Here is a 57,671-nt window from a genome sequence, read left to right on the forward strand (position 1 = left end):
GATGACAGGAGAACCACATGCATCTCGCACCCAGCACCGCGTGGGTTTGGCTGATAGCTTGCGCAGTCGTCATTCTGTTTTTCCCGCTCGCCGCGCAGTTCGGCAACCTCAAGGGGAAACTGTCTAGCTTCCGCACCTGGGTTTGGGCTATCGCTCTCTTGGGCATTGTCACGGCGGGTTTTATGCCTTTCGCCTTTGACACTGATATCGCCTATTTTGAGGTTCAGCCGTTCATTTTCTTCATCACCGGCACCCTGCTGGGCGTTCTCTTTCTTGGGGAGTTCCACCGCATGAACGCCCAGAAAAAGCTGGAACACCCCCAGCGGGTGCACGCTGAGCGCCGTACCCGTTACAGCAAAGCAGTTGAGCAGCTGGCGTATCCGAACCCGGCAGTCCGTGCGAGCGCCATCAGCACGCTTGCGGGTCTGGTGGATGAGTGGCTCGCTGACGAGCAGCTCAGCGTTGAGACGCGGCAGAAGGAGGGGCAGGTCATCGTCAATGCCCTCTGCGCTTATGTTCGTTCGCCGTTCGCGCGGGCGTTCAAGGCAGAAGCTTTTGAATCCGATACGCCGCCCGCTAACTACGCGGGTGATTTCGCTACGGATCTGGCGGCTTTCCGTGGTGAGCAGGATGTTCGCCGCAGCGTCTTCGTTGAGATGAGCAAGCGCAGCAGCACCCTTGCCGAAAATGAGAAGGGCGAGGCGGCTGTTGTCCCCGGCGCCTGGAGCGGCTTTGAGTTCGATTTTAGCCGGGCGGTTGTCTTCTACCCTCTGGACGGTCTGACTATTGAGAACGCCGACTTCTCTGCGGCGAGGTTCTGCAACGGTTCAGATTTCAGCGGGGCAGCTTTTGTGGGAACCGTAGATTTCACCCGCGCAACTTTCGGAGAGATTGCGGGGTTCGGTGACGCGACCTTTGCAGGCGATGCGAATTTCGGTCACGCAACCTTCACTCATAGCGCTAACTTCGGGGGAGCGTCCTTCGTCCAGAGCGCGCATTTCGATGGGGTGAAGTTCATGCAGAAGGCGCATTTCAGCGGGGTGGAATTCGCTCAGGAAGCGAACTTCACTGGGACGGCCTTCATCCAGAACGCTAGTTTTGGCGGGGTAAATTTTGCCCGGAACGCAGACTTCAGCTGGGCTGTGTTCGCTCAAAACGCGCACTTCGTCGGGGCCGTTTTCAGTCAGGTTGCAGACTTCAATGGGGCAACTTTTACCCAAGATGCCCGCTTCAGTGAGACGGCTTTCGCGCAGGTCGCACGCTTCAAATGGGCGACTTTCACACAAACCGCAGACTTTAGTGAGGCGGCTTTTGACCAAGGTGCAGATTTCAGTGAGGCTACCTTTGAGGCTGACGCTGAGTTCTACGGAGCGTCCTTTATGGGTGTTGCAGATTTCTGCGATGTGTCTTTCGTGAAGAATCCCCCAGTCTTCGCTGTTGAGGACGCTGACTCGGGCGAGATGCGCCGGACGCGATTTGCTGCGCTGCCTACCGGTTCGGAGGCTACTGGTCAGGAGGCGCATAATTTCGCGGTGTATGATGACAGCCAGCCTATTCCGCTGGGTACAGCCGGGCTGAACGGCGTGGGCTACCGCATCCCGGTTGGTACGGTGCTCTTTGATTCGGCGTCCTGGGATGAACGGCAGAAGGAATACACGCGCATGAGTGAGCCCGCGTAGTAATATCCCGAAGGCCCCGCCACGTTGAATGTGTGGTGGGGCTTTTGCGCATCTGGTGGCCGCCGCCGAGCATCTGGGCACAAAATAAAAACGGCACGAAAAACCCCGCTGAGCTTGTAGGCTCTAGCGGGGTTTTTCGAATCTTATCTACCCGGATTCATTTATCGCTTTCCAGTGGTATTACGCCATATCTGAGATAAATAAAACTTAAATCGGGCAACAAAAATCCGCGGAATATGTGTCATCTGCTAAAATCAGCAGTGACAACGCAATTCCGCGTTGGATTTATGTCTCTAACTAAATAGAGAGGAGGTGAATCATATGACCAAAAAGCAATTTTGGCTGATGGTTCAGCGGGGTAGCGATATTGCAACCCTATTTCTTGGTCTCGTAGAGATTTTGCGCGTAATCTCTAGCTGTCTCTACTAGACCATCCGTTGGTGGAGCTACTAGTGATGTTGCAGCATCACTGGTAGTTCCACTTTTATTTTACTGTCATTACGCATAAGGACATTCCCTGTATGCATGACCGTATACCTAATAATTTAGCGCATTTCTTAAGACATAACAACACGACGGCACTAATTACGCCATTATTGTATCCGCCGCAAGGAACAATATCGCCCATTTTGAGGATTTCCATACTCACCTCGTCCGCTACAGATTGCAGAAGCATCGTCTGTGCATCTCATGCAGGCGAAGCCATCGTTGATGACCGGGCGCAACTCATGGCAAGCAGCTTTACCCTATGCTGGAATGTGAACGTTCCTATCAGAGAGGACAGGAGAATCTAGTGCCCAGCGATAAAGCATCATCCGCGCCAGAGAGCCCGGTAACCCCAAAAGATCAGGAGAAGCCATGGTATATCCGGCACTTTACTAAGCTCCTCATTGGCTTTGGCCTGGGCGGCGGAGCGATTGCGCTTCTTCTGCCTTGGATGCTGTGGTTACTCTGCGGCATGAGCTCCGGCAGCTCAGATCAGTTACGCCTGCATCTTCTGTACATCACTGGCGGCATTATAGCGGTTCTGACTCTTCTGCAGACTAATTGGAAGAATCAGGGTGACCGCCTCAAAATTGATGCCGATATCAAGAAGAATGAGCAGGACGCGGAGAAAAACGAACGCGACCATATCCGCCAGGTTCATGCGGAGCGCCGTAGCCGCTATACCAAGGCTGTCGAGCAGCTAGCTGATGAGAAAGCGGCTGTTCGTCTGGGCGGTATCTACACCCTCGTGGGTCTCGTTGATGAATGGCTTACTGACGACACCCTCGGCCCAGAAGAACAGCAAAAAGAAGGTCAGGTTATTATCAATAATCTCTGTGCTTATATTCGTTCGCCTTTTGTTCTTGCCGAAAGACGAGAAAATTTTGAACAGGAAATTCAATATGAAAAAGAACCAGAAGGATATAGCGGTGATTTTATAGCCGATAAATCAAAATTCAGGGAAGAACAAGAAGTCCGTCAAACTATTTTTACTGAAATGAGTACCCGTCTAAGTAAAATAAATGAAGATGAAGAAATGAGGGTCATTCCTGGAACCTGGAGTAATTTCGACTTCAGCTTTATTAAAGCATTAATATTCTACCCCCTGGACACATTAACATTTGAGAATCCTAATTTTTATAAAGCTACATTTTATGGGGATGCAAACTTCTACCTAGCAAAATTTATCGGAGAAATAAACTTCCGGTCAGTAAATTTCAAAAACTCAGCTTATTTTCCCTATTCACATTTTGAGGGAAACGTCACTTTCGCATCTTCTCACTTTGAAGAAGATGGCAGCTTCTTCAGTGCGAAATTTTCGAAACAAGCAGATTTCAGTCGCACCACGTTTATGGAAAGCATAAGCTTCGGCCAGGCAGATTTCAACGGACATGCAAATTTCAGTCAAACAACTTTTCATAAAGCAGGACAATTCGCTCAGGTACACTTTTCGGAAATTGCAAATTTCGCCCACACCCGGTTCCTAGGAGACGGAGATTTCCTCAAAGCATCCTTAGGCGGAAAAGCTGATTTCACCCAGACTTATTTCCATGGATTCACAAACTTTCTCGACGCTCAATTTACAGGAGAAATAAACTTTGATAAAACACATTTTGCAGATACCCTATTTTTTAGCGGAGAATTATATAATGCAGATACGAATGAAAAACGCATAGCTGAAGCCCGATTCTCAAATAAGGTTAAACCAGAGAATTATATATTCAGAGCCTCGCCACACAGTCCCCATAAAATCGAACTTGGAGTTTCTGAATTTAATGGTGAAAAGTTCATAATTCCCGAAGGAACGGTACTCTTCGACCCGGACTCCTGGGACGAAGAAAAGCAGGAATATACTCACGTTAGTGAACCCGCAAAACCTCTTGAAAATTCAGACACTAAGGAAGAAAAGCCTGCTGAATAAGACTCACCGCTAAAGAAGACCCCGCCGGCCCCCTCGTCGGCGGGGCCTTCACGTCTGTTCAAGAATGACTCGCTGCAGGTCACTGTGCACTATGCTGAAAGGTGACCATTCCTCTCAGAGAAGACAGGAGATTCATCAGTGACGCCTGCCCCTCGTCCGTCCCCTACGCGCCTCACTATTCCGAGCCCAGGACCTGCTACATGGGACCTTATCGCCCAGTGGGTAGCAATAGGCATACTTATAGCCTGCACAGTTGCAGTTATACTTTTTGCTTTTACCTACCTTCCTAAAGCCAAAAAGATTAAGCCGTTTTATGCGTCGATTGCAGCTGTCGCCATCCTCGGCGGTGTCTTTGCCTTCCTCCTCCCTGTTGCCTTCAATTCCGGGTTCGGCAAGGATGATGACGGTAGAGATCTCCGGCAGCTCATCCTCTACACCACCGGTGGTGTCTTGGGCGTCATCACCCTTGGCGAAACTCACCGAAAGAATAACCAGGAGAAAGAGAAAAACGAGAACGACCATACCCGCCAGGTTCATGCAGAGCGCCGCACTCGCTACGCCACGGCTATTGAGCAGCTCGCTGACGATAAATTAGCAGTCCGTTTAGGTGGCATCTATACACTTGTGGGCTTGGCCGATGAATGGCTTGCAGACGATAGCCTCACCAAAGATAAGCAGCAGGAAGAAGGGCAGGTTATTATCAATAACCTCTGCGCTTATATCCGGTCACCTTTCCCTCTATCTTTACACAGGAACCTTTTCGAATCGAAAAGTATTAACGACAAGAAAATTCAGATTTATAACAAAAATTTCACCAAAGATAATTTCACTGAGGATAAAATAAAATTCTTAGAGGAACAAGAAACGCGTAGGATTATTTTTGCAGAAATGAACAAGCGTTTCACTAGAATTGACGAAAACGGGTTAAAACACCTTGGTCTTTGGAGCTCATTTGACTTCAACTTCACCAAATCAAAAATTTTTTACCCACTAAATAACCTAACTTTCGAGAACTGCAACTTTGCGGGAGCAATATTTTATGGCGATGCTAACTTCACCTATTCAGGGTTTATAGGAGAAGTACGTTTTACAGCGTCCCACTTCATGGAAAACGCTACATTTAAAGATGCATATTTTTCAGGAGATGCCGACTTTATCGGAGCACGGTTCGAAGAAACTGCTTCTTTTCATGGAACACGGTTTGCACAAAAATCAAAATTTAACTCAACAATTTTTATGGGCCCCACAGATTTTAGAGAAGCGGAGTTTCAAACCGAGTCGCCTACATTTGGAATTTCTTTGGGCAAACTATCAAATCATGCCCTCTTCTCATGCAACATAAATCAAAAATATTACGATTTCAACGTTTCCAATAATAGTTCATACCTAATTATTATCGGAAATACTCAGCTCGGGAAAAAGAAATTTGAAATCCCAATTGAGTCTAAGGTTTTTGACCCAAAATCATGGGACAACAAAAATCAGAAATATTCTCGCACAAGCAATCCAGCAAAACTTTCTAAAAAGTCTACTTGTACTATAAAAAGAATATTCGCGAAGATAAAAACGTAGCTTCCCTAATTCGCAAAAGGCCCCGCCGGCCCCACCGTCAGCGGGGCCTTTTCGTGCCCGGTTCTGGTAGCGACAGCCCCGGCGGCGAGCGCCTCACCGGCGAGCGCCTCCACCCTCCCCGAGCACCCGCCTACAAAGCCGCCGCACCCCACCGCGCCCAACCACCCTCTACCCCACCGATACACTAGAACCATGTACCGAATCATGACTGTCTGCACCGGCAACATCTGCCGCTCCCCCGTCGGCGAATACCTCATCCGCCAGCACGCCCAAGAAGCCGGCGTGCCCGTCACCGTCACCTCCAGCGGCATCAGCAACGAAGAAGAAGGCAACCGCATCGACCCGCGCGCCGCCGCGCAGCTCACCACCCGCGGTATCGACCCGTCCGCGCACCGCGCCTGCGTCTTCACCGTCGGGGACTTCGACCGCAACGACCTCATCCTCGCCATGGACGCACCCCACTACCTGCGCCTCAAAACCCTCGCCCGCAACGACGAGGACAAAGCCAAAATCCGCATGATGCGCAGCTTCGACCCGAAGGTCACCACCACCCACCTGGACCAGCTCGGCATCTACGACCCCTGGTACGGTAGCGAACGCGACTTCGTGTACACCACCGACCTCATTGACGCCGCCGCACGCGGCCTCATCAACCACCTCAAGCAGGAAGGCGACGCGCAGTGAGCCAGCGTATTCCCCTGAACCAGAACCGCCGAGTCACCGGCACCACCGAAATTCTGGAACTCTGCAAAGACATGCTGCGTCTGGAGCACGGCATCGGCAACGACTTTGACATGGACACCGCCGAATTCACCGAATTCCGTGAGCAGTTCCTCGCGGACTTCGCGCAGATTCCGCTGATTATCGGCATTGACGGCCGCAGCGGCACCGGCAAGACCAGCCTCGCCGCGCAGCTTGAGCGGGAGCTCACCGCCGCCGGGCACAGCGTGCACGTGCTGCACCTGGACGACTTCTACCCCGGCTGGGACGGCCTCTTCGACGGCGTGGAGGCGTGGGACGCGCTATCCGTGCAGCTGACCGAGGGTATTGCCGGAACCTACACCCCGTGGGATTGGGAGGCGGGCGCCCCCGGTGAGGTGCGCACCGTCGACCCGGCGGCTACGCAGGTCATTATCTGTGAGGGTGTCGGCGCGATTGCGGGCGCCTGCGAGGTGCGTATTCTCGCCACCGCCCCGGACGAGGTGCGTTACGAACGCGCCATGGCTCGTGACGGTGACACGTTCCGCCCGCACTGGGAGCGCTGGGCGGCGCAGGAGGAGGCGCTACTCGCCGAAATCCCGGAGGACTACGCAACCGTGGACTTCATCTACGACAGCACGGCGCAGTAGTAGCCGCCTACAAGACAGTAGGGCCCAATGCTTTGTGTATCTCGAAGCATTGGGCCCTACGGCTATTCAGAGGCAGTTTTACTGAGGCATGGGAGCCGGGCTGGCGGATTCCATGCGGTCTTTATCCCAGTAGGTTGAGGTATTGCTCGGCGCATGAGTGGAGGCTGTGCCTTCTTTTCCATGACCCGGGTTGTTAGGGGAAAACACCGCAAGGGTTACGAGCAAGACGCAAGCTACGAGCAGCAGGATGCATAGCAAATATTTGTAATAGTGATTGCGCATCTGAGGTTGTCCCTCCGGTCGTATCGCGTGGTATGACCAACGTAAGTTATGCGGTCGCCCCGAACAATGCTTCTCAAGAATATTTCTCAAATATTTCTTCAGCGCCGGGGGCTGAGCGGCAGGCTAAAACAAACCGCTCAAGGGGCGGTGTTATCTCTCCAACGGAGCGTGGATAACACCGCCCCTTTTGCTCCAGTATGCGTAGGGTGTAGCCACGTTTGCCGAAAGCGCCCTCAGGGTGTCGTACAGACGCTCTCCGCAGCGAAGCAAGGAGAGGCGGAGCGTCTGTGCGACGGGTGCCCCTGCGTAGGCGCGGAGGAAATATGTGGCGTACCCTCCCCTAACCCATGTAGGAGCGTGGATAACACTGTCCCTTCTGCGTACCATCTGCGAGCCCGTCTCCATCCCAACCCGGCTCAAAAAATATCAAACATTTAACTTACGAAGCCACACCCAATTCTGCTACCGTGAACAAGTTGTGCTTCCAGCCTGCGCAAACTCACCCCCGGAGCGGTACCGCCGCATCCATGTCTTGTAGAGCCGCAGGCGCCGTTGCACGCGCATCACGTAGAAAGAAAAACTAAGGACTAATGTCTTCGAAGTCGACTAAGACCTCTTTCGGGCTATCACCCCTTTTCATTGTTGTTCTGGCGCTGCTGACCGCTATCGCGCCGCTCGCTACGGACATGTACCTGGCGGCGCTGCCCGCTGTTGCTGAGAATCTGAACACCACCAGCACGAACGCATCCCTGACGTTGAGCGCGTTCATGGTGGGTATGGCGCTTGGCCAGCTGATCGTGGGTCCGCTGTCGGATAAGACGGGCCGCCGCAAGCCGCTACTGATCGGTGCGGTCATCTGCTTTATTGCGACGGTGGCGTGTGGTTTCGCGCCGAATATTGAGCTGCTGATTTTTGCGCGTTTCATGATGGGCTTCACCGGTTCGATTGGTGCGGTGCTGGCGCGTTCTATCGTGGCTGATACGACTGAGGGTCTGGCGACGGCTAAGCTCATGGGCGTCATGATGATGATTAACGGCTTCGCGCCGGTGCTTGCGCCGCTGTTTGGTGGTTGGGTGCTGTCGTGGGGTAACTGGCGCGATATTTTCCATGTGCTGGGCGTGATTACCGCGGTCATGATGCTCGGCGTGATCTTCGTGATTAAGGAGACCCTGCCGGTGGAGGAACGCTACCAGGGCACCGCCCTGAGCGTGTACTCGGAGCTGCCGAAGGTGCTGAAGGTGCGCCGCTACATGGGTTTCATGCTGACAATGTGCTTCGCGTTTGGTGCGCTATTCTCGTACATTTCCGGTTCGACGTTTGTGTTGCAGAAGATTCTGGGCTTGTCCGAGACTGAGTTCACGATCGTGTTCGGTGTGAACTCGATTGGCATTGTGCTGTTCAGTGCGATTGCGACGAAGCTGGTTGGCCGTGTGGCGCAGCGCCGCATTGTAAACATCGGTGTGGTTAGCCTGCTCGTGGTGTCTTCGCTGCTGTTGGTTAGCTTCCTTGTCGGTATTTTGCTGGTGCCGACGCTGATTCTGTTGTTCCTGCTGACTAGCTCGTGCGGTCTGATTTTTGGTAATGCTTCGGCGTTGGCGTTGAACGAGGCGCGCCACATGGCGGGTAGTGCTTCGGCGGTGATGGGTACGGTTCAGGCGATGCTGGGTGCGGTGGCAGCACCGCTGGTGTCGATTGCCGGTGAGCATGAGTACCTGCCGATGGGCTTCTCCATTCTGGGTTTCGCGGTCCTGACGGCGCTCGTGCTGTGGACTACCCCGCGTAAGGATTCGGACTACTCGGCGGACGGTCTGAGCCACGGCGCTAGTGAAGGTCACGGCGCTCCGGCGGGCCACTAACCTGTTGCTGATTTTTGTATAGCTAAAGCCCCGGCTGGGCGACCCGCTAAGGGTTGCGCATCCGGGGCTTTGCTGTGCCCGTGCATGGGCGCAGGGGCTGCCGCGTTTTCCGGAAGCACCCTCAGGGTGTCAGCCCGGGCGCTCTCCGCAGCGAACCAAGGAGGGGCGGAGCGTCCGGGTGACGGGTGCCCCTGCGTAGGCGCGGAGGAAATATGCGGCGTCCCTTTTCTGATGCGTTTAGCTCTGCTGCGCCAGGTAACTCAGTAGCGTAGCGGTCAGCTCCGGGTCATGCGCCAGCGCCGTACCGTTCAGATGAGTCACCGGCGCAATCAGACGCACCGACGACGCCAACCACACGCCGTCCGACTCAAACAAATCCTGCGGGTAGAGCGGACCGAAGCCCAGCTCCCAACCAGCCTGGCGTGCCGCCTCAAACACCGCGCCCTGCGTGGTGCCGGGGAGGATACCGTGGCTCGGCTCAGGCGTGTACAGCACCTTCTTGCCGTCCTCAATCTTCGCAACCAGCACTGAGGAGGTCGCGCCCTCCAGCACGCGACGCTCATCGGTGATGAAGATAGCGTCATCCGCACCGCGCTCCTGCACATACCGCAGGACCGCCATGTTCACCGCGTAGGAGAGGGTCTTCGCGCCACCCAGCAGCCACGGGTAGGCACTGTTATCCATCGGCTCGTGGCCGCGCGGCAGCAGCATCGCCTTCACACCCTCGGTGCGGCGCTTCACGATAGAGGCGGGCACCGGCGACGCCATAATCAGCGTGTACGGGCCCGGCTGCATGGAAGTCACCGCCTGGGTGGGGCCGCGCGAAATAATAATCTTCACGATGTGTTCTTCGCCCAGCGCAGTCTCGGCACCGGCGGTTGCCTCACGCATGAGGCGTTCTACCGCCGAACGCAGAATCTCAGGTTCCGGGTCAGGCAAATCCAGCATGCGCGCCGACGACTCGAGGCGGGACAGGTGCATGCCGAGCTTACGCACGCGGCGGTTGACGGACAGCATAGTCTCGAAGACGCCGTCGCCGCGGGTGAAGCCCTGATCATCAACGCTGATGAGGGGCACGGACGGGTCAACGAAGATGCCCTGAGGGTTCTGCTCGTTCAGAAGAATTACGGTACTAGACATAGTTTTATTGTACGTTTGCTACTGGTTCCTGAAAGGGCTCGGAGGGTGCCGCGTTTTCCGGAGGTGTCTGTACCTTCCTGAAGCGACATCAGGGTGCCCGAAGCGAAGCGAGGGCGGGTCCCCTGTAGGAGCGAAGGAAGGGGGCAGGCGCTTCCTTATCTATGTCCCAGCGCGGGAGGACGGTATCGTCCGTAGTGACATCAGGGTGCCCGAAGCGAAGCGAGGGCGGGTCCCCTGTAGGAACGGGGACGAATACCGTCTCCCAAGCGGAACCAGAAACGGAACGAACTAGCCCCAGAGGAACTGGATCGTACCCGCCGCAATAGATGCACCGTACGCAACAGCGATAATGATGGCGGCTGCAATGCTCACGTGCACGTCACGCGGCGAATAGGAGGGTACGCGCGCCCAGGTGCGTTCGCCTGCGCCGAAGCCGCGCGCTTCCATGGTGATAGCCAGGCGGGAGCCTCGGCGGATGGCCTGCACGAGCAGGGCGAAGCTCTGCCCGCCGAAGGTTTGTGCACGTCCAATAAGGGACTGGCCTGCACCGAGTCCGCGGGCGCGTCGTGCCTGGCCGAGGGCGTTCCACTCAGCGAAGAGAATACCGACCAGGCGCAGGGCAGCGACGGTTGCGAGCACGAACCGGGAGGGCAGTTTGAAGGTTTGTGCGAGGGAGTCACCCAGGTCGGTCGGGTCGGTGGTGAGTACAAACGCGAGGGTGGGTAGGACCATGGCGAGGGAGCGGATCATCATGGCTGCACCGACGGCGGCGGAGTCGGTGGTGATGCTGTTGAAGCCGAGGTCGAGAATGGTGGTGCCGCTTTTGGCGCTGAGCATGGCGACGGACCAGCCGGTGGTGATGACGGCGATGAGGATGGGCCAGAAGCGGGCGAGAACGTTGACGGGGCGGAATCCGACGAGGATGAATCCGAGCAGTTCGAGGGCGAAGAGGATGCCGGAGGTGAGGGGGTCGCGCACGATAAGTGCGGCGATGATGAGGGTGAAGGAGACGATGAGTTTTACGCCGGCGTTGAGGTTGCTGAAGTAGCTGGTTCGGTCGATGGTGCCGAAGAAGTCGGTGTTCATGCGTTCTCCTTTCCGGGGGTGGTGAGGGCGGGTAGGGTGATGTGATTGCCGCCGAGTGCGGCGGTGTAGTCTTCGTCGTGGGTGATGGAGATGACGGCGGTGCCGTTGGTGAGTAGTTCGCGGATGAGGTCGACGAGTTCTGCCCAGGTTCGTGCGTCTTGGCCGAAGGTGGGTTCGTCGAGGATGAGGATTCGTGGTGCGGTGGCGAGTGCGGAGGCTACGGAGAGTCGTCGTTTTTCGCCGCCGGAGAGGGTGAAGGGGTTGGCGTCGAGTAGGTGGGTGAGGCGTAGGCGGGTTGCAAGCTCGTTGGTGCGGGCTGCGAGGTCGTCTTCGTTGAGGGGTTCGCGGGTGAGTGCGGCGAGTCGGCGGGGGCCGAGTTCGAGTTCTTCACGTACGGTTCCGCGGATGAATTGGTATTCGGGTTCTTGGAAGACGTAGCCGATGCGGCTGAGCATTTGGGCGGGGGTCCAGGTGGGGATGTCCCAGTGGGCACTGTTTTCTCGCTCGCCGTCACCGTCGTGGTTACATAGCGCATCGGTGGCGGTGAGGGTGCCGTCGGGTGCGGTGAGGAGCCCTGCAAGGGTGAGGGCTAGGGTTGATTTGCCGGCGCCGTTGGGTCCGAGCACGCTGAGGTGTTCGCCGGCGTGCAGGGTGAGGTTGATGCCGCTGCGGAGTACGGGCAGGTCGATGGGTGCGGGTGCGGGGGTGTCGCCGAGGTGTTTAATGGTGCGTCGGCGTGCGCGTCGTTGTTTGGGGGTGGGTTGTGCGCGGGTGATGCTGAGGTTTTCGGCGCGCAGTAGCGCCTCGCCGGTTACAGCCTCGCCGCTCTGGTTATCGCTGCCGGTCTGCGGTGCGCGCGGCACGTAGTTGGGTACCCATACGCCCGCGTCGATGAGGTCTTGACGTGCTTCGGTGAGCACGGTGTCGGGTGCGCCGTCGTGGGTGATGGTGCCGCCTGCGCCGAGCACGATAATGCGGTCCATGTGCGGTGCCCAGATGCTTACGCGGTGTTCTACGACGAGTAGGGTCGCGCCGGTCGCCTCCGCGGCAGAGAGGATGCTGTCGCGTACTTCCCGCACACCGGCGGGGTCGAGGTTGGCGGTGGGTTCGTCGAGGATCATGGCGCCGGGGTGCATCGAGAGGATGCCCGCCAGGCCGAGGCGCTGCTTCTGTCCGCCGGACAGTGCGCTACTGGGGTGGTCGAGGGGTAGGTTGTTGAGCCCTACGGCGGTGAGGGCTTCGGTGACGCGGCCCCAGATTTCTTCGCGGGGTACGCGCAGGTTCTCGGGGCCGAATGCGACGTCGTTGCCGACGGTTGCCATGACGATGGAGGATTCGGGGTCCTGCTGCATCATGCCCGCGGTGCCGCGTGCTTCACCGGGTTCTTTGCCGTTGATGGTGATGGTGCCGCCGGCGGATTCGCCGTCGTCATCGTGGAGCACACCGGCGATGGCGTGCAGGAGCGTCGATTTGCCGGCACCGGAGGTGCCCAGTAGCAGGACTTTTTCACCGGGGTTGATGGTGAGGTTGAGTCCGCTGATGACGGGTTCTGGGCGTCCGGGGTGATGCCAGCTGAAGTTGTTGAGCTCGATGCGCGCCCCGCGCGGTGTTGCTTCCATGATGCTTCCTTAGCCTTTTATGTGGCTGCTGTAGTGTGCCGAGTGGTGACTTGTTGGTGGCTAGTTGCTGGTGGTTAGCGGCTGGTCTTGCCGGATGCCAGCGAGGAGAGCACACCGGTCTTGGCGAGGTTCTGCACGAGAATCCACGCCAGGAAGCCTGCGATGACTGCACCGGAGATGACGGAGCATGCTACATAGATGATTGCCTTGACCGGTTCCATGTCGGGGTAGTAGATGAAGATTTCGTTAACGCCCATGAACAGGCCGCTGAGCGCACCGGCGAAGAGGGCGACGGTTGCGTTCCAGCGGCGGTAGCGGAAGATTGCGAAGGCGATTTCAGCGCCGACGCCCTGGAAGAAGCCTGCGATCAGGATTTCGCCGCTCCAGGCGCCGCCGGTGAAGAGTACAGAGATGAATGCTGCGACGATTTCGCCGAAGAGTGCCGCACCGGGCTTGCGGATGAGCAGGCCGCCGAGGGTGCCGCCAAGCAGCCATGCGCCGGCGACGATGGGGCGGAATTCGGGTGCTGCTACGAGTGCAGTTTTGGCGGCGGGGCCGACTGCGATGTCCCAGATCCAGAAGATGACGGCGCAAGCTACAGCGATCACTGCGGCGATGACGATTTCGTTGACTCGCCAGCGCAGGTTCGGCTTCTTCGCTTCTGCTTGTGCAGGTGCCTGGGAGGTGGGGGTTACGTTCTGTGACATAGGTGGTCCTTCCGTCGTTGGAAGGGGAATGTCCTCGTCCTCTTAATGGACGAGGGCATTGAGAAGAAATTCGACTCCCTACGCCGGTACTAACCGGATCAGGTTCGAGGGTCTGCTTAGCACTCTCAGCGCCGTGGTGGCGCTCCCCTGTCGTGTGGGGTTCTTTGTCCGTACCGTTGTGGTGTGGGCGGGAACCCAGGTTTGATTGTAGGCGTGTCTGGCTGTTCATGCCAATTTGCCGCTTTTTGTTCCCTTCGTCTGCCCACATTACAGAATTGAACGGCATACAATTTTGGGATGGAGAGGCTCCCAGGCGGCACAAACGCCTTAAACCCTATACGCTAGGGAGTGGCGCTCTTTTCTCACCCAACCCCGAAGAGGTTCACGGGTAGGACGCCACATCGTATACAGCTAAGGAGATACACATGAACCCCGTCGCTAAGCTTGCTATTGCGGGTATCAACATGGGCGTAGCAGCCCTGATCGGCAAGGGCCTGAGCGCAGCCTGGACCAAGGCTACCGGCAACCAGCCTCCCGCCATTTCCCAGGAGTCTGAAGATACCCTGCGTCAGGTCATTCTCTGGACCGTTCTGACCTCCGTCGTAGGTGCTGTGGCGAGCTTCGGTATTGCTCGCCTGCAGCGTCGTTTCTTCTAATGAGATTTGTCGCCTTCCGCGCGATAGTTATGAGCTAGGCGGTACGTATCTTCACTCGGTACGTACCGCCTGGCGTTCCATTTTCAGCACGCCCGCTCTACTTCAGCCGGCTTCATGCCACCGGTACGCTGAAGCTTCGCCTCGGCATCTGAAAGCACAACTATGACTATTTCTTCTCCTCGCCCTAAGGCGAAGGCTCCGCGTAGGGTCATTGACCACGCACACAGCCGCCGCTCGGTCACCTCCTGGGTCATGTGGGATGTTGGTTCCTCGAGCTTCGACTCGATTATGACGACCTTCATCTTCACCGTGTACCTGACCAGTAGCTACTTCGGCACTCCCGAGGAGACCTCCTCGGCGCTGTCTTTGGGTCTGACTATCGCCGGTTTCCTTATTGCTATCCTGGCGCCGGTCACCGGTCAGCGTAACGACAAGTCTGGCCGCGGCATCTTCTGGCTCGGCGTGAACACCATGCTGCTGGTCAGTTCCATGGCGGCTTGCTTCTTCGTGGCCCCCACTCCACAGTACCTATGGTTGGGTGTCACCCTGATTTCTGCTGCGAGCGTATTCAGCGAGTTCGCCTACGTAAACTATAATGCCGTGCTGCCGCGTATCTCCCATCCGGAAAATATCGGCAAGATTTCGGGCGCCGGATGGGCGGCCGGCTACATTGGCGGCATCCTGGCACTGGCTGTGGTGCTGTGGGGGTTTGTGCTTACCCCTCAGGTACTCGGCCTAACCACCGATAATGCCCTGAATATCCGTGCGGTTGCGCTGTTCGCTGCCGCCTGGTGTTTGGTCTTCTGCCTGCCGCTGCTGGTGCGTATGCGCACCCGCAAGCGCTTCCTACCGGAGGTGCTGCCCACCCGCGAGCTGCGTTTCCTGGAGCTGGGTCTGGAGCATTTCTCCCCGGCTCGTCAAGGCGGCCTGCTCGCCTCATATAAGGCGCTGTGGCGCACGATTCGTCGCTTGAAGATGACGTCCCCGCAGACCCTGTGGTTCCTGGTGGCATCGGCAGTGTTCCGTGATGGCCTGTCCGGTATTTTTACGTTCGGCGGTATTCTCGCTGCGGGTACGTTCGGTTTCAGCACTTCCAATGTGATCCTGTTCGGTATTGCCGGTAGTGCTGTCGCCGCAGTTGGTGCTATTCTGGGCGGCTACCTGGATGACTACCTAGGCCCGAAGGCAATTATTGTTATCTCACTGGTCGGAATTATCTTGGCGGCTACCCCGCTGATGTTCTTCCCTCAGCCTGGCGTGTTCTGGGTATGCGCCCTGTTGCTGTGCCTGTTCGTGGGCCCGGCACAGTCGGCCTCCCGCACCTTCCTGGCTCGCCTTGCCGAGCCTGGCACTGAGGGTGAGCTGTTCGGCCTGTACTCGACCACCGGTCGCGCCACCAGCTTCCTGGCACCGATGCTGTTCGGTTTGTGCGTGAGCATCATGGGAGCACAGATTTGGGGTGTGCTCGGTATTCTGATTGTTGTGGTGGCGGGTTTGCTCCTGTTGCTGCCGGTGAAGGCGCCGGGCGCATTGCGTGTGCGTGCTGCTCGCCGTGAGCAGAAGCGCCGCGACAAGGCTACCCAATAAGGCCACCCGGTAAGGTTGCTCGGGTAGGTGCCGCGGGTCTAAGCGTCCTGCAGACCCCACAAACGCAACCTTGCAAACGCAATTCCGCGAACACAAAGGGAGGGGCGGGTAGAAGAATTATCTTCTACCCGCCCCTCCCCTGTGCTTAAGCAATGCTTATCAAGCGGAGCTCAGAGAGCTATGCCAGAGAGCCGCAGTGGCTAGTTCTCCACCACGTCGTCCTCATCGTCCAGAACCTCATCGCTACTCAGCTGAACCCAGGTTGCGTCATCAATCAGCGGATCATCAATCGCACGGACCCACAACATCAAACCAGCCGCCAGGGCTCTCAAGTTCTCGTCATACGCCTCAGCAGGCAGGCCCTCAAAAATCCCAGCCAGACGGGCAAACAGGTCATCGTACGAAATGTCGCCCTCAGCCTGCAGCCAGCACTCAGCCGCAAAATCAGACAGCTCATTCAGCTCAGTATCACGCAGCAGCAAGAACGGGCCGTCCTCACCCACACGCACACCCGAAGTACCCGGCATACGAGACACCGCAATCGTACCGTTCAAGAACACACCCGGCAGGTAATCCTCAACCGTGTACTTCTCCAGCTTCTCAACCTCATCAGCATTTGGCAGCTCACCACCATTCAGCAGATCCTGAACCAGCGGCAGAGTATCCTCAACCTCCGAGTACACCAGACGCCACACGCCACCGCAACGCTCCACCAGCTTAGCCAGCGACACAACACCCTCAGGGTGACGCGCCAGACCCGAGCTCTGCTCACTCAAGAACACCAGAGCCTCATGCAGCGGAACACGCTCAAAATACGGCTCAGAAGCCGACTCATTACGAGAAATGAACACAATACGCGACAGCTTATAGCTGAGGTCATCACGATCAACCACGTTCAGACCCAAATCCACCGGGTTCTGCTGATCCTTCGGCGCATTCGGGTCAACAATCACAGACAGCGGCTTCGGATACGGCGACACAACACCCTCATCTGAAATAATCGCCGTCTCATCAGTCAGGTACGCAAGCTTCGAACCCAAGAAACGCGATGCAGTCGTCTTACCGCTACCAGAAACACCCACCAGCGCCACAGCGCGCTTCGACTCAGGGTCACCAATAACAGCCGCATGCAGCATCACACCGCGACCAACCAGCTGCTCAATCATCGCCAACGTAATACGGCTCGTCAATTCCTGCATACCCGCGTCATCATTATCAACACGCAGTGTCGACACCTTATCAAACGAACCCATCAACGGATTCGCCAAATCCATCACCGACTCATCAGTCGGTGCATGAACCAGCATCACCTGATCAAAACGAGACAACGAAGCATACGCCTCATCAGGAGTATCAAAAAACTCCGGGGTAAGAGGCTCCCACGCCTTCTTAAAACGCTCCACAAAAGAGTCCGACATATCGATCAGACACAAAGGAACTTCCGCGCCAGCAACACGCAAAACAGCAGGCTTCAGATTCATCAAAAATCCTTAGAGAGTGAGAGATAAAAACCCGCACGCGAGTGAACGCACGAGCACACAGGTAAAAAACCGCCCAACGCAGGCGCACAAACACACAGCCTGTACACCCGCACCCCAAAGCGGGAAAGACTAAGACTCCACAGAACCGTCCGTAGGAATCATCGTCTGATGAAAATTCAAATAACTACGCGAAGCAGTCGGGCCACGCTGACCCTGGTAACGGTTACCATACGCACCAGAACCATACGGATGCTCAGTCGGGCTACTCAAACGGAAGAAACACAACTGACCAACCTTAGAACCCGGCCACAACATAATCGGCAAAGTCGCCATATTCGACAACTCAAGCGTCACATGCCCAGAAAAACCAGGATCAATAAAACCAGCCGTAGAGTGAGTCAGAAGACCTAAACGACCCAAGGACGACTTACCCTCCAAACGGGCAGCCACATCATCAGGCAGCGTCACCTTCTCATACGTAGAGCCCAACACAAACTCACCCGGATGCAGAATAAACGGCTCATCAGGAGCCACCTCCACCAGGCGCGTCAAATCCTCCTGCGGCTGAGCAGGATCAATATGCGGGTACTTATGGTTATCGAACAGACGGAAGAAACGATCAATCCTCACGTCCACACTTGCAGGCTGAATCATCGACTCATCGAACGGTTCAAGAACGATGCGCCCATCAGCAATCTCTTGACGAATATCGCGATCTGAAATAAGCACGCTTAAAGGATACCTGGCAAACACCACCCACGTGCAGGCATCCACTAGCCTCAGCACACAGTCCTACATCACATTTCAACCCCGACACCCCGCGCACAAACAGCCGCAACACATTTCACGCCTGACAAGCAAGCGCGCTACACTGAAAAAGATGCGGCTGTAGCTCAATGGTAGAGCGCACGCTTCCCAAGCCTGATACGCGGGTTCGATTCCCGTCAGCCGCTCTCCTCAAGCCTTCTACCCCACGGTAAGAAGCTTTTTGCGGCTGAGGCGGGAATCGCTTCCAGGTGGAAATACATTCCCTCGCACGCTCGGGATTTCCGCCCTCCAGCCCGTCAGCCGCTCTCCTCAAGCCTTCTACCCCACGGTAAGAGGCTTTTCTCATAGCCTCGACGGGTTGAGGGGTATGTTCCTAGCTCCTGCAGGAGCGAAAGAAGTGTATAGCGCGCCAAGCACACGCACATCAAAAAGCTTGAAGATTGTTCAATTCAGCACACAGCTGTGCTACTCTGGCCACAGAAATTCAATGAGAGATTTTCTCAAAAACATCTACTTGACGACGAATCGTAGACCCGCATGAACCGCGAAACGCACCCCTACACCACCCCCTCAACCCCCCTCGATCTGAGCCTTTACCTTGTCACCGGAGACAACCCCCTCGAAACCGTGAAGCAGGCACAACATGCCACCTGTATTCAGGTTCGCTCCAAACCCATCAGTGCGCGCGAGCTCTACCAGCTCGCCGAAGCTATCGCCGGCATCATCCAACCCCACCAGACTCTGCTCATCGATGACCGTGTTGATGTCGCCCTCGCGTTGCGTGCCCGCGGCGTGCGCGTTGACGGCGTGCACATCGGTCAAGACGACCTGCCCGTAGCCGACGCCCGCGCCCTCCTCGGTACCGACGCAATCATCGGTCTGACCACCGGCACTCGGCAGCTCGTCGAAGAATCGAACAAGATCGCGCACCTGATCGACTACATTGGCACCGGGCCATTCCGCCCCAGCCCCACCAAGCAGTCCAACCGCCCGCCCCTCGGCATTGATGGGCTCCGCGAACTTGCCGAACTGTCCGCCGTACCCACCGTAGCTATCGGCGACATCACCCCCGAAGACTGCCCTGCCATCCGCACCACCGGAGTCGCCGGAATCGCCATGGTCCGCGCCTTCGTCGACAACCCCGCACTGCAGGCATAGCCATGACCATCACCATCATTGGCGGCGGAATCATTGGCCTCACCACCGCGTTTGAGCTCACTGAACGTGGCGAAAGCGTACACCTCATCGACGCCGAAACCAGCGACTACGGCACCGCCGCCGACGGCACGCCCCTCTACCCCGCCGCCAGCCACTACGCCGGCGGTATGCTCGCACCCATCGCAGAAGTACAATTCCAGCAGGATGCGCTCTTCCCGCTCATGACCGCTAGCGCTGATGCCTACCCCTCCCTTATGGAGCGGCTTAGTCGCGCGACCGATCTACCCACCGGCTACGACACTACCGGCACGCTCATCGTCGCAGCCGACCGCGCCGACGCCGAGCACCTGCAACGCACCCGCGCCTACTACCGGGACATGAACCGCCCCGCAGACGCAGTCACCCCCACGCAGGCGCGCGCCCTCGAACCGCTCCTGGCGCCGCGTATTGCTGGTGCCGTGAGCATCCCCAGCGACCATCAGCTGCACCCGCGACTCATGGTCCGTGCTCTAAAAGATGCCTTGGTGCATCGCGGTGTCACCTTCAGCGCCGAACAGGTCACCGACCCGGACGCAGGCGACATTATCTGCACCGGACTAGGGGCAACACTACACGGGGACTACCCGCTACGCCCCGTCTACGGGGACATTCTGCGTCTGCACGTCCCGCGGCCCATCCTCAAGCACGTGGTGCGCGGCTACGTGAATTCCCGTCCCGTCTACCTCATCCCCCGCCCTGACGGGGAGCTGTGCATCGGCGCGACCAGCCGCGAAGACCACCGCACGCTGCCCGCCATTGACGGTGTATACCAGCTACTGCGTGACGCGATTCGCCTCGTCCCAGCTATTGAAGAATGCGAACTATTGGAGGCGAACGTCGGCGCCCGTCCCGGCACCCCGGACGACCTGCCTATCTTCGGGTACCGCACACGCGCTGATGGCACCCGCCAACTCGTGTCCACGGGCTATTTCCGCCACGGTATTCTGCTCGCTGCGCTCGCCGGCAAGATTGGTGCTGAGGTTGCCTGCGGGGCAGATATTCCGCCCATCATGCAGGCGTGCGACCCGGCACGATTCACCCACTAAACACATTCCCCGCCGGGTGCACCCGGCGCCCTCACGAAAGGATTTCGCATGACCATCACATATAACGGTGAGCTGCTCACCACCAACACTGCAACAGTATTTGACCTTGTCATGGAGCAGTTTGGCACTGATGCTGGTGTGGCTGTCGCGCTCAACCGCAGCATCTTGCCTCGTTCCGCTTGGAAGAATTCAGTGCTGAACGATGGCGACCGGGTAGATGCTCTCACCGCCGTCCAGGGCGGCTAATACCTCCCTCAGAAAAAGAATATACGTTCTACATATTGGGTGGGTGTGTACGCCATACACACCCACTGCACCGTTCCCATAGAGGAGAACTCATGAGCCTTACACCGCTCACCATTGGCGACCGTACTTTCAGCTCCCGCCTCATCATGGGCTCCGGAGGCGCCACCAGCATGGACCTGCTCGAGCAGGCGCTTATCGCCTCCGGCACTGAGATGACGACCGTCGCTATGCGCCGTCACGCGGCAGGAACCCCCATCTTTCCGCTTCTGCAAAAACTCAATATTGCACCGCTACCGAACACCGCAGGTTGCCGTACAGCAGCCGACGCAGTAATGACCGCGATGCTCGCCCGCGAGGCGCTGGGTACCTCATGGGTGAAGGTCGAAATCATCCATGACGAAGACACCCTACTTCCGGACACCGTGGAGCTGTTGAACGCTTGCGAGCAGCTGGTCGCTGAGGATTTCACGGTGCTCGCGTACACCTCTGATGATCCGGTGGCTGCCGCTCGTCTGGAGGACGCGGGCGTTGCCGCGGTTATGCCGTTGGGAGCGCCGATTGGCACCGGCCTGGGCATTTTGAACCCGCACAATATTGAGCTGATTGCTTCCCGCACCCAGGTTCCGGTGGTACTAGACGCTGGTGTGGGTACCGCCTCAGACGCCGCCCTGGCCATGGAACTAGGTTGTGATGCTGTGCTGTTGGCCTCGGCTGTCAACCGTGCCGAGAACCCGGTAGCAATGGCTCAGGCCATGAAGCATGCTGTGAAGGCTGGCGCACTGGCGCGCGAGGCGGGTCGCATTCCGGTGCGTGAGCATGCGAAAGCATCATCGCCGTCGGAGGGTCTGGTCTCATGGATGTAAATCTCTCCCCTACCCCGGTAAATCCGGACCATGCGCTACTGGATCGCGAGCGCACCGACCGTCAGCGTCGTCTGCCCGGCTTTGATCAGGATGCAGTGGCGGCGGCCCGCGTGTTGGTCATTGGTGCTGGCGGTTTGGGGTGTCCTGTGGTGCAGGCGTTGGCTGCGGCGGGTGTGGGGTATCTGCATATTGTCGATTCTGATTCGGTGGAGCTGTCGAATATCCAGCGTCAGCCGCTTTTTGGTGTGCCTGATGTGGGTAAGCCGAAGGCGGAGGTTGCGGCGCGCCGTGCGCTGGAGTTGTGCCCGTCTTTAACGGTAGAGATATCGGTTCGGCATGTGGATGCGTCCTGGATTTTGGATCTTTTCGCCACGTCGGCACCGGATTGTGTGGTGGATTGTACGGATACATTTGCGTCAAAGTATCTGATTGCAGATGCCGCACAAGTTGCAGGTCTGCCACTGGTGTGGGGCACGGTTCTGCGTTTTGGCGGTTCGGTCAGTCTTTTTGAGTCGGATGGCGCGCATTTGCGTGATATTTTTCCGACAACTCCGCAGACGGTGGAGTCGTGTGCGCTTGCCGGGGTGTTGGGAGCTACAACAGCTGTGGTGGGTTCGCTGATGGCGACGGAGGTGCTCAAGTATGTGAGCGGTTTACCGACGGCGGCGGGTACTCTGCTGACGTATGATGCCTTGTCGGGTACGTGTACGTCGTTTGGAGCGGTGCCGGATCCGGCACGTGTGGTTCCGGTGGATTTGTCGGCGCATGAGGTCCCGCAGGTTCTGCTGGATGTGCGTGAGGCGCCCGAGCGTGAGGAGTCGGTGAAGCATGAGGGTTCGTTGCATGTACCGCTGTCGCAGCTGAGCGACACGGCGGGTTCCCTACTGCCGGCAACCGACGTGCCCGCAGAGTTGCTGAGCCTGTTTGAGTCGGTGCGTGATCAGCACGTGGGCGTTTTCTGCGCCTCGGGTGCGCGAGCTCAACGCTTTGTGCAGGCGTACACCGAGCTGGCGGGCGAGTACGGGGTGCTTCTGACGGCTATCTAAGCGCGTACAAGGCGTAGCTATCCCTTCCGGAAGCGACATCAGGGTGCCCGAAGCGAGGGCGGGTGCCCCTGTAGGAACGAGGGCGTATACCGCTTTCCGCTTAACTCGTAGGGACAATTCCCCATGTGCAGGGCGTAAAATCGTGTATAACACGGCGGCACATCGCGCGGTTTGTCCTGCTTAAAGAGCTTTGCCTAAAAGCTGCCGTTGCCGCCTCCTGTTTTCGCACACTCACTCTAGGAGTTTTATGCTCACCATCTCTACTGTGCCGCTCGTTTTGTGTACGGCACTTGTTGCGTTGACTTTGTTGATTAGCGGTATTGCTAAGGCGAAGGACCCGCAGAGTACCGTGACCGGTATTCAGAATCTTGGTTTGGAGAAGATCGCGCCGACCCGTGCGGTGTCGCTGATCTTGCCGTGGTTCGAAATCGCACTAGCCGCCGTCCTGTTGCTGTCGCCGGAGCGTTTGTCTGTTGTGATTGCTTCGGGTTTGGCGTTGATTCTGATGCTGTTCTATACGGTGGTGATTGCGCGCGCGCTGGCGACGGGTCGTACTGCGGGTTGTAATTGTTTTGGTTCTGAATCGAATGCGCCGGTGAGCCGTTATACGCTGGTCCGTAATGTTACGTTGTTGCTGGCGACGGCTGGTGCGCATGCAAGCGCATTGAGGGGCGGCACGGGTGTTGTGTCAACTCTGCTGGGTCTGGGTAATAGCGGCTGGACTTGGGTTTTTGGGGCAGCGCTGATTGCTGTGACGTTGGAGGCTGTCCGCCGCGGTGATGCTCTTGCACAGCCGGAGCCGCAGGCTGAGGTGATTTTGCCGGAGCCGGTGTATGACGAGGACGGTGAAGAGCAGTATGTTCGCGTGCCGATTCCGCATGCGGCGCTGTACCTGGAGAATGGTCACCACACGAATATGCGTGCGTTGGCTAAGAATCAGGCGCGTGTGCTGGTGTTTGTGTCGGCGACCTGCGCTGGTTGTGTGAAGTTTTTGAAGACGATGTCTTCGTGGCAGCAGCGTCTGCCGCAGGTGGCGTTGCATCCGGTGTATTCGAGTCTGGATTCGTTGCAGACCTCGCGTAATGCGGGTACGTTGCCGGAGGGTTTGACTCCGTTGATTGACCGTGAGGCTGGTGCGCACGCGAATTTCGGTAATGGTGTGCCGTTGGCTGTGGTTTTGGGTGCTGATGGTCTGATTGCTGGCGGCCCGGTGGCTGGTAAGGAGCAGGTTGAGGAGCTGCTTGCCGATATTGAGGCGCAGTTCGCTGAGGTTGCTCGTCTGGCTCAGGAGGAGCGTCAAGAGCAGATGCGTAAGGCGCTTGCTGAGGATACATCGAGTACTGCTGGCGATCACCTCTAACCGTTCCTCTGTAGTTTCTCTGCTTTTTGTGAGGCCTCGATAGCCCCGTCCGGCTCTTACTGCCCTTACTGGCAGGTGCCGGGTGGGGCTATGCTAGAACGTAGCGCACACACCGCATATATGCCGCGGTCACCTTGCCTGGTGGCGGTTGGCGCATCCCAACCCTGTCTAAGGAGTTTTTATGGCAATGATGAGTTTCAACGCTCCGGGTGAGCGTGAGAAGTCCTTGTGGCTGGTCCGTAAGGAGAGCAACCCGAATCATTCTCAGTGGTACATTGACCGTTTTAAGGCGATGGAGGCTGAGGGTAATGATATGGCGGGTGAGTCTCGTCTGGTGAACGCTATGGCTTCTCGTGGTGCGAAGATTCTTGATGCGGGTTCGGGTCCTGGTCGTGTGGGTAAGCAACTGCACGCGTTGGGTCACCGTGTGACGGGTGTTGATATTGATCCTGAGCTGATTGAGGAGGCGCGCCGCGTCTGCCCGGATGCTACTTGGATTACCGCTGATTTGGTGGATTTGCCGGAGGTGCTGGGCATTGAGGGTGACGCGACGGCGGAGAATGGTTTTGAGCTGCTGGTGTGTGCGGGTAATGTGATGGGTTTCCTGGCCCGTTCGACTCGTAAGCCGGTGGTGGAGAATTTCCGTCGCGTGTTGGCTCCTGGTGGCCGTGCGGTGGTTGGGTATGGTTCGGGTCCGGGCCGTGATTATGCGTTTGAGCAGTTCCTCTCTGATGCGCGCGCGGCTGGTCTGAATGTTGATAACACGTATTCGTCGTGGCAGATGCACCCGTTTGTTGGGGGCTCTTCGGATTTTTTGGTGGCGGTGTTGTCGCGCCCGGCGAACTAGGCTCGCTTCTAAAACTGGCGCGCAATGCGTCTTGAGTTAGGCATACAAATGGCCCGGCGCTTACCCCCGTGTGGGGTGGGTACCGGGCCATTCCGTATTCGGAAGATGCACATCCAAGAAGAAGCACCGGTGAAGCGTGGGTGTTCTAGCGGATAAGGTAGATGGTGCGGGCGATTTCTTCGGGCATGAAGGATGCTGCGAAGAGGATTGCCACGATGATGACGGCGAGTGCGGTCATGAGGCTGGAACGCCAGCCGGGGTGTAGTTCATTGAAGGTGATAAGTCCCTTGTGTTCTTTGTCCATATTGACCACGTTGATCTGCTTGTAGATGGTGGTTTGGGCGGAGAGTTTGGAGGAGACTTCTCGCATAGTTTTGCCGTCCCAGATGCGTCCGTCGATGCGCATGAGTTGTTTGCCGTCTTTGTCAACGGCCCACATGGCAGGGAAGCTACGGTAGCGTAAGCGGCCGGCAACGGTTTTGAGTTTCTGGCCGTAGGCTTTTTTTGGGTAGAGCTTTTCGGCGTAGATGGTGTGGTCGATGTTTTCGAGGGGTACGGCTAACCATCCGAAGGTGCGTGCACGGAGCACGTGGGTTTTGGTGATGACGATAATGGTGGGTTTGAGGACTGAGTAGAGGTTGATACCTGCGATGGTGCCGATAAGAAGCACAAAGATGGTGTACGGCAGGGCTGGTCGCTTGTAGAAGATGAAGGCGAGCGCGGCGAGGAGCACGATGGTGCCGGGGAGTGCCGCTTCGATGCGCCTACCGTAGGAGCGCATGCGGGGGTGGAATAGTTCGTTGACTTCGCCGTATTTGGCGGGGACTTCGTGAGCGCGTTCTGCCATATACACAACTTTAGTGTGTGCGGTGCGTGAAACCTAGCGGACTACCTGCGTTACTCTGGTTCTATGCGTAATTTTTCTCCCGTGGAGCGGGTCCTGGCAATGTGGATGGTCGGTGTTGTGGTGGCGGTTTCTGTGGCTACTGCGGCGCTGGTTATGACGAATAAGCTGGTGTATGGTCCGACGGGTCAGGTGCGGGAGTATTTTCATGCGTTGCGTACGGGTAATGGTTCGTATGCGCGTGGTTTATTGGGCGCGCAGATTCCGGAGGGTGATGCGTCGCTGCTGGATGGGGATGCTTTGAGGCGTTCGGTGTCTTCTTTGGGTGAGGTGTCGTATGAGGTGGTGGAGACCAGCGAGGATGGTGAGCATGCGACGGTGCGTGCTTCATATTCTTTGGGGGGTTCGCAGCAGCATACGGATTTTCGTTTGCACCGTTCGGGCACGCATTGGGGCTTTTTTGATAAATGGGCTATTGATGAGGCGTCTTTGCCGTCGGTGAAGGTGAATATTCAGGGTGTGGAGGCTGCGACGATTAATAACCGTAAGGTTGCGGTAGATAAGGGTGCGGCGTCGTTCCCGGTGTTTTATCCGGGTGTGTATGCGGTGTCCTATGATTCGACGGTGTATACAGCGCAGAAGGTGAATGAGGTGGTGACTGCGCAGGATGCGAATCATTCGGTGCGTATGGAGTTGAAGCCGAGTGATAATGCTTTGTCGTCGGTGAAGGAGCAGGTGCAGGATCATTTGCAGAAGTGCACCCAGCAGAGCACTCTTTATCCTGGTGGGTGCCCTTTTGAGTATGCGTTTACGGGGCGTGTGGATTCTGAGGTGAAGTGGTCTGTTGAGAAGGTTGCGGATCCGCAGGTGAGTGTGAGTTCGGCGGGTGTGTGGTCGTTGAAGCCGATGTCGGGTACGGCGAAGGTGTCGTTTACTCAGTTGGATTTATACACGGGTACACGTTCGCAGGTGCAGAAGGAGATTCCGTTTACGTTGAAGGCGTCGGTGGAGGCGGATGCGAAGGCGGTCCGCGTCTCCTTCTAAGAACGAACGGCGAGAGCCAATATACTCTGAATACGACATCAGGGTGCCCGAGCGAAGCGAGGACGGGTGCCCCTGTAGGAGCGAGGATGACCCAGCCTTTTCGCATCCCACAATCCTAAAAGTACAAAGGGAACCGGCACTATCCGCAGCGGTATTAGGGCAGCACAACAGAATAGGGTCAGTATTATCCGTATCGATATCAGGGGGTGTCCGAGTATAACGAGGACGGGTGCACCTGTAGGAGCGAGGATAATACTGACCCTTAATTCTTTTCTGTTATAGATCCCTAGTTGATACCGCGCAGGTCCAGGACGAGTTCGCTTTCGTCTGCCTCGTCACCGGTCACGACGACGGGAATACCCCAGTCCTGCTGGTAGAGGTGGCATGCTGCGTGCTCGGGGATATCACCGCCGGGGGTGCCGTCGCAGGCGGCGGCGCGGGCGGTGATGTGCAGGACTGCCTCGGTGATTTCGGGGTTGAGCACGAGGGTGCGGGTCAGTCCGGTGGAGGTGCCGGCCCCTTCCAGGATGAAGTTCTCGGGGGTGGATGAGATCTTCAGCTGAGTGGGGTCGCCCCAGCGGGTGTCAAGCTTCTGGCCGGTGGGCACGGTGAATCGTGAGGTGAATTTGAGGGTGCCGCCGGTGAGCTTGGTGGAGGGGCGTGCGGTGGTGATGGCGCCTTCGTCGACGTGCTGTGCCTTGGCGGGGATGGAGGCGCGTACAAGCTGGTGGGCGTTTGTTTCGACGATGATGAGGCGCGGTTCTTCGCCGGGTACTTCTTCGACGAGCAGGTCGGAGGGTTCATCGAGGCCGCGTTCGAGGGTACCGAGGGTGCCGGTTGCGGGGTCCCAGCGGCGGATGGCGCCGTTGTAAGTGTCAGCGACTGCGATGGATCCGTCGGGTAGTTCGGTCAGACCGAGGGGGTGCTGCATGCGGGCGGTGTCGGAGTCACCGTCGACGAAGCCGAAGTCGAACAGGCCTTTGCCAACGGCGGAGGTGACCTGTACGCCGTCTTCGGCGAAAGTGACGTGGCGCAGGCCGCTGGTTTCGGAGCATGCGATCCAGAGGCTGCCGTCGCGTGCTTCGATGATGCCGGAGGGCTGGGCGAACCATGCGTCGGCGGCGGGGCCGTCGGCGAGGCCTTCGACGCCGGAGCCTGCGAAGATGCTGACGGCACCGTTGGTGGGGTCGTAGCCGAAGAGCTGGTGGGTGCCTGCCATGGCGATGATGAACTGGCCGGCTTCGCGGGAGTAGACGGCATCCCAGGGTGAGGAGAGCGCGATCTCGGTGGCGGGTACGCCGGCGGGGATGTGGTTGGGGTCACCGGTAATGGTGTTTTCGCCGTCGATGACGCGCTGCACGCCGTTGCCTGCGAGGGTGCGCACTTCACCGGTGCTCAGGTTGAGGGAGCGCAGGCGGTGGTTGACGGTGTCGGCTACCAGCACGTCGTAGCCGAGCTGTTCGCGCAGGTTTTCGGGTACGAGGGCGAGGCCTGCGGGTTCGTTGAAGCGTGCTTCGGTGGCGGTACCGTCGACGTGGCCCTTGACGGGGTGGTTGACGGGGTCATCGCCGCCACCGTAGGTGTTGATGACGGTGTTGAGGTCGGCTGCTACCTGCAGGATGCGGTGGCGTGCGCTGTCTGCGACGAGGTAGGTACGTTCGCGGTTGCCGAAGAGGTTTGCGGGGCCAAATTGAGCGGGCAGTTCGATTGCTTTGCCGGGGAAGGCGTAGGTGCCGGCTGCCTTGGGGCGAGGCACGTAGGGGCCGTCGCCGCGGTGCAGGGTGCCCTTCGCTTCGTGTTCTGCGACGAGTTCATGGACGAGGGAAGTGAGGCCCTGTACGTGGCCTTCGCCGGAGAGGTGGGCGACGATGTAACCTTCGGGGTCGACGACGACGAGGGTGGGCCATGCGCGGGCGGTGTATGCCTGCCAGGTGGTCAATTCGGGGTCGTCGAGTACCGGGTGGGTGATGTGGTAGCGGTCGACGGCTGCGGCAAGCGCTACGGGGTCTGCTTCGTGTTCGAATTTGGGGCTGTGTACGCCCACGGTGACGAGTACATCGGAGAATTCTTCTTCGAGGGGGCGTAGTTCGTCGAGGACATGCAGGCAGTTGATGCAGCAGAGGGTCCAGAAGTCGAGAATAACGATTTTGCCGCGAAGATCCTGCAGGGTGAGGTTTTTGTCGCCGGTGTTGAGCCAGGCTCGACCTTCGAGTTCGCTGGCACGTACGCGTACGCTGCGGATGGTGTTCTCGCTCATGGTTCTCTCTCCTGTTGGGTGCGCCATGTGTGGGCGCGTTGGTTTGCTGTCCCCATTATGCCAGCGTGGGGTGGGTGGTTCGCTGGGAGTTGAGGTTTGTGACTTGGGGGCTTAATGACTCGTCATATTAAGTCACATTGCGGGTAGTGTGTGGATACATAAAAGCGCCCCGCACGCATCACGTTCGGATGCGCACGGGGCGTCTTATAAGTCACAGGCTTGTTACGCTCTGCAAGCATCACTAGCTACTATTACTCTTTACAGCTTACTTGGGCTGTACGGGCTTGACGGGGTTCACGGTGGCGCCGACAGGCTTGAGGGGTACGGAGGGTACTTCGATTGTGTTCTTGCCGCCGGTCTGTTTCCAGGCACCGTTAGCTTCTACCTCGACTACGCCATTCTCACCGGTCTGTTCCCAGGAGCCGTCTGCTTTCACCTCTATATTGCCACTCGGGCCGACGCGTTCCCAAGAGCCGTCAGCATCAACTTCTACAATATCGCCGTTGGGGGCGTGGTAGGACCAGCCGCCGTCAGGGTCGATCTGGATCATGGTGTAGCCGTTGACGGCTGCGTTGCCGTTGCCTGCGTTGACGCTGGTACCGTTGGCACCGTTGACGGTCACGCCGTCTTCGGTAACGGTGACGGTGCCTTGGGAACTAGTTGCAGTGGCGCTCGGGGAGGCTGCGTCGCTTGCTTTGACGGTAACCTGGCCGTTGCCTGCTGCATCGGCGGTGGATGAAGCCTTGGCGGTTGCAGTGGCAACGGGTACCGGAGTGGCGGCGGATGTATTCTGCTCACCGCAGGCACTCAGGCTGAGTGCTGCGATTGCTGCGAGGGACAGTGCTGCCACGCCGGTGCGGAAGCGACGGTTGGTGGTCTGTGCGGAAGTATGCTGGGCTGGGCGTTCCATGAGGTGGTTCTCCTTGTGCCTACCGGAAGATTAATCGTCCCGGGTTTGTATGGTTGATTTTCCGGGTGGGATGGGGCCGTTGTGTATTGTGTGTGGCTTTTCCTTCACCGGTGACTCCAGCATAGGGGGTGAGTCTAAGATTGAGCTTTAGTTTGCTGTGTTTATGCTGTGTCCAGACAGCAATGTATAAGTATTTTTCCAAAGGGGTTTCATATTTGCGGTTTTTTGGCTTAGCTTATGCATAGCTTTCTATCTATATGTATAAGTTTTCTTTATTTTTTCTGTAGTCCCCCCTAGCTTCTTCTGTGAAATAGGGATAGTTTCTGTGTTTTCAGCTCAACCACACAATTAATGTCATAAAGACACAACTAATCAGCGATTCTAGGGGGCCGCCTCACCTGCTAGGGGCGCTTCCGCTACTTGAGCCCCCTTCGGCAGGGTTTTCTCCACTATTTTCCCTTGGGCAGGCATAACAAAAGACCCCCACCGTGAGGGTGGGGGTCTTTTGTCAGATTCAAAGTCTCAAGAGTTACTTCTTCTGAGCGACTGCTGCCTTCAGCTTGGAGCCTGCGGTCAGCTTCACGCCGTGACCGGCGGGAATCTGGATAGTTTCGCCGGTCTGCGGGTTACGGCCGGTACGAGCTGCACGGTCGGTGCGCTCGATTGCCATCCAACCGGGGATGGTAATCTTCTCGCCCTTGGAGACGGAAGACTCGAAAACCTGGAACACTGCGTCGAGTACTGCGTTGACGGTTGCCTGGCTCTTGCCAGACTTCTCTGCAACCTCTGCAACGAGTTCGGTACGGTTCTTAGCCATTAGGGTGCCCCTTCCAGAGACTTAGATTTGAGTCTAAAGCGAGTGACCGTCTTGCGACGGAAAACCGTTTAGGAACTAAAATACCAGATTTACCAGCTGGACTTGGTGATACCGGGCAGCTCGCCACGGTGTGCCATCTCGCGGAAGCGCACGCGGGAGATACCGAACTTCTGGAAGGTACCGCGGGGGCGGCCGTCGATCTGGTCGCGGTTACGCACGCGAACGGGGGAAGCGTTGCGGGGCAGCTTCTGCAGTGCCACGCGTGCTGCTTCGCGCTCCTCGGGGGTAGCGTTCTCGTCGATCAGGGTCTTCTTCAGTGCGATACGCTTCTCGTTGTAGCGAGCGACGATGACCTTGCGCTGCTCGTTGCGAGCGATCTTGGACTTCTTAGCCATTCTTAGCGCTCCTCTCGGAAGTCAACGTGCTTGCGGACGACGGGGTCGTACTTCTTCAGCACCATGCGGTCGGGGTTGTTGCGGCGGTTCTTACGGGTCACGTAGGTGTAACCGGTGCCAGCAGTGGACTTGAGCTTGATGATAGGACGGAGGTCCTTAGCCTTGGATGCCATTTACTAGATCTTCTCCCCGCGTGCGATGATTTCTGCAACAACGGCATCGATGCCACGAGCATCGATAACCTTGATGCCCTTAGCGGACACGTTCAGGGTTACCTTACGACGCAGCGAAGGAACCCAGTAGGTCTTCTTCTGAACGTTCGGATCGAATCGACGCTTGTTGCGGCGATGCGAGTGCGAAATGCTGTGTCCAAAGCCGGGAACAGCTCCGGTCACCTGGCAGACTGCTGCCATGTTTCACTCCTTTATTGATTGACTTTTATGACGGTACGCAGTCGATGTTACTCGTGAGCGTCCCGCCACCAATGTAGAAGCACCGGGTTATTCGCCGGGCTAGAGTGTTTGAGATCGTCACGTGGGTGAGAGGCCACGTATCGATCCCCGCCGCGGGAAAAACGGTGAAGCTTATTAGTGTCGAGAGGCGTTTCCACCACTACGAACAGCGTTAAATTCTAGGTAAATACGGGGGTTCGTGCAAGCCTGCACGCCGGATTTTGCCTTAAAAATCCGCGGAATCTCGGTGTTCTGAGCCGATTGCACCTCATTTAAGCGAAGTGCTTGATTCGCAGATGCACGCCTGCCCTCGAACGGCAAACATACCTATCCATTCTACCAAAAATGGGTGTTTTTGCAAGTCCAGATGTTTTTAAGGAATTCTATAACACCCCTAGTCAGGCATTAATGCGCCATTTTAAGAACGGACATTCTCTATGTGACCGGGGATAAATTACACCGGTGAAATTCGTGTTGTGAGATTAACAGCTTAAGCCGGTTTTAAGCCGTAGACAGCCCCACGTAGCCAACTCTTACGGTGTGCGTAGGGCTGTTAAACAGGTTTAAACACGCGTTTAAAGAGCATTTAACTCTCGTTTTAACGCTTCCACCCCGGTTTTAAAGGGCAGTCTATGGGTTCGCAACGGTACGAATAACGGCGGATTGACCCCTTCCCGTTACGGCGTAGATGCAGACACAAATACGGCACAAATGCAGCGCATGGCACTCCCCCGGCATACAGTTCTACACCGTAACATGCGACCCTCGGCGTTAGCTCTTAAGGCCTGCCGCGAGGACCCACTCCGGGTACTTGGGGCTCACACCGTCGCCGGAGCTCGTGCCCTTCAGCCGGCGACCAATCCACGGCAGGGCAAACTCGCGGACCCAGCGTGCCTCCTGCTCGACCTTCTCACGAGCGGTCAGCTGCACCTCCGGGGGTATTACCGGTTCGGTGACCACACCGGGCAGGCCGAGCTGTGCCAGCACGCGGGATGCGAAGCGTTCGTGGCCGAGGTGGTTCATGTGCAGGCGATCGTCAGCCCATAGACGCCAGTCGAGAAAGTCATTCCAGCGCCAGTAGTCGATGATGTGCACGCCGTAGTCTTCAGCGATACCGCGCAGTAGCTCGTTGTAGGTGGCAGTGCGGCCGCGGGTACGGGAGAAGGGGCCTTGGCCCTGCACATCCAGGCCGGTTACGGTAAGCACTTCGATTCCTTCGCCGCGCAGGGTGGCGAAGGCTTCGTCTACGTGAGTCATGAGCCGGTCAATATCCACGTTGGGTCGCATGATGTCGTTGCCACCGCCGTAGAAGGTGACGAGGTTGGGCTTCAACTCCAAGGCGTGGGGCAGCTGCTCCTCAAGGATGGGGATGAGCAGACGGCCGCGGATGGCGAGGTTTACGTACTGCGCCTGCGGGTCTACTGCACCGAGGCCTTCGGCAACGCGGTCTGCCCAGCCGCGCAGGCTGTTAGGGCGGCGGCGGTCAACATCGCCCACGCCTTCGGTGAAGGAGTCGCCGATTGCCACGTAGCGTACTGATTCACCGTTGAGCATGCCGTTGGAGTCCAGGAGCGGGGTCGTCATTGTGTTCTTCTTTCCGGGCCTCTGTAGAGATTGCCCCCTTTTGTGGAAGAAGCCGGCACACCCGCGCGATGTACCGGGTTCTTCGCTGAGCTTTCAGTGCGTCCTGTTGCCCAGTATCCCATTGTTATGGGCGCTTCAACAGATACGAGCGGGGGTTTCTTAGGATTTGACAGCACTCTGCGTGCTATGCGGAGAGACGGTATTGGGTTGGGCGTCATCATCCTTACAGGGAATTGAGAATAGCAAATCCTCCGCTCTGTTCACACTTCTATAGAACAGCGTGGAGGATTTGCTATATTGGCGAACTTTAGAAGTTCACTTTTCCGTTGACGAGCCAGCCGCCTTTCGATGCACGCTGGAAGACTTCCTGAGCCATGGTGCGGCCGTAGGTCTTGGAGATATGGTTATCATCAAAGTAGACGTAGATGTTTCCAATCACGGGGCTGCACATGCCGTCCGGGCAGTACACGTCCTTCAGATCCACCATGACGGCACCCTGGTCGCGGTACTTGTCGAAGATTTCCTGTGCGGGGTTTTCTTCGGCGTACTTTTCGCTTGCGGGTCGTGCACAGGAACTCTTGTCGGCACCGGCCTTCTGAGCGCATTCGTAAATGTTGTACTCGAAGCGCGGGTTATCGCGCAGGCCGATGACCTGGACTCCTGCCTCAGTGAGGCGGCGGACCGTCTCGTCGAGGCTCGAGTCGACTCGTTCGTCGTTCGAGCGGGCCTGGGCAACGGTGGCGATAAGCACCACGGTCTGCGGCTTACGCTTAATAATTTCCTCGGTCATCTTGGTGTTGAATTCCGAGCATTCGTTGCTGGCATTGACGGCGTGGACCGGGTACTGGCAGCCACCGAATAGGTAGGTCTGCAGATTGGTCTTGGTCTGTTCTGCAATGGGCTTGAAGATGCTCAGCGCCTGCTCAGCGTGGGAGTTACCGATGACCATTGTCAGCGGCGCGTCCTCGGGGCCGTACTTCTGCACGCTGCAGTATTTGGCGAGTGCCGGGTCGGATGGCGCGAAACCACCAGCGCAGGGGTCGCTCAGTCCGTCGAACTGGGTTTTGACGTCGCCACCGGAGGGGATGGGGGTGTCAATGAGTCCCTGCTGGGGGCCGCCGATAGCCCGGGCACCGGGGTAGTTTTCACTGGCGGTCTGTACCTTCAGTTCGGCATTGTGCTCGGACTGGGCGTTGCGGTAGCCAATCCAGGTCTGTGCGGCGACCAGGGGTATGCCTGCGACCAGGAAGATTGCGAGGATGAAGGCGAGCTGGTCTGCCCAGGTCTTGACGGAGAAGACGGTCTTGAAGCGCATCTTCATCATGAGCCAGGGTACGAAGGGGTCCTTGCGGTAGCGCAGCGGCTTCTCGACAAAGCGGATAAGCAGCCAGGCCAGGCCGATGGAGGCAAGGATGATGACGGCACCTTCGATGAAGTTCACTCGGGAGGTGCCGACAGCGCTGCTGTAGAGAATGAGGATGGGCCAGTGTACCAGGTACAGCGCGTAGGAGATGTTGCCGAGGTTCTGCAGGGGCGCGGAGACCAGCAGCCGATCGATACCCCAGCGGCTGTTGGTGCGGCCTGCCATGATGACGAGCGCGCCGGAGAGCACGGGCCAGAGTGCCAGGTAGCCGGGGAATGCTCGTTCGACGGGGAGAATTGCGCCGCAGGTGACCAGACCGATAATGCCGATCCAGCCCATGACAATTCGCGTCTTTTCGGGTGCTTTCCACTTGAGAGTGAGCATTGCCAGCAGAGTACCGATGGCAAATTCCCAGAGGCGGGTGCGGGTGTCAAAGTAGGCGAATCCCTGGTTGGTGTCGGTTTCAACGATGGAGAAGGTCAGGGATGCGACGAACACCGTGTTGAAGACAAATACCGCGGTGGTGAAGAGGTTCCCGCGGAATCTGCGTACGAAGTAGGCTACTGCTGCGAAGAGCAGGGGCCAGATGATGAAAATCTGTCCCTGGATGGAGAGCGACCAGAAGTGCTGGAATGGTGACTTCACGGAGGCGTTTTGGGCGTAGTAGTCTACGGAGCTAAACGCGAGGTTCCAGTTCTGGAAGTAGAACAGGGAACTCGTTGCGTCGGTTACGGTTTGCGACCAGCGGCTGGGTGCAAGGATGAAGAAGGACGCAATGGTGGTACCCGCAATAACTACTGTGGCTACCGGCAACAGACGCTGGAAAACGTGCAGCCAGTAGCTCAGGAGGTTGAGGAGCTTGCCTTCGTTGATCTTACGCATGAAGGAGAGCGAGAGTAGGAAGGCGGAGATGAAGATGAATACATCCACACCGCCAGAAACTTTACCGAACCAGACGTGGTAGAGCACCACAAGGAGCACGGCGAAGGCACGCAGACCCTGAATTTCAGGGCGGAACCCTCTCGATTCGATGAACTTTTCGAGGGGGTAGTCGCTGGCTTCGCGTGCTTTGATGCTGTGCGGTGCAGTGGTGTAGGCTTCCTGCGAGGGGGGGGGCTGCGGGATTCCGGAGGTTTCAGACATTCTCGGTTCCTCAGGATGGATCGTTGATGTGTTGTACGGGTTCTGTAGACACTACAGGACCCGTACAATAAAATCCTGACTCGCACCTCTGCTATGAGGCTGGTGCGAACCAGGATTTTTCTGAGCCCCCTACCGGATTCGAACCGGTGACCCTCTGTTTACAAGACAGATGCTCTGGCCAACTGAGCTAAGGAGGCAACCTGTCCAGTGTACCCTATTCTCGCGGTGGAGTCTGCTTAGTTGTTCTTTTAGGTTTTGGTTGAGAATACTTCTAAATTATGGGGTGCTGGTACGTTCGTTTCTTTCGTTTTACCCCTTAAGAGCACCACTTCTGTATGCTGCTCACTCATCCCTTGTACTCATCACAGTGTATGGAAAAACCCGGTAGCCTCGCATGGAGGTTACCGGGTTTTTCTATCGAAGAGGTTACTTCTTCTTAGCTTCGATCTTTTCCTTCAGGAAGGTACTGAAGTCGTTGCTGGTGTACTGGTCACCATCAACGAAGACGGTCGGGGTACCCTGAATGCCGTTCTTTGCGGATTCAGCGTTGACCACGTCCACGAAGGGGCGCCACTTGCCGTCGTTCATATCGGAGCCGATAGACGCACCGTGCTTAGAAGCGATGTCAGCGATTTGTTGGTTGTTCATGTCACCACTACCCCGCTTGTTGAAGATTTCGCGCTGGTAGTTCAGGAATTCACTGGTACTGATCTGGTTTGCCACGGAGTATGCTGCTGCCGCATTACGGGCGGAGTATGCGGTGGGCGAGGTGCGGTCCAGGAAGGTCAGGTTACGGATTTCCAGGGTGATGGTGCCGTCTTCGACGAGCTTCTGGATTTCTTCACCGTACTTCTTCTCGAACTCTGCGCAGTGCACGCAGTTGTAGTCCTGGAAGATGGTCACGCGAACGGGCTGGCCGTTCTTGGATGCCTCTTCAGCGGTCTGCACACCCGGGGGCAGAGTATTGACTGCTGCTACTGTTCCGTTGACCATGGGGGTTACGGAGGAGGTCGAGGTTGCAAGCTGCTTGAAGTCGCGGCTCTCCTGGGTGGAGGAGTTCTGGACGATGCCGTCCTTGGTCAGCACGATACCACCGTATTCGTTGGCGCTGGAGGGCACCGGGCCGCTTTCTGCTACCTTGGTATTCTTGTTGCCGTTGACTACGACGAAGCCGATGATACCTACGATAATGAGGGCCACGGCGAGTACGCCGAACTGGAGCCAGCGGCGGCTTGCCTGGCTGGGGCTCTTCTTGGCCTGCTGGGCCGCAATCTGGCGGGCTTTTTCGCGGGCGTCGGTCGACATGCCTGCTCCTTTGGTTGGGATTATGGGTGGCGGTTCGTCCACTTCATCTAGCCTACTCCGGTTGGAGTAAGCGTCATCCGAGTAAAGATGACCTGACTCTTCCGGCACGGGGTTGTTCTTATCCGCTATAGGGTGTTCTAGAGTTATAGCTTCCTGCCGTATATGGCAGCTGAAAGCTATATCGATCAGTTCCTATCACGTGGATAGGTTCTGTCTTATCTCTAGTATGGACGTACCGCGCTACCCGTCTAGCCTACCGAATGGGTGCCGTATCGGCTAGTTAATACTCTGACTGAGATACTGTGATGTCTATTCTCACGCTCTCAGCTTATTTTCCTTATAAGCTTTCGTAACTCTGAGAGGTTCCTACCTGCCGCAAGCTAAGCCGAGGCACCCACCCGGTTCAGCTCACCAGCCGTTAGGGAATGTTGTAGACTTCCACTCCACCAATGAAGGAGCGGGTGTTGTAGTTACCCTTCCATTTCCATTTCACGCTCAGGCCGTGCTTCTCCAGTACGGGAATAACCGTCTCTCGCAGCAACTGTACAGAGAGCTTCTCGTGAAGGGCCCTAATCTCTTCCTTCTGCGCATCGCTCAGGATATTCCATTTTTCTTCGTCCCTGGGGTAAGCAAGGAAGGAACCAAAACCAATGTAGGTGCCGCCGCTCTCAGCCAGGCTTTCGGTGTCTTGCTGATGGAAGTAGATGTATCCCTTCCATTCACGGCTATCGTCCATTTCGCCCCAGATTTCTGCGGATGCGCAGGTACCGCAGCAGGTAAAGTTCTGTCGTGCAATGACTCTTTCTTCTTCCAGGGCTGCGAAGGCACGGTTGAGGTTGGAGTTCTTCTGCATTTCGGGGGTAATGCCCAGCTCAGCGGCAAAGGCACGACGACGCTTGATGAGCTCTTCAGTGTACTCTTCAGCCCGCTTTTCCCAGAGCTTGCTATCTTCATCGTCGTATCCCAGGTCGAGGGCGCCCATAATACTTTCGACGTACAGGTCAGTGTCAGGTTCTCCCATGAAGATTAGGGGCCAGAGGCCCCAACGCAGCTCGGCTTCGTCTTCTTCGTCCAGTCCCCATTCTTTGGGGAATGGCAGGTCAAGGCGTTCTTCGCTCCAGCGTTCGTAGATGTCTTCTCATCAGCCATGATGATGCTCCTTTGCTTGCTCTCTACTTATTGAGGTAGAGATGCGGCCTGCTTTTGTTGTTAAGGTATCAAGAGTTTCTCCACTGCGCCCTCTATTTTCGTCATTCAGACGGAGCTGTTAACTTCCCATCTCGTCGCCCCTGCATCAGGTTGGCAGGCTGTCTAGGCTGCATCCCCTGTTTCTCTGCTTCTCAGCTGAGTCTCTGAATCTTTGCACCTCTGATGAATTAGGTGTCTTTCGTTCTAGGAATTTTTGGGTACACAAAAAGAGGGGAAGACCTATAAGGTCTTCCCCTCTTGAATAAAAAACCCGCGGTGACCTACTCTCCCACACCCTCAAAAGTGCAGTACCATCGGCGCAAAGAGCCTTAGCTTCTGGGTTCGGAATGGAACCAGGCGTTTCCCTCTTGCTATAACCACGGAAAATCTAGCGAATAACTGTGTTATTCAAAATTTCCGAATAAAAAGCCTCAACCTCCCGAAGGAAGCCCAGGGTTATTATCCAAAAACCATACAGTGAACGCAAACAACAAACAACTTCCTGAAAAGTAAGCCTTCAGCCTATTAGTACCAGTCAACTCCACGAGTCTTCAGTCCTCGCTTCCATACCCGGCCTATCAACCTCATCATCTATAAGGAGCCTCACACACCAAAAAGTGCCAGGAAATCTCATCTCGAAACAGGCTTCCCGCTTAGATGCTTTCAGCGGTTATCCCTCCCGAACGTAGCCAATCAGCCATGCACCTGGCGGTACAACTGACATACCAGAGGTTCGTCCGTCCCGGTCCTCTCGTACTAAGGACAGCCTTTCTCAAATTTCCAACGCGCGCAGCGGATAGGGACCGAACTGTCTCACGACGTTCTGAACCCAGCTCGCGTACCGCTTTAATGGGCGAACAGCCCAACCCTTGGGACCGACTCCAGCCCCAGGATGCGACGAGCCGACATCGAGGTGCCAAACCATGCCGTCGATATGGACTCTTGGGCAAGATCAGCCTGTTATCCCCGAGGTACCTTTTATCCGTTGAGCGACGGCCGTTCCACAACGTACCGCCGGATCACTAGTCCCGACTTTCGTCCCTGCTCGACCTGCCAGTCTCACAGTCAAGCTCCCTTGTGCACTTACACTCAACACCTGATTGCCAACCAGGCTGAGGGAACCTTTGGGCGCCTCCGTTACACTTTAGGAGGCAACCGCCCCAGTTAAACTACCCATCAGGCACTGTCCCTGAACCAGATCATGGCCCGAAGTTAGACATCCAGATTGACCAGAGTGGTATTTCAACAACGACTCCACACAAACTAGCGTCCATGCTTCACAGTCTCCCACCTATCCTACACAAGCCAAACCAAACACCAATACCAAACTATAGTAAAGGTCACGGGGTCTTTCCGTCCTGCTGCGCGAAACGAGCATCTTTACTCGTACTGCAATTTCGCCGAGTTCATGGTTGAGACAGTAGGGAAGTCGTTACTCCATTCGTGCAGGTCGGAACTTACCCGACAAGGAATTTCGCTACCTTAGGATGGTTATAGTTACCACCGCCGTTTACTGGGGCTTAAATTCTCAGCTTCGCCACAAAGGCTAACCAATCCTCTTAACCTTCCAGCACCGGGCAGGAGTCAGTCCGTATACATCGTCTTACGACTTCGCACGGACCTGTGTTTTTGATAAACAGTCGCTTCCCCCTGGTCTCTGCGACCCATACACGCTCCGGGCAGCAAGTACCCATCACGCTCAAGGTCCCCCTTCTCCCGAAGTTACGGGGGCATTTTGCCGAGTTCCTTAACCATGATTCTCTCGATCGCCTTAGTATTCTCTACCTGATCACCTGTGTCGGTTTAGGGTACGGGCGGCTAAAACCTCACGCCGATGCTTTTCTCGGCAGCATAGGATCACCAAATCCCCCAAAAACAGGGTCCCATCACGTCTCAGGCACACAGCCGGCGCATTTAACAACCGACAACCCTACACGCTTAGACCACGACAACCATCGCGTGGCTTGGCTACCTTCCTGCGTCACACCTGTTAACACGTTTACCTCCAAAGATCGGGCCCCACAACCCACACAACACACAAACAAAAGCCTGCACATCATGCTTCGCATGGTTAGCATCACAATATCAGTATGGGCGGTTTTTCACCGGTACGGGAATATCAACCCGTTATCCATCGACTACGCCTGTCGGCCTCGCCTTAGGCCCCGACTAACCCAGGGCAGATTAACTTGACCCTGGAACCCTTGATCATCCGGCGGATGAGTTTCTCACTCATCTTTCGCTACTCATGCCTGCATTCTCACTCGCATAGCCTCCACCACTGGTTTACACCGCAGCTTCACCGGCCACACGACGCTCCCCTACCCAACAATCCAAAAAGATCATTGCCACAACTTCGGCGGTGTACTTGAGCCCCGCTACATTATCGGCGCAGAATCACTTGACCAGTGAGCTGTTACGCACTCTTTCAAGGATGGCTGCTTCTAAGCCAACCTCCTGGTTGTCTAAGCAACTCCACATCCTTTCCCACTTAGCACACGCTTAGGGGCCTTAGTTGGTGGTCTGGGCTGTTTCCCTCTCGACAATGAAGCTTATCCCCCACTGTCTCACTGCTACGCTCTCACTTACCGGCATTCGGAGTTTAGCTGACGTCAGTAACCCGTGAAGGCCCATCGGCCATCCAGTAGCTCTACCTCCGGCAAGAAACACGCAACGCTGCACCTAAATGCATTTCGGGGAGAACCAGCTATCACAGAGTTTGATTGGCCTTTCACCCCTATCCACAGCTCATCCCCTCCATTTTCAACTGAAGTGGGTTCGGTCCTCCACGACGTCTTACCGTCGCTTCAACCTGGCCATGGATAGATCACTCCGCTTCGGGTCTAGGTCATGCCACTCAAACGCCCTATTCAGACTCGCTTTCGCTACGGATACCCCACACGGGTTAACCTCGCGACATAACACTAACTCGCAGGCTCATTCTTCAAAAGGCACGCTGTCACCCCAAAAGGCTCCAACGGCTTGTAAGCACACGGTTTCAGGTACTATTTCACTCCCCTCCCGGGGTACTTTTCACCATTCCCTCACGGTACTGATTCACTATCGGTCACTAAGAAGTATTTAGACTTACCAGGTGGTCCTGGCAGATTCACACGAGATTCCACGAGCCCCGTGCTACTCGGGTGGCCACACCACGGACAGAACAATTTCGATTACGGGACTCTCACCCTCTACGGCCGACCATTCCAAGTCGTTCACCTACCATCCTGAACATCATGCCGGCAGCCAGTTAGAACTGCCACTGTGACTCCCACAACCCCCATGATGCAACGCCTAACCGCTATCACACACCACAGGTTTAGTCTCTTCCGCTTTCGCTCGCCACTACTCACAGAATCATTACATTATTTTCTCTTCCTGCGGGTACTGAGATGTTTCACTTCCCCGCGTTCCCCCCAACCAGCCTATACATTCAGCTGGTGGTAACTCACCATGAAGATGAGCCAGGTTTCCCCATTCGGAAATCCTCGGATCACAGCCCAGTTATCGGCTCCCCGAGGCTTATCGCAGATTCACACGTCCTTCATCGGCTCTTAATGCCAAGGCATCCACCGTGTGCCCTTAATAACTTACACACAATCAAGAAAAATAAGAATCTAAAATCAACAATCAAACCAACACAAAAGCATTGATTCAACGCAAATTCCAGAAGATGCTCGCGTCCACTATATAGTTCTCAAACAACAACCCACAACACAACAACAACACAAGAAAACAAATTCTCACATCATCACCATGCCAGGCAAACAAAGGAACAACACACATGTGTTACCCCAAAACCCAACAATGCGCCTCATCCAACCCAAAACCAATATTCCACCCATGAGCAAAACCACCCACCCGACACTCGCGGATAGTATGGCCAACTAAATGTGCTCCTTAGAAAGGAGGTGATCCAGCCGCACCTTCCGGTACGGCTACCTTGTTACGACTTAGTCCCAATCGCCAATCCCACCTTAGACGGCTCCCTCCCAAAAGGGTTAGGCCACCGGCTTTGGGTGTTACCAACTTTCGTGACTTGACGGGCGGTGTGTACAAGGCCCGGGAACGTATTCACCGCAGCGTTGCTGATCTGCGATTACTAGCGACTCCGACTTCATGGGGTCGAGTTGCAGACCCCAATCCGAACTGAGACCGGCTTTTAGGGATTAGCTCCACCTCACAGTATCGCAACCCTCTGTACCGGCCATTGTAGCATGCGTGAAGCCCAAGACATAAGGGGCATGATGATTTGACGTCATCCCCACCTTCCTCCGAGTTGACCCCGGCAGTCTCCTATGAGTCCCCACCATAACGTGCTGGCAACATAGAACGAGGGTTGCGCTCGTTGCGGGACTTAACCCAACATCTCACGACACGAGCTGACGACAACCATGCACCACCTGTATACCAGCCCCGAAGGGAAACACCATCTCTGATGCGGTCCAGTATATGTCAAGCCTTGGTAAGGTTCTTCGCGTTGCATCGAATTAATCCGCATGCTCCGCCGCTTGTGCGGGCCCCCGTCAATTTCTTTGAGTTTTAGCCTTGCGGCCGTACTCCCCAGGCGGGGCACTTAATGCGTTAGCTACGGCGCGGAAAACGTGGAATGTTCCCCACACCTAGTGCCCAACGTTTACGGCATGGACTACCAGGGTATCTAATCCTGTTCGCTCCCCATGCTTTCGCTTCTCAGCGTCAGTTACAGCCCAGAGACCTGCCTTCGCCATCGGTGTTCCTCCTGATATCTGCGCATTCCACCGCTACACCAGGAATTCCAGTCTCCCCTACTGCACTCTAGTCTGCCCGTACCCACTGCAATACACGGAGTTAAGCTCCGGCCTTTCACAGCAGACGCGACAAACCGCCTACAAGCTCTTTACGCCCAATAATTCCGGACAACGCTCGCGCCCTACGTATTACCGCGGCTGCTGGCACGTAGTTAGCCGGCGCTTTCTCTGCAGGTACCGTCAATCTCTCTTCTTCCCTGCTAACAGAGGTTTACAACCCGAAGGCCGTCATCCCTCACGCGGCGTCGCTGCATCAGGCTTGCGCCCATTGTGCAATATTCCCCACTGCTGCCTCCCGTAGGAGTCTGGGCCGTGTCTCAGTCCCAGTGTGGCCGGTCACCCTCTCAGGCCGGCTACCCGTCGTCGCCTTGGTGAGCCGTTACCTCACCAACAAGCTGATAGGCCGTGAGCCCATCTATAACCACTACATAACGCTTTCCACCAACACCCCATGCGGAGATTGGTCGTATCCGGTATTAGACCCAGTTTCCCAGGCTTATCCCAGAGTTAAAGGTAGGTTACTCACGTATTACTCACCCGTTCGCCACTAATCCACCTAGCAAGCTAGGCTTCATCGTTCGACTTGCATGTGTTAAGCACGCCGCCAGCGTTCGTCCTGAGCCAGAATCAAACTCTCCGTTGAAAAAATAGAAAAGCTTGATAATCTGATCTCAAACAGCGAATCACACACGGGGGTGCGTGACTCAAGCTGACTAAATTTGAAACCATTTGATGATTATCAAATATAAATAAATATTTGGTATTAGTTTCAGTTTCAACCACCATAATGGTGATTTTATTGAACAAAGCACACTATTGAGTTCTCAAGCAACACACCGATTCAACACCTCAACTTACTATTTCAAGCAAGCCTTACCGTTGAACGGTCATTCATGTTATTTCATGATCACCGCGTTCCCGCGGCAACCCAATCAACTATACCAGCGTTTTGTTTGTCATGCAAATCCGTTTTCCGTGATTCACACCACAAAGTTTCTTTCCTAAACTCTTCCACCATCACCAACAAAGCAACCCGGATTTCCTTCAAGCAAGAAACCAAAACACTATACAATTGAAAGTCATTCAACCGCTTCCGACTAGGAGAAACACCGAAGAAGTTCTTCGTTTTTTCCTCCTCGCCGCGGCGACTCATACAACTATACAGACGCCTAAACACCCATGCAACCTAAAAAAGGGTGAAGTAGACCACAAACACGGGGGTTTAGGTCCATCCTGACCCAAACATGACACTAGAACCCCTAGTCAGGAAAGGATAAGCTCCTCAAAAGTTCTTCGAAAAAAGTTTAAAAACCTTCAAAAGAACCCAAAAAACCTGCAGAAGCTCCCTAAAGAGCCCATATAGAAGGGCGACAGAGCCCCTCAGCCTCAAGAAGAGGAGCCCCCCCCATCTCTGGAATCTCTGGATTACCTATATTTCTCTACCGCTACGATTCCCCGTTTCCCCGTTCTGCAGCCTCCCTATATATGAATATATGAACCCATATATATGGGGAGAGCGCAGAAAAGACAGAAAAGGAGGGCACCCCCTCACGGGGACGCCCTCCTCACTCAAGCTACAAGCCTGCAGCTCGCTAGCTTCAAAACTCTAGTTCACGGTAGCGCGACGACGAGAGACGTCGTACAGAGTAATGCCCACAGCCATCGCCGCGTTCAAAGACTCCATCGCAGAATCAATCGGAATCGACACAATCTGATCGCAGTTCTCAGTCACCAGGCGGGACAGGCCCTTACCCTCAGAACCAACCACCACGCACAGCGGCTCATTCGCAAGCTCCAGAGCCGGCAACTCAATATCACCACCGCCATCCAGACCAATCACGAAAATACCCTGCTCCTTAGCCTGCTGAATCACGCGAGTCAGATTAGTCGCCATCGCAACAGGAACACGAGCAGCTGCACCAGCACTAGTCTTCCACGCACCAGCAGTCACAGCAGCCGAACGACGCTCAGGAATAATCACGCCATCACCGCTAAAAGCGGACACGCTACGAATAATCGCGCCCAGGTTACGCGGATCAGTAATACCGTCCAAAGCAACAAACAGCGGCGGAGTCGACAGCTTACCCGAGTGCCAACGCTCCATAGTATCCAGCACCAGGTCAGTCGCATCCGGGTACTTATACGGCGGAATCTGCATCGCAACACCCTGATGCACAGAACCATCAGTCAAACGATCCAGCTCGCTACGCGGAATCTCCAGCATCGGAATATTGCGCTTATTCGCAATAGTCATGATCTCACGAACGCGGTCATCAACCTCAACACGGCTCATGATGTACAAGTGCTTTGAGGGAATCTCAGTACGCAGAGCCTCAAGCACCGCATTACGACCAGTCACCAGCTCATCGCTAGCACGCTTACCACCCAGACGAGTCTGGAACTTACGGTTCGTACCGGTAGCAGCGCGACGCTCAGCAGCACGCTTCATCTTATACGCCTTGTGATAAACGCGGTCCTCAGCCTTCGGAGTAGGCCCCTTACCCTCAAGCGCCTTACGACCGTGACCGCCAGTGCCCTTAGTAGCACCCTTCTTCTTGCTGGTAGCGCCCGGGCGCGAACCTGCCTTAGCCATTCTTCTCTTCCTTCGTCAAAGTAATGAATACGAGTCTACGCGAGAGAAACCCGCGGGACCTAAGCCTTACGCACAAACGCGTGGCACATCACCCTCTAGCCAACGCTCCAGCTCGAACCATTCGCGCCATCCTTCACCTGCACACCAGCAGACGCCAACAGATCACGCATCGCATCAGCCTTCGCCCAATCCTTCTGAGCACGAGCATCAGCACGCTCCGCCAACACCGCCTGAATCAGTGCATCCAGCGCCTCATGCTCAGCACCCGAAGTGCCCTCAGCGTTAAAACTCATCAGCTGAGCCAAACCCAGCACCTCCGCCATAGCCATCACAGCGTTAGCTGCCTCCGAAGCATCCTCACCAGCAGCAAGCGCAGCATTACCCGCACGAGTCTGCTCATGCAGAACCGCCAAGGCACGCGGAATGTTCACGTCATCATCCATAGCCTCAGCAAAAGCCTCCGGAACCTCACGGCCCGGCTTCAGCACATCCTGAGTTGCAGCAAGGAACGCCTCAACACGCTCAATAGCAGTTGCCGCCTCCTGCAGAGACGATGGACGGTAGTCAAGAATCGAACGATAATGCGCACTACCGAGATAGTAACGAACCACCAGCGGACGAGCCATCTGCAGCATCTGCGCCGGCGAAATCGTATTACCAATCGACTTCGACATCTTCTCACCCTCATAGGTGACCATGCCGTTATGCATCCAGAAGTTCGCGAAATCATCACCGGCAGCGGTCGACTGCGCCAGCTCATTCTCATGGTGCGGGAAACGCAAATCCAAACCGCCGCCGTGAATATCGAAACGCGAACCCAAATACTTACCAGACATAGCCGAGCACTCCAGGTGCCAGCCCGGACGGCCGCGACCCCACGGAGACTCCCACGAAGCAGTCAGAGGCTCGCCCTCTTTATAACCCTTCCACAGGGCAAAATCGCGGGGGTCACGCTTACCGCGCGGATCAGCATCTACCGAATCCTGCATATCATCAATGCTCTGATTAGTCAGCGCACCATACTTATTCCAGGAACGCACATCAAAATACACATCACCAGAATCATCCAGCGCAGGATACGCGTGGCCACGATCAATCAGACGCTGAATCAGAGCAAACATCTCCGGAATATGACCGGTCGCGCGCGGCTCATAAGTCGGCGGATCAATACCCAGCGCCGCATACGCCTGAGCAAAAACCTTCTCAAAACGATAGGCGAGCGCCCACCACTGCTCATTCGGGAACTCACCCTCAAAACCGGGCTCCATAGAATCAGCAGACTTCGCCAAGATCTTGTCATCAATATCAGTGACATTGCGGACCGTCGTCACCTTCAGACCGCGGTAACACATCCAACGGCTCAACTGGTCAAAAACCAACGCCGAACGGATATGGCCCAGATGTGGTTCACCCTGTACCGTAGCACCACAATAATAGATACGCGCCTCACCGGGCACGACGGGCTCAAACTCGCGAATAGTCGCGGAAGCTGAATCATAAAAACGCATAGTCACACTTTCATTCTACGGGGTCGGTTCAGACACCGGGACGGTAAGTTACGGAATAGGTCAAGCCAACCAGACACCTAAGGACGCTCGAACACCAGCGCCGTCGCAATAGCAGCCACACCCTCGCCGCGGCCAGTCAAACCCAAACCGTCAGTAGTCGTTGCAATCACCGTCACCGAAGCACCCACCGCCTCGCTCAGCACGCGGTTCGCCTCATCACGGCGCAGAGAGAACTTCGGGCGGTTACCCACCAGCTGAACGCTCACATTACCAATCTCAAAACCAGCAGCACGCACAATCGCCGCAGCCTCAGAAAGAATACGAACACCCGAAGCACCCTTCATATCCGGGCGGTCCACACCGAAATTAGAGCCCAAATCCCCTGTGCCGGAGGCGGCAAAAAGAGCATCCGCGGCAGCATGGGCCACCACATCACCATCAGAATGGCCGCTCAAACCACGCTCACCGGGCCAATGCAGACCAGCAATGTACAGAGGAGTGCCCTCCTCACCAAAAGCGTGGACATCAACACCGGTACCAACACGAGGAATAACAGTCATCATAGGACCCTTCAATCGATCAAAAATCTTCTCAGTAGCAACGCCTCAGCACAAGAGACGTTAGGAGGCAGGCTTAGGCAGTAGAATCACCAAACAGCGCGCGAGCAATCCGCAAATCCATCGGAGTCGTCACCTTAAACGCATTCGCATCACCGGCAACCGTCAACACCGGCTCGCCCGCCGCTTCCATCGCCATTGCATCATCAGTGAGCAGCTCAGCCTCCTCAGCAGGCAGGGAACGGCTACGCTCATGCACCGCCAACAGGGCAGCCACCTCAAAACCCTGAGGAGTCTGCACCGCACGCATCTGCGCACGTGAAGGAGTACCCGTCACCAAACCAGTAGAATCCACGGTCTTCACCGTATCCACTATCGGCAACGCAGGAATCACCGCACGTACAACACCCTGGGGACTCTCAGATCCCAGCCCATCAAGCACACGGTGATACACCTGCGGTGGAGTAAAAGCACGAGCACAATCATGAATCAGCACATAATCCACCGGAACCTGCGCATCCTTCAAAGCATCCAACGCCGCAACCACCGAAGCAGTACGCGTATCACCACCGGCGGTAATCAACGCACCAGCACGGCGAGCATCCTCCAAAAGCTCCGGGCAACTCACCGAACAATCAGCAGGAACAGTCACCACCACATGCTCAGCAACACCCGAAGCGAGCGCACCCTCCAACGCATAATCCAGCAAAGTACGACCATGCACACGCACAGCGGCCTTCGGAATCGGCTCACCCAGGCGAGTACCCGAACCAGCCGCCAAAACAATCACAGCAGTATTCGCCGCAGAAGCAGAAGTCATCATTCTCAAGCCCGTCTACACCTCGAACTTATAGCCCAATCCGCGAACCGTCACCACATACTGCGGGGCAGAAGAATCCGGCTCAATCTTCGAACGCAGACGTTTAATATGCACATCCAGAGTCTTCGTATCACCCACATAGTCAGCCCCCCACACGTGCTCAATCAGCTGGCCACGAGTCATCACACGACCCACATTGCGCAGCAGAATCTCCAGGAGCTCAAACTCCTTCAGCGGCATAGAAATCTCTTCACCATTAACCGTCACCACATGGCGATCAATGTCCATACGCACCGGGCCGCCCTGCAACACCGGCTCAGTAGTAGAATCAGTCTCCGCCGAACGACGACGCAACACCGCGCGGATACGAGCAATCAACTCACGCGCAGAATACGGCTTGGTCACATAATCATCAGCGCCCAGTTCCAAACCCAGAACCTTATCCAGCTCAGAATCCTTAGCGGTCAGCATAATAATCGGGACCGAAGACACCTCACGTAGCTTGCGGCACACCTCCATACCGGACATGCCCGGGAGCATCACATCCAGCAGCACCAAATCTGCACCCTCGCGGTCAAACACCGGCAGAGCGTCCAGACCGCTGTCAACAACAATCGTCTGGAAACCCTCACGACCCAGTAAAAACGCAAGGGGATCCGAGAGGGCCTCTTCGTCCTCAACAATCAGAATTTTAGACATCAATAACTTCCTTCGATTCCATAAAACCTATAGCGCTAACACTACACTTCGACCGGAGGCTCATTCAGCGGCAACGCCAACGTAAACGTCGAGCCCTCCTGCGGCATCGACCGAACCGTCACGCTACCACCGTGCTGAGTCATCACATGCTTCACAATGCTCAAGCCCAAACCAGTACCGCCCGTCTGACGCGAACGAGCCGGATCAACCCGATAAAAACGCTCAAAAATACGTTTCTGCTCATCCTCCGGAATACCCACACCCTGATCAGTAACCTCAACCAGTAGCTGATCAGCTACACGGTGGACCCAAATATCAACCTTCGTATGCTCCGGGGAATAACGCACCGCATTCTCCACCACGTTCTGCACAGCAATACCCAGTAGCTCGGCGTCACCATACACCTCGGGGAGCTCCTCGATGCGGGTAGAAATCTGAATATCCTTCTCCTCCGCCACAATATTCGAACGATCCACCGCATCAGCCACCAAAGAAAGCACCGACACCGGACCACCACGCGCAATCACATCAGTCGACTGCAGACGCGAAAGCTCAATAATGTCACGCACCAGCGCAGACAGGCGAAGAGTCTCCTTATGCAAACGACCCACAAAATACTCAATCGCCTCCGGGTCATCGCTCGCTTGCTCAATAGCCTCAGCCAACAGACTCACCGCGCCCACCGGAGTCTTCAACTCATGCGACACATTCGCCACAAAATCATTACGCATACGCTGAACACGAGAAATTTCAGTGCGGTCATCTGCGAGCACCAGAATGTACTCGTCCCCCAGCGAAGCAACACGCACGTCCAAGACCAGCGCCTCACCCTCACCGCGGTCAATCTCAAAAGTACGCTCAACAAAAATACCGCGATGACGCACCGTGCGAATCATCTCCGCCAGCTCATCAGAGGCTACCGTATGACCACGCACCAGACCCATCGCATACGCACCCGGAGAAGCCTGGATCACGCCGCCCACCTCATCAATCACCAGGTAAGCACGACCAATCACAGCAAGCACCTGAGCGGCACCATCACGCAGCGCCGGCACCGACACCAAGCTACGCTCCTGCTCCCGCTCGCTACGCGCCACCGCATTCATGCTCAGGACGCCCACCAGCAGACCTATCATGCCCGAAATAAAGGCGATCAGACCGGCATCCATGTACTTCCCTTCCATTCGGGTACCCCATAAGTATAAATGTGGCCGATACCCAGCACTTGAGCGGACGCCCCCCCTTCTCAGGCGGACTCCCCGTGCAGAAACCTTACAGAGAGCGCAATGAGCCGCCCACCTCAACGGTGGACGGCTCATCACAATGACAGGGGTGCAATCCTGCCGGAGATATTACTTACCCTGGTTTGCTACGGCAGCAATAGCGTCCTTAGCAGCCTCCGGGTCCAGGTACTCGCCAGCCTTGACGGGCTTGAAGTTCTCATCCAGCTCGTAGTACAGCGGAATACCGGTGGGGATGTTCAGGCCCGCGATGTCCTCATCGGAAATACTCTCTAGGTGCTTGACCAACGAACGCAGAGAGTTACCGTGTGCAGCAACCAGAACGGTCTTACCTGCTACGAGGTCGGGCTTGATGTGCGACTCCCAGTAGGGAAGCATACGGCCCAGAACGTCCTTCAGGCACTCGGTGCGGGGAGCGTTCTCAACATCCGCGTAGCGGGGGTCGTGCGCCTGCGAGTAGGGGTCGTTATCATCCAGCGGGGGCGGCGGAACGTCGTAGGAACGACGCCAGGTCATGAACTTCTCGTCGCCGTATTCCTCGCGAATCTCGGACTTGTTCTTACCCTGCAGAGCACCGTAGTGACGCTCGTTCAGGCGCCAGGAGCGCTTGACGGGAATCCACAGACGGTCTGCCGCATCCAGGGCAAGGTTTGCGGTGTTGATTGCACGACGCTGCAGGGAGGTGTGAACAACATCGGGGAGGATGTTGCGCTCTGCCAGCAACTCGCCGCCGCGCTTAGCCTCAGCACGGCCCTTATCGGTCAGGTTAACGTCCACCCAGCCGGTGAACAGGTTCTTCTCGTTCCACTCGGACTGGCCGTGGCGCAGGAGTACTAGTTTGTAAGTCATACCTCTATTTTTTCATTTACCCGCTGGTTTGTCATGCCTCAAGGCTTAGAAAGTATGCATTCTCCCAAAAATTTATAAGGGTCTTCCTTACCAGAACAGAAGACTCAAGAACCCCACTAGAAAAGGACAAAGCCCCGCACACCACCCGATCAGGACAAACCCGTCAGACAGCGCACGAGGCTTCACCGTCTATCGCTCAAAGCGAGCGCACAAGCTAATGCTAGAAACGGCGGCGACCAACCGAAGGCCACACACCAGCAAGAAACACGCAGCTAATCACAGCCGCAACCAACTGAAGAATCAGCACAGTATTACCGCCGCCAGTCACCGCAGCAAAAACGCTAAACAGCGAAACCGCAGCAGAACCACCGGTCAAAGCCAACCACGTGTTCTTCGGGCGCTTACCGGCAAAATCGTACGCGTTTGCCGGAGACGCCCACGCACGCATAAAAGCCAGCAGACCAACCGCAGCACCAGCGATAGCCAGCAGCGTATCAACAAAAGTGGTCACATACCAGACCAGCAGAATAGGAGACATAGTATTCCTTAGAATCAGCAGCTTCTCTAGACAACCCTAGCAAAGCGCTTAGCGGACGACCTTAAAGGCCTCAACCAAGTCATTGTAAAGGTCATCCACGTTCTCAATACCCACCGACAGGCGCAGCAGAGACTCCGGAATCGAATCCGGCTCGTTACCGTGGCGACGACGACGCTCTACCAGAGACTCCACACCGCCCAGGGAAGTTGCCGGAGTCCACAGCTTCAGCGCCTCCACAACGTTACGGGCACCAGCAGCGTCCGTATCAAGAGTAACGCACAGAATCGCGCCGAAACCGTCCATCTGCTTCTTCGCAATCTCATGACCTCGGTCGCTCTCCAGACCCGGGTAACGCACCTCAGCCACGAAGGGGTGCTGGCTCAGACGCTCTGCAAGAACCTGCGCGTTCTCTACAGCACGTTCCACGCGCAGTGCCAAGGTACGCAGACCGCGCAGGCCAAGCCACGCCTCCACCGGACCGGGGATTGCGCCATTGGTGATACGGTGGTGACGCATCGCCTTATACAGCTCCTTATTCGAGGTCAGAGCCATACCCAGCAGAACATCGGAGTGGCCCGCAAGAAACTTCGTCGCGGAGTGAACCACTACGTCTGCGCCAAAATCCAGGGGACGTTGCAGAATCGGGGTTGCGAAGGTGTTATCCACCGCGGTCACAATGCCCAAGCGGCGAGCGGCAGAAAGTAGGGCAGGCAGATCAGCCACCTCAAGCATCGGGTTCGTGGGGCTCTCCAGCCACGCCAGGACCTTCGGCTCCGAGTAGTTCACGTTCTCCGGGGTCACACCGGTGCGGGATGCGGCATCCTCCATCGTAGCGATAACGCTCTCGGTGTCTTCAATGTCCACGCGGACGAGCTCAATGATGCCGCGGCGTTCCAAATCCTTACATATGGTTACAGACGCCATGTATGCGTGCTTCGGAATCAGCACAATGGAACCAACCGGCACCAGGTCGATGACAGCAGCGACAGCAGCCATACCGGAGGGGAACAGCAGACCAGGCTGGGTAGCGTTCTCCAGCTTCGCCACAACCTCTTCCATACCCTCCCAGGTGGGGTTCGAGAAGCGGGCGTACACGCGGTCCTGCTCAATATTGACAGCATCCACACCGCGGTAGGTGGAAGAAAGAACGATCGGAGGGTTCACCGGCGCATCATGCTCGTGTGCCGGGCGGCCGCCAGAGACGACAAAGGTCTCTGCGGAGTAATTCATGTCGTGGTTATCTGCACTCATGTCCTTAAGCCTGGCACACCCGCGCCCAGAACGCACACCTGCGCAGGTGACGGCACACAGGATTTACATGTTTTTTACCTTTATGCGCGCTCAATCCCACGCGGATGTATCACCAAAACCGCACCGGTGCCGCTAAGAGACCCGGTACCCTTAAGGGTGATGGATACTCTCAGCTACACCCCCGATGCACAGAATCTTCCCGCTGACCCGACCGGTCGCCGCGGGCTTTTTATCGTGGTCGAAGGAGGCGACGGCGCCGGCAAAACCACCCAACTCACCCTGCTGAATGAAGCGCTCAGTGCCCGCGGATACCGTGTCATCACCACCCGCGAACCCGGTGGCACCGAGATTGGCGAGAAGCTTCGCGCCCTCGTCCTGGAAGCAGGTCAGGGCACCATTGACGACCGCGCCGAGGCGCTGATTTTTGCAGCGTCCCGCGCGGATCACGCCTCCCAGCTGATTCGCCCCGCACTCGCTGAGGGCGCCATCGTGCTCAGTGACCGTTATATTGATTCCTCCGCTGCGTACCAGGGGGTCGGCCGTGATTTGGGTATTGAAACCATCGTCGATTTGAGCCGCTGGGCCACCGCCGACTTGGTTCCCGACGCGACCCTATTGCTGAGTGTGCCGCTGAGCGCCGAGCAGGAGCGCATGGACCAGCGCGGCACCGTCGACCGTATTGAGGCTGAAGGCGCGGCGTTCAAGGCACGCATTCACGGTGCATTCGAGCAGATCGCACGCGAGGACACTAACGGTTCGCACCGCATCATTGATGGTGTGGGCACGATTGAGCAAGTACACGCGCGCGTGCTTAAGGTGATTGAGCCTCTGCTTGCCACCCGCGAACTGGTCTGCACCGGTCAGGAGGACTCATGAGTCTCTGGGATACCCTGCTGATTCCTTCAGATAAGCTCCAGCAGCTACGCACGGATGCCGCTGCCGACCGCCCCACGCACTCTTGGCTTTTCACAGGTGCAACCGGTGCGCCCCACCGTGAGGCAGCAAAAATTTTCGCTGCCGCACTGCTGTGTGAACAGCCCGACCCCCAGAACCGCGGATGCGGTCAGTGCAAGGGCTGCGTAACCGTCATGAACGGTTCGCACACAGCTTTTACGCACTTTAGTACCGAGGCGACGCACATCAGCATTGATGAGGCACGCGAGCTGGTCATGAAGGCTCAGGACCGCCCGGCCGTGGGTCGCTGGCGCGTGATTCTGGTCGAAGACACCGAGCGCATGCCGGAGCGTACCTCCAATGTATTGTTGAAGGCGATTGAGGAGCCACCACCGCATACGATTTGGTTGTTGACGGCACCCTCCCCCACCGATGTGCTGGTAACGATTCGTTCGCGTTGCCGCCCAGTGCAGTTGCCGGTTCCTACCGATGCACAGGTGCACGAGTATCTGCTTACACACGGTGTAGCTGATCCTTTGGCGCAGCGTGCGGCGCGTCTGGCTCTGGGCGATGCGCAGGAGGGGTACCGTTTGGCGACCGATGAGCAGGCTATGGCTCATCAGGAGTTGATTACCTCCCTGATTCTGAATGTTCGTTCTATTTCTTCAGCTTTCAACGCAGCAGAGAAGCTCACCGACCTTGCTGACCAGGACGCACAGGCTGTCTCCGCTCTCAAGGATGAGAAGGAACGCCAGGAGCTTCTGGCGCTGCTGGGTATTCGCGAGGGTGAGCGTGTTTCTCCGTCTTTGCGAGCGCAGGTTCGCCGTCTGGAGGAGGAGCAGAAGCGCCGCGCTAAGCGTGTTTCATCTGATACGCTGTTGCGTTCCGTGGCGCAGGTTCAGACGGTTCTGCGTGATGCATTGACGGTGGCTCTGTCGGCTCAGGCTCCGCTGGTCAATGAGCATTTGCGTGAACCTCTGGAGGCGTTCTGCACCCGCCGTTCCGCCCAGCAGCTGCTGGAGGATGTGCAGGCGGTCGAGCTGACTCTGCGTCGCCTGCGGACGAACGCGAATGCGCGTCTGGCGCTTGAGGCGTTGATGAGCCGTTTCGTGTATTAGTAGCTTCTTGGTAGCTTATACAGCACACAGGGGAGGTACCGAAGAGATGATCTTCGGTGTCTCCCCTTTTCTATTGGTTCTCAGCGCCCCTAGAGCTTCGTTACGGAACCGAGCTTAGTTGCGGAAACCGTGAACCGGCGACGGAATACGACCGCAGCGGGCGATGAACGCCTCCGCGCTGGGGGTGTGGGTGGGCATGACGGGTGCGCGACCGAGCAGGCCACCGAATTCAATCATGTCGCCTACGCCCAGGCCGACCGCCGGGATGACGCGGACCGCGGTGGTCTTGTGGTTCATCACGCCGATTGCTGCCTCGTCGGCAATCATTGCGGCGAGGGTAGCAGCGGGAGTATCTCCGGGGACCGCGACCATGTCCAGACCGACGGAGCATATGGCAGTCATTGCTTCAAGCTTGTCCAGAGTGATATATCCAGTGGCTGCGGATTCAATCATGCCGATATCCTCAGAAATCGGGATGAAGGAGCCGGAGAGACCACCAACATTTGAGCACGCCATGAGGCCGCCCTTCTTCACCGCGTCGTTGAGCAGCGCAAGTGCCGCAACAGTGCCGTGGGTACCGACGGTTTCCAGACCCATCTCTTCGAGGATGTGCGCGACCGAGTCGCCAATCTCTGCGGTGGGTGCCAGGGAGAGGTCAATAATGTTGAAGGGTACGCCCAGACGCTCGGAAGCGAGGGTACCAACCAGCTGACCGACGCGGGTAATCTTGAAAGCTGCCTTCTTGATTTCTTCGGCGCAGGTGTCGAAGGATTCGCCCCGGACCCTCTGCAGGGCGCGGTGTACCACGCCGGGACCGGAGACACCCACGGAGATGGTGGTGTCTGCCTCCTGCACACCGTGGAATGCACCCGCCATGAAGGGGTTGTCGCTGACGGCATTCGCGAAGACGACGAGCTTGGCGCAGCCGAAGCCGTGTGCATCCTCGGTCAGGTCTGCGGTGGCTCGGATGGTTTCGCCCATGAGCTTGACTGCGCTCATGTTAATGCCAGCGCGGGAGGATCCGATGTCTACGGAGGAGCAGACCACGTCGGTTTCTGCGAGCGCTCGCGGGATGGAGCGAATCAGCTTCTCGTCAGCGAGGGTCATGCCTTTGTCGACGAGGGCACTGAAGCCACCGACGAAGTTCACTCCGACTGCTTTGGCTGCTGCGTCAAGGGTGCGGGCGAATTCTACGTAGTCCTCGTCACTGGAGGCGCCTGCCACCAGTGCGATGGGGGTGACGGCGATACGCTTGTTGACAATCGGGATGCCGAGCTCAGCTTCGATACCTTCGCAGACGCTGACGAGGTTTGCAGCGCAGCTGGTGATTTTGTCGTAGATTTTGCGGCGGGCTACCTCACCGTCAGAGTCGGCGCAGTCGAGCAGGGAGATACCCATAGTGACGGTGCGAATGTCGAGCTTCTGCTCCTCGATCATTCGGAGGGTTTCTAAAATGTTGGTGTTGCGCATAAGTGGAGCCCTAGATGGTGTGCATTGCCTTGAAGATGGATTCTGCCTGTATGCGAATCTGCACCTTCTGTTCGTGCTCGACACCGATCATGGCTTCCTGCAGGTCGATGAGGTTCTGCTGCGCTTCGTCGAAGGAGCAGTGCATAATCATAGTGAAGTATTCACCCATGATGGTCTGGGAGACGTCGAGGACGTTGACCTTACGCTCGGCGAGGGTTGCGGTCACGGCAGCGATAATGCCTTCGTGGTCGATGCCTGTGACGGTGAGGATAATCTTCACGGTGTTCTCCTAGCGGTTTAGGGCTGCGTACCTGCGGAAGAGGTGTATAAAGGCACAGGTATACGTATATTTTATAGGTTACTCAGAACACATTCTGTAGGGTCAACGCTAAAAGTCCTTCCCGCGGAACAGCGAGGGAATAAAAAATCCACGTCCCCTCACCTTATTCAAAGGTAAGAAAGAACGTGGATTCTTTATAAGCGTCATTAGCGGAGCAATCTCTTTTGAATGCTCCATTTATCTGTCTGGACTTGAGTGTCTAGAGACATCTCCCAGACATAACGTCTAGAGGTAAGACCTAGACGTAAGAAGCGATGTACAGCTCACCACTACCGCTCAGGGTTGCCACCGAGGGCTCACCCACGTGCAGCACCGACTCGGTAGCACCCAGTACGAATTCCTCAGTGCCGTTGCCGTCTGCTGCGTGAATGGTGATTTCGCCAGATACGCTCAGTGCGGCGCTAATACCCTCGAAGGTGTATTCCTGCCATTTGCCCTCTTCAACGCGGATGCGGGTCACGCTCATGCGCTCATCCCACATGGCGTAGGTGCCAACGGGTGCATTCTCGGGGGTGGGGCGCTGGATAACGGGTGCGTCCTGGCTTTCGCCGAGAACCTTAATGAGCTCCTCAGTGTCGATATGCTTTGCGGTCAGACCCGCACGCATCACGTTATCGGAGGGGTTCATCAGCTCAATAGCGGTACCGGAAACATAAGCGTGCACCTGACCATCGGGGGTAAAAGCGGATTCACCCGGTGCCAGGCGAACCAGGTTCATGACGAATGCTACGAGCAGACCGCGGTCGCCGGGGTACTTGCCGGCAACGATCTGCACGAGCTCAGCGGCGTCAGCAATAGCAACGTTTTCGGAGTCGGCCAGCTGTGCTGCCGCCTCGACAAGCTGCTCAACAGCCGCGGTGGCGGTCTCTTCGGGCATGCGAATAATCTCGGTTAGCAGTTGCTTGGG

46 protein-coding genes, 2 tRNA genes, 3 rRNA genes, 1 pseudogene and 1 riboswitch (1 of these 53 only partly in view) are annotated in these 57,671 nt (G+C 56.5%); of the genes and pseudogenes, 19 read left to right on the forward strand and 33 right to left on the reverse strand.

The window, feature by feature from the left end; translation table 11 throughout:
* Positions 1–17: 17 nt before the first annotated feature.
* From QFX07_RS07340 to QFX07_RS07365, 6 genes are all read left to right on the forward strand, one after another.
* Positions 18–1,679 (forward strand): pentapeptide repeat-containing protein, encoded by a 1,662-nt coding sequence (locus QFX07_RS07340; RefSeq protein WP_279754258.1) that lies wholly within the window; start codon positions 18–20, stop codon positions 1,677–1,679.
* 793 nt (positions 1,680–2,472) lie between these two features.
* On the forward strand, positions 2,473–4,086 hold the full coding sequence (locus QFX07_RS07345; RefSeq protein WP_279754257.1) for a pentapeptide repeat-containing protein: 1,614 nt from the start codon (positions 2,473–2,475) through the stop codon (positions 4,084–4,086).
* A gap of 138 nt (positions 4,087–4,224) precedes the next feature.
* Complete coding sequence (locus QFX07_RS07350) at positions 4,225–5,658, forward strand: pentapeptide repeat-containing protein (RefSeq protein ID WP_279754256.1); 1,434 nt, start codon at positions 4,225–4,227, stop codon at positions 5,656–5,658.
* Between the two features lie 204 nt (positions 5,659–5,862).
* On the forward strand, positions 5,863–6,342 hold the full coding sequence (locus QFX07_RS07355; RefSeq protein ID WP_459741162.1) for a low molecular weight protein-tyrosine-phosphatase: 480 nt from the start codon (positions 5,863–5,865) through the stop codon (positions 6,340–6,342).
* Positions 6,339–7,007 carry a nucleoside/nucleotide kinase family protein gene (locus tag QFX07_RS07360; protein WP_279754253.1) on the forward strand — a complete coding sequence of 223 codons (669 nt, stop codon included), beginning with the start codon at positions 6,339–6,341 and terminating at the stop codon, positions 7,005–7,007. The genes QFX07_RS07355 and QFX07_RS07360 overlap by 4 nt, the downstream gene beginning before the upstream one ends.
* 872 nt (positions 7,008–7,879) lie before the next feature.
* Positions 7,880–9,145 (forward strand): multidrug effflux MFS transporter, encoded by a 1,266-nt coding sequence (locus tag QFX07_RS07365; protein WP_279754252.1) that lies wholly within the window; start codon positions 7,880–7,882, stop codon positions 9,143–9,145.
* A gap of 237 nt (positions 9,146–9,382) precedes the next feature.
* Here the strand turns inward: QFX07_RS07365 and QFX07_RS07370 are convergent, their stop codons facing one another.
* The 4 genes from QFX07_RS07370 to QFX07_RS07385 all read right to left on the reverse strand — a co-directional run bounded on the left by QFX07_RS07370 (position 9,383) and on the right by QFX07_RS07385 (position 13,697).
* The gene (locus QFX07_RS07370; RefSeq protein WP_279741679.1) at positions 9,383–10,285 is read right to left on the reverse strand and encodes an aminotransferase class IV; all 903 of its coding nucleotides are present in this window, start codon (positions 10,283–10,285) and stop codon (positions 9,383–9,385) included.
* A 288-nt stretch (positions 10,286–10,573) separates the two neighbouring features.
* Positions 10,574–11,371, reverse strand: coding sequence for an energy-coupling factor transporter transmembrane component T family protein (locus QFX07_RS07375; RefSeq protein ID WP_279741677.1), 798 nt, complete (start codon positions 11,369–11,371; stop codon positions 10,574–10,576).
* Positions 11,368–12,990 carry an ABC transporter ATP-binding protein gene (locus tag QFX07_RS07380; RefSeq protein ID WP_279754251.1) on the reverse strand — a complete coding sequence of 541 codons (1,623 nt, stop codon included), beginning with the start codon at positions 12,988–12,990 and terminating at the stop codon, positions 11,368–11,370. Before QFX07_RS07380 ends, QFX07_RS07375 begins: the two co-directional genes overlap by 4 nt.
* 74 nt (positions 12,991–13,064) lie before the next feature.
* Positions 13,065–13,697 (reverse strand): ECF transporter S component, encoded by a 633-nt coding sequence (locus QFX07_RS07385; RefSeq protein ID WP_279741674.1) that lies wholly within the window; start codon positions 13,695–13,697, stop codon positions 13,065–13,067.
* A 58-nt stretch (positions 13,698–13,755) separates the two neighbouring features.
* A riboswitch (TPP riboswitch) is annotated at positions 13,756–13,856 on the reverse strand.
* A gap of 266 nt (positions 13,857–14,122) precedes the next feature.
* Between QFX07_RS07385 and QFX07_RS07390 the strand changes: the two genes are divergently transcribed.
* Together QFX07_RS07390 and QFX07_RS07395 are read left to right on the forward strand one after the other, a co-directional pair.
* Complete coding sequence (locus QFX07_RS07390; protein ID WP_279741673.1) at positions 14,123–14,353, forward strand: DUF4235 domain-containing protein; 231 nt, start codon at positions 14,123–14,125, stop codon at positions 14,351–14,353.
* Between the two features lie 162 nt (positions 14,354–14,515).
* Entirely contained in the window at positions 14,516–15,940 is a 1,425-nt protein-coding gene (locus tag QFX07_RS07395) for an MFS transporter (protein WP_279741672.1), read from the forward strand.
* Between the two features lie 200 nt (positions 15,941–16,140).
* Here the strand turns inward: QFX07_RS07395 and QFX07_RS07400 are convergent, their stop codons facing one another.
* Both QFX07_RS07400 and dcd read right to left on the reverse strand, forming a co-directional pair.
* Positions 16,141–17,421, reverse strand: coding sequence for a P-loop NTPase family protein (locus tag QFX07_RS07400; protein ID WP_279754250.1), 1,281 nt, complete (start codon positions 17,419–17,421; stop codon positions 16,141–16,143).
* 129 nt (positions 17,422–17,550) lie between these two features.
* The gene (gene dcd, locus QFX07_RS07405; RefSeq protein ID WP_279741670.1) at positions 17,551–18,150 is read right to left on the reverse strand and encodes a dCTP deaminase; all 600 of its coding nucleotides are present in this window, start codon (positions 18,148–18,150) and stop codon (positions 17,551–17,553) included.
* Positions 18,151–18,303: 153 nt separating this feature from the next.
* On the opposite strand from dcd, the gene QFX07_RS07410 reads away from it, so the two are divergent.
* From QFX07_RS07410 to QFX07_RS07445, 8 genes are all read left to right on the forward strand, one after another.
* Positions 18,304–18,374 (forward strand) — tRNA-Gly (locus QFX07_RS07410).
* Positions 18,375–18,726: 352 nt separating this feature from the next.
* A complete protein-coding gene (locus QFX07_RS07415) occupies positions 18,727–19,347 on the forward strand; it encodes a thiamine phosphate synthase (protein ID WP_279754249.1) in 621 nt (206 codons plus the stop codon).
* Between the two features lie 2 nt (positions 19,348–19,349).
* Positions 19,350–20,432, forward strand: coding sequence for a glycine oxidase ThiO (gene thiO, locus QFX07_RS07420; protein WP_279754248.1), 1,083 nt, complete (start codon positions 19,350–19,352; stop codon positions 20,430–20,432).
* 48 nt (positions 20,433–20,480) lie between these two features.
* A complete protein-coding gene (gene thiS, locus QFX07_RS07425) occupies positions 20,481–20,678 on the forward strand; it encodes a sulfur carrier protein ThiS (RefSeq protein ID WP_279754247.1) in 198 nt (65 codons plus the stop codon).
* A 92-nt stretch (positions 20,679–20,770) separates the two neighbouring features.
* Positions 20,771–21,541 carry a thiazole synthase gene (locus tag QFX07_RS07430; RefSeq protein ID WP_279754246.1) on the forward strand — a complete coding sequence of 257 codons (771 nt, stop codon included), beginning with the start codon at positions 20,771–20,773 and terminating at the stop codon, positions 21,539–21,541.
* The gene (locus tag QFX07_RS07435) at positions 21,532–22,587 is read left to right on the forward strand and encodes a ThiF family adenylyltransferase (protein WP_279754245.1); all 1,056 of its coding nucleotides are present in this window, start codon (positions 21,532–21,534) and stop codon (positions 22,585–22,587) included. Before QFX07_RS07430 ends, QFX07_RS07435 begins: the two co-directional genes overlap by 10 nt.
* Positions 22,588–22,834: 247 nt before the next feature.
* Positions 22,835–23,947, forward strand: a complete 1,113-nt coding sequence (locus QFX07_RS07440) for a MauE/DoxX family redox-associated membrane protein (RefSeq protein ID WP_279754244.1) — start codon at positions 22,835–22,837, stop codon at positions 23,945–23,947.
* A 181-nt stretch (positions 23,948–24,128) separates the two neighbouring features.
* Complete coding sequence (locus QFX07_RS07445) at positions 24,129–24,794, forward strand: class I SAM-dependent methyltransferase (protein ID WP_279754243.1); 666 nt, start codon at positions 24,129–24,131, stop codon at positions 24,792–24,794.
* Between the two features lie 145 nt (positions 24,795–24,939).
* Here the strand turns inward: QFX07_RS07445 and QFX07_RS07450 are convergent, their stop codons facing one another.
* The gene (locus QFX07_RS07450) at positions 24,940–25,641 is read right to left on the reverse strand and encodes a hypothetical protein (protein WP_279754242.1); all 702 of its coding nucleotides are present in this window, start codon (positions 25,639–25,641) and stop codon (positions 24,940–24,942) included.
* Positions 25,642–25,704: 63 nt separating this feature from the next.
* On the opposite strand from QFX07_RS07450, the gene QFX07_RS07455 reads away from it, so the two are divergent.
* The gene (locus tag QFX07_RS07455) at positions 25,705–26,682 is read left to right on the forward strand and encodes a zinc ribbon domain-containing protein (protein WP_279754241.1); all 978 of its coding nucleotides are present in this window, start codon (positions 25,705–25,707) and stop codon (positions 26,680–26,682) included.
* Positions 26,683–26,968: 286 nt separating this feature from the next.
* On the opposite strand, the gene QFX07_RS07460 is transcribed toward QFX07_RS07455, so the two are convergent.
* The 23 genes from QFX07_RS07460 to QFX07_RS07570 form a co-directional block, all read right to left on the reverse strand.
* On the reverse strand, positions 26,969–28,939 hold the full coding sequence (locus QFX07_RS07460) for an NHL domain-containing thioredoxin family protein (RefSeq protein WP_279754240.1): 1,971 nt from the start codon (positions 28,937–28,939) through the stop codon (positions 26,969–26,971).
* Between the two features lie 265 nt (positions 28,940–29,204).
* Positions 29,205–29,849 carry a hypothetical protein gene (locus QFX07_RS07465; protein WP_279754239.1) on the reverse strand — a complete coding sequence of 215 codons (645 nt, stop codon included), beginning with the start codon at positions 29,847–29,849 and terminating at the stop codon, positions 29,205–29,207.
* Positions 29,850–30,378: 529 nt separating this feature from the next.
* On the reverse strand, positions 30,379–30,666 hold the full coding sequence (locus tag QFX07_RS07470; protein ID WP_279754238.1) for an HU family DNA-binding protein: 288 nt from the start codon (positions 30,664–30,666) through the stop codon (positions 30,379–30,381).
* Positions 30,667–30,755: 89 nt separating this feature from the next.
* Positions 30,756–31,061: a 30S ribosomal protein S14 gene (rpsN, locus tag QFX07_RS07475; protein ID WP_005506731.1), complete on the reverse strand. Its 306-nt coding sequence runs from the start codon at positions 31,059–31,061 to the stop codon at positions 30,756–30,758.
* A gap of 2 nt (positions 31,062–31,063) precedes the next feature.
* On the reverse strand, positions 31,064–31,234 hold the full coding sequence (rpmG, locus tag QFX07_RS07480; protein WP_004005967.1) for a 50S ribosomal protein L33: 171 nt from the start codon (positions 31,232–31,234) through the stop codon (positions 31,064–31,066).
* A 3-nt stretch (positions 31,235–31,237) separates the two neighbouring features.
* The gene (gene rpmB / locus QFX07_RS07485; RefSeq protein WP_004005966.1) at positions 31,238–31,474 is read right to left on the reverse strand and encodes a 50S ribosomal protein L28; all 237 of its coding nucleotides are present in this window, start codon (positions 31,472–31,474) and stop codon (positions 31,238–31,240) included.
* Between the two features lie 810 nt (positions 31,475–32,284).
* Positions 32,285–33,097 (reverse strand): SGNH/GDSL hydrolase family protein, encoded by an 813-nt coding sequence (locus tag QFX07_RS07490; protein ID WP_279741645.1) that lies wholly within the window; start codon positions 33,095–33,097, stop codon positions 32,285–32,287.
* A 307-nt stretch (positions 33,098–33,404) separates the two neighbouring features.
* Positions 33,405–35,603, reverse strand: a complete 2,199-nt coding sequence (locus QFX07_RS07495) for an acyltransferase family protein (protein ID WP_279741644.1) — start codon at positions 35,601–35,603, stop codon at positions 33,405–33,407.
* A 123-nt stretch (positions 35,604–35,726) separates the two neighbouring features.
* Positions 35,727–35,800 (reverse strand) — tRNA-Thr (locus QFX07_RS07500).
* 229 nt (positions 35,801–36,029) lie between these two features.
* Positions 36,030–36,908 (reverse strand): DsbA family protein, encoded by an 879-nt coding sequence (locus QFX07_RS07505; protein WP_279754237.1) that lies wholly within the window; start codon positions 36,906–36,908, stop codon positions 36,030–36,032.
* Positions 36,909–37,326: 418 nt separating this feature from the next.
* A complete protein-coding gene (locus QFX07_RS07510; protein ID WP_279754235.1) occupies positions 37,327–37,929 on the reverse strand; it encodes a DUF6891 domain-containing protein in 603 nt (200 codons plus the stop codon).
* 435 nt (positions 37,930–38,364) lie between these two features.
* Positions 38,365–38,481 (reverse strand): 5S ribosomal RNA (gene rrf / locus QFX07_RS07515).
* A gap of 120 nt (positions 38,482–38,601) precedes the next feature.
* Positions 38,602–41,692 (reverse strand): 23S ribosomal RNA (locus QFX07_RS07520).
* Between the two features lie 308 nt (positions 41,693–42,000).
* Positions 42,001–43,529, reverse strand: a 16S ribosomal RNA gene (locus QFX07_RS07525).
* The 16S, 23S and 5S rRNA genes sit together here, the layout of an rRNA operon.
* Positions 43,530–44,492: 963 nt before the next feature.
* On the reverse strand, positions 44,493–45,479 hold the full coding sequence (rlmB, locus tag QFX07_RS07530; protein WP_279742181.1) for a 23S rRNA (guanosine(2251)-2'-O)-methyltransferase RlmB: 987 nt from the start codon (positions 45,477–45,479) through the stop codon (positions 44,493–44,495).
* Between the two features lie 95 nt (positions 45,480–45,574).
* Positions 45,575–46,993: a cysteine--tRNA ligase gene (gene cysS, locus QFX07_RS07535; protein ID WP_279755186.1), complete on the reverse strand. Its 1,419-nt coding sequence runs from the start codon at positions 46,991–46,993 to the stop codon at positions 45,575–45,577.
* A 71-nt stretch (positions 46,994–47,064) separates the two neighbouring features.
* Positions 47,065–47,547: a 2-C-methyl-D-erythritol 2,4-cyclodiphosphate synthase gene (gene ispF / locus QFX07_RS07540; protein WP_279742183.1), complete on the reverse strand. Its 483-nt coding sequence runs from the start codon at positions 47,545–47,547 to the stop codon at positions 47,065–47,067.
* A 73-nt stretch (positions 47,548–47,620) separates the two neighbouring features.
* Positions 47,621–48,367, reverse strand: a complete 747-nt coding sequence (gene ispD, locus QFX07_RS07545) for a 2-C-methyl-D-erythritol 4-phosphate cytidylyltransferase (protein ID WP_414628314.1) — start codon at positions 48,365–48,367, stop codon at positions 47,621–47,623.
* A 12-nt stretch (positions 48,368–48,379) separates the two neighbouring features.
* Complete coding sequence (locus QFX07_RS07550) at positions 48,380–49,063, reverse strand: response regulator transcription factor (RefSeq protein ID WP_279755185.1); 684 nt, start codon at positions 49,061–49,063, stop codon at positions 48,380–48,382.
* Positions 49,064–49,104: 41 nt separating this feature from the next.
* Complete coding sequence (locus tag QFX07_RS07555; protein ID WP_279755184.1) at positions 49,105–50,247, reverse strand: sensor histidine kinase; 1,143 nt, start codon at positions 50,245–50,247, stop codon at positions 49,105–49,107.
* A gap of 168 nt (positions 50,248–50,415) precedes the next feature.
* Positions 50,416–51,153, reverse strand: a complete 738-nt coding sequence (locus QFX07_RS07560) for a phosphoglyceromutase (RefSeq protein WP_279755183.1) — start codon at positions 51,151–51,153, stop codon at positions 50,416–50,418.
* Between the two features lie 220 nt (positions 51,154–51,373).
* Positions 51,374–51,691, reverse strand: a complete 318-nt coding sequence (locus tag QFX07_RS07565) for a DUF2516 family protein (protein WP_279742187.1) — start codon at positions 51,689–51,691, stop codon at positions 51,374–51,376.
* 48 nt (positions 51,692–51,739) lie between these two features.
* Positions 51,740–52,942 (reverse strand): trans-sulfuration enzyme family protein, encoded by a 1,203-nt coding sequence (locus tag QFX07_RS07570; RefSeq protein WP_279755182.1) that lies wholly within the window; start codon positions 52,940–52,942, stop codon positions 51,740–51,742.
* A 159-nt stretch (positions 52,943–53,101) separates the two neighbouring features.
* Between QFX07_RS07570 and tmk the strand changes: the two genes are divergently transcribed.
* Positions 53,102–53,818, forward strand: coding sequence for a dTMP kinase (gene tmk, locus QFX07_RS07575; protein ID WP_279755181.1), 717 nt, complete (start codon positions 53,102–53,104; stop codon positions 53,816–53,818).
* Positions 53,815–54,954 (forward strand): DNA polymerase III subunit delta', encoded by a 1,140-nt coding sequence (locus tag QFX07_RS07580; RefSeq protein ID WP_279755180.1) that lies wholly within the window; start codon positions 53,815–53,817, stop codon positions 54,952–54,954. The genes tmk and QFX07_RS07580 overlap by 4 nt, the downstream gene beginning before the upstream one ends.
* 114 nt (positions 54,955–55,068) lie before the next feature.
* Here QFX07_RS07580 and QFX07_RS07585 read toward each other — a convergent pair whose 3' ends face one another.
* The 3 genes and pseudogenes from QFX07_RS07585 to manA all read right to left on the reverse strand — a co-directional run.
* Positions 55,069–56,424 (reverse strand): PFL family protein, encoded by a 1,356-nt coding sequence (locus QFX07_RS07585; protein WP_279755179.1) that lies wholly within the window; start codon positions 56,422–56,424, stop codon positions 55,069–55,071.
* 10 nt (positions 56,425–56,434) lie between these two features.
* The gene (locus QFX07_RS07590; protein WP_254756605.1) at positions 56,435–56,704 is read right to left on the reverse strand and encodes an ACT domain-containing protein; all 270 of its coding nucleotides are present in this window, start codon (positions 56,702–56,704) and stop codon (positions 56,435–56,437) included.
* A gap of 298 nt (positions 56,705–57,002) precedes the next feature.
* Positions 57,003–57,671: pseudogene (manA, locus tag QFX07_RS07595) on the reverse strand (mannose-6-phosphate isomerase, class I) (it continues 581 nt past the right edge of the window).

Source organism: Rothia similimucilaginosa, assembly GCF_029850985.2.
Lineage (GTDB): Bacteria > Actinomycetota > Actinomycetes > Actinomycetales > Micrococcaceae > Rothia.

Coding starts and splice junctions, on each gene's coding strand:
- QFX07_RS07440 (WP_279754244.1), top strand. CDS start 22,835: ATGCTCACCATCTCTACTGTGCCGCTCGTTTTGTGTACGGCACTTGTT.
- QFX07_RS07430 (WP_279754246.1), top strand. CDS start 20,771: ATGAGCCTTACACCGCTCACCATTGGCGACCGTACTTTCAGCTCCCGC.
- rpsN (WP_005506731.1), bottom strand. CDS start 31,061: ATGGCTAAGAAGTCCAAGATCGCTCGCAACGAGCAGCGCAAGGTCATC.
- QFX07_RS07570 (WP_279755182.1), bottom strand. CDS start 52,942: ATGAGTGCAGATAACCACGACATGAATTACTCCGCAGAGACCTTTGTC.
- QFX07_RS07585 (WP_279755179.1), bottom strand. CDS start 56,424: ATGCGCAACACCAACATTTTAGAAACCCTCCGAATGATCGAGGAGCAG.
- ispD (WP_414628314.1), bottom strand. CDS start 48,367: ATGATGACTTCTGCTTCTGCGGCGAATACTGCTGTGATTGTTTTGGCG.
- rlmB (WP_279742181.1), bottom strand. CDS start 45,479: ATGGCTAAGGCAGGTTCGCGCCCGGGCGCTACCAGCAAGAAGAAGGGT.
- QFX07_RS07490 (WP_279741645.1), bottom strand. CDS start 33,097: ATGACGACCCCGCTCCTGGACTCCAACGGCATGCTCAACGGTGAATCA.
- rpmG (WP_004005967.1), bottom strand. CDS start 31,234: ATGGCATCCAAGGCTAAGGACCTCCGTCCTATCATCAAGCTCAAGTCC.
- QFX07_RS07560 (WP_279755183.1), bottom strand. CDS start 51,153: ATGACTTACAAACTAGTACTCCTGCGCCACGGCCAGTCCGAGTGGAAC.
- QFX07_RS07550 (WP_279755185.1), bottom strand. CDS start 49,063: ATGTCTAAAATTCTGATTGTTGAGGACGAAGAGGCCCTCTCGGATCCC.
- QFX07_RS07435 (WP_279754245.1), top strand. CDS start 21,532: ATGGATGTAAATCTCTCCCCTACCCCGGTAAATCCGGACCATGCGCTA.
- QFX07_RS07470 (WP_279754238.1), bottom strand. CDS start 30,666: ATGGCTAAGAACCGTACCGAACTCGTTGCAGAGGTTGCAGAGAAGTCT.
- QFX07_RS07385 (WP_279741674.1), bottom strand. CDS start 13,697: ATGTCACAGAACGTAACCCCCACCTCCCAGGCACCTGCACAAGCAGAA.
- QFX07_RS07505 (WP_279754237.1), bottom strand. CDS start 36,908: ATGTCGACCGACGCCCGCGAAAAAGCCCGCCAGATTGCGGCCCAGCAG.
- QFX07_RS07340 (WP_279754258.1), top strand. CDS start 18: ATGCATCTCGCACCCAGCACCGCGTGGGTTTGGCTGATAGCTTGCGCA.
- QFX07_RS07400 (WP_279754250.1), bottom strand. CDS start 17,421: ATGAATCTGAAGCCTGCTGTTTTGCGTGTTGCTGGCGCGGAAGTTCCT.
- QFX07_RS07580 (WP_279755180.1), top strand. CDS start 53,815: ATGAGTCTCTGGGATACCCTGCTGATTCCTTCAGATAAGCTCCAGCAG.
- QFX07_RS07365 (WP_279754252.1), top strand. CDS start 7,880: ATGTCTTCGAAGTCGACTAAGACCTCTTTCGGGCTATCACCCCTTTTC.
- QFX07_RS07555 (WP_279755184.1), bottom strand. CDS start 50,247: ATGGAAGGGAAGTACATGGATGCCGGTCTGATCGCCTTTATTTCGGGC.
- QFX07_RS07395 (WP_279741672.1), top strand. CDS start 14,516: ATGACTATTTCTTCTCCTCGCCCTAAGGCGAAGGCTCCGCGTAGGGTC.
- thiO (WP_279754248.1), top strand. CDS start 19,350: ATGACCATCACCATCATTGGCGGCGGAATCATTGGCCTCACCACCGCG.
- QFX07_RS07510 (WP_279754235.1), bottom strand. CDS start 37,929: ATGGGAGAACCTGACACTGACCTGTACGTCGAAAGTATTATGGGCGCC.
- QFX07_RS07495 (WP_279741644.1), bottom strand. CDS start 35,603: ATGTCTGAAACCTCCGGAATCCCGCAGCCCCCCCCCTCGCAGGAAGCC.
- QFX07_RS07565 (WP_279742187.1), bottom strand. CDS start 51,691: ATGTCTCCTATTCTGCTGGTCTGGTATGTGACCACTTTTGTTGATACG.
- QFX07_RS07460 (WP_279754240.1), bottom strand. CDS start 28,939: ATGAGCGAGAACACCATCCGCAGCGTACGCGTACGTGCCAGCGAACTC.
- ispF (WP_279742183.1), bottom strand. CDS start 47,547: ATGACTGTTATTCCTCGTGTTGGTACCGGTGTTGATGTCCACGCTTTT.
- QFX07_RS07415 (WP_279754249.1), top strand. CDS start 18,727: ATGAACCGCGAAACGCACCCCTACACCACCCCCTCAACCCCCCTCGAT.
- QFX07_RS07380 (WP_279754251.1), bottom strand. CDS start 12,990: ATGGAAGCAACACCGCGCGGGGCGCGCATCGAGCTCAACAACTTCAGC.
- rpmB (WP_004005966.1), bottom strand. CDS start 31,474: ATGGCAGCAGTCTGCCAGGTGACCGGAGCTGTTCCCGGCTTTGGACAC.
- QFX07_RS07445 (WP_279754243.1), top strand. CDS start 24,129: ATGGCAATGATGAGTTTCAACGCTCCGGGTGAGCGTGAGAAGTCCTTG.
- thiS (WP_279754247.1), top strand. CDS start 20,481: ATGACCATCACATATAACGGTGAGCTGCTCACCACCAACACTGCAACA.
- tmk (WP_279755181.1), top strand. CDS start 53,102: ATGGATACTCTCAGCTACACCCCCGATGCACAGAATCTTCCCGCTGAC.
- QFX07_RS07465 (WP_279754239.1), bottom strand. CDS start 29,849: ATGGAACGCCCAGCCCAGCATACTTCCGCACAGACCACCAACCGTCGC.
- QFX07_RS07390 (WP_279741673.1), top strand. CDS start 14,123: ATGAACCCCGTCGCTAAGCTTGCTATTGCGGGTATCAACATGGGCGTA.
- QFX07_RS07455 (WP_279754241.1), top strand. CDS start 25,705: ATGCGTAATTTTTCTCCCGTGGAGCGGGTCCTGGCAATGTGGATGGTC.
- QFX07_RS07355 (WP_459741162.1), top strand. CDS start 5,863: ATGACTGTCTGCACCGGCAACATCTGCCGCTCCCCCGTCGGCGAATAC.
- QFX07_RS07370 (WP_279741679.1), bottom strand. CDS start 10,285: ATGTCTAGTACCGTAATTCTTCTGAACGAGCAGAACCCTCAGGGCATC.
- QFX07_RS07375 (WP_279741677.1), bottom strand. CDS start 11,371: ATGAACACCGACTTCTTCGGCACCATCGACCGAACCAGCTACTTCAGC.
- QFX07_RS07450 (WP_279754242.1), bottom strand. CDS start 25,641: ATGGCAGAACGCGCTCACGAAGTCCCCGCCAAATACGGCGAAGTCAAC.